Raw genomic sequence first — 56,108 nt, 5'->3', positions numbered from 1 at the left:
ATCGTGCTGGACCAGAACATCAACTCAATGACCGAGTTTAAGCAGATTATTGGCCGTGGTACCCGTCTGCGTGAGGACTACCAGAAGTTGTACTTCACCATCATGGATTTCAAGGGGGCGACACGCTTGTTCGCTGACCCAGACTTCGACGGCGAGCCGGTGGTGATCTACGAACCCAGGCCCGATGAGTCAGTCGTGCCGCCAGATCTCACCAACCCACCCGGCATCGGAGAGCCAGAACCGCCGACCTATGGCCCCAACCTCACGGGTGCTGACGATACCGAACCCGGAGGTTACAAAAGTGGAGGCGGTGGTGGCGAAGGGCGAGTCAAGTACGTCATCGACGACGTGAACGTGCGCGTTGCCGTTGAACGATCACAGTATCTGGATGCCGACGGCAAGCTCATCACCGAGGACTACCGCGTTCTGCTGAAGGACGACATCAAGAAGGCTCTGCAAGCCGAGTTCGGTAATCTCAGCGACTTTCTGCGCCGCTGGAACATCGCCGAACGCAAACAGGCCGTGCTCGACGAACTGGCGGAACACGGTGTGCCGCTGGAAATATTACAGCAAGCCGTGGCTAATGGCAGTGACCTGGACGCCTTCGATCTGGTCGCCCACGTCGCCTTCGACCAAAAACCACTTACCCGCCGTGAGCGTGCCAACAACGTCAAGAAACGTGATGTGTTCGGCAAGTACGGCGAGCAAGCACGCGCCGTGCTCGAAGCACTGCTCGACAAGTTCGCCGACCACGGCGTGCAAGACATTGAAGACGCCAAGGTGCTGGAGTTGCCACCGTTTGATCAATTCGGCAGCAAAACTCAAATCCGGCGCGGCATTTTTGGCAGCGTAGAGCAATACACCCAAGCCGTGCACGAGCTCGAACAAGCGCTCTACGACTTACCCGAACTGAAGCAGGCTTGATCACGCATCAAGCCAATCAATAAGTGAACCAAACAATGAATCTCAGCAGCACCATCAAGTCCATACAGGACATCATGCGCAAGGACGACGGTGTCGATGGCGACGCCCAGCGCCTTGGGCAACTTACCTGGATGCTCTTTCTCAAAGTATTCGATCAGCGTGAAGAGGAGTGGGAAGACGACAATGCCAAATACCAGACCCCCTTGCCCGAGCGTTTCCGCTGGCGTAACTGGGCTGCCTACAAGGCCGATGCCGAAGGCAAGAAGAAACCACAAATCGCTGGCAGCGAGCTGATCAGCTTCGTCAACAACGAACTTTTCCCGGCGCTCAAAGACCAGATCGATGCCAGCAAGAGCCCGCAGCATAAAGTCATCAAACAGGTTTTTGAAGATGCTAATAACTACATGAAATCCGGCCCGCAAATGCTGGCCGTGATCGAGAAGCTGGAGGACTCCATCAACTTCCATGACTTCAAAACCCGGGCCAGCCTCGGTGATGTGTACGAACAGATGCTCAATGACCTGCGTGGTGCAGGCAATGCGGGGGAGTTCTACACCCCCCGCGCCATCACCGCCTTCATGGCCGACCGCGTCAACCCGCGTCTGGACAAGCGCGAAACGGTGATGGACCCGGCTTGCGGCACCGGCGGCTTCTTGACTGCTGCCATCGACCACTTCCGCAATCAACTCTCAACAAAGTCCAGCGCCGAAGATAAGCGTGCGATTGAGGAGCTGATCCACGGCATCGAGAAAAAGCAGCTGCCCCACTTGCTGTGCACCACCAACATGTTGCTGCACGGTATTGACGTACCTAGCCAGATCGAGCACCGCAACACGTTGGGTATCGGCTGGAACGAATGGAGCGCCAATAACAAAGTCGATTGCATCATCACCAACCCGCCTTTCGGTGGGTATGAAGATGATGGCGTCGGCAGCGACTATCCGTCCGACCTGCGCACCCGCGAAACCGCCGACATGTTCATGGCGCTCATAATCAAAAAACTGTTGAAGGAAAATGGCCGAGCCGCCGTGGTGCTGCCCGATGGTTTCTTGTTTGGCGAAGGAATCAAGGGAACGCTGAAAAAGCTGCTGTTGCGCGACTGCAAGCTGCACACCATCATCCGCCTGCCCAAGGGCGTATTCGCCCCGTACACCACCATTAAAACCAACCTGCTTTTCTTCACCAAGGGCGTGATGGCGGACGACGGCACCGAGCACTTCCACACCGACACCATCTGGTTCTACGAGCACCCATACCCGGCGGGCTACAAGAGCTATTCCAAAACCAAGCCAATTCGTCTGGAAGAGTTCAAGCCTGTGCAGGAATGGTGGGGCATTGAGGTCAACGACTTTGCCGACCGGGTGGAAAACGAATTCGCCTGGAAGGTGGATTTCAAAACCAAGCGCGAACAAGCTGAGGCCGCCGCGCAACCACACTGGCAGCTTGCTGAAGAACTGAACAATCAAGCCGCTGCACTGGAAGGCGAAGCCAGCGATTTGCGTAGGAGCATGGTCGGCACAACAGATGCCCCCTACCGCGAAAAGATTGAAGCCCAGGTTGCCGAGCTGCGTGCCAAGGTCGAACCCCTGCGCCTGCAAGCGCGCGACGCGCAGGCGACGGGCGACCGCATCTACTGGCCTATCTTCAATCTCGACATCAAGAACCCCAACGCGCCGGAAGAAGAAACCCACGACCCCGACCTGCTGTTGGAGAAATACAAAAAGCTGTTGGGTGAAATCGAAGAAACCGAAAACGAGCTCAAGAACGAACTGGCCGCGGCGTTAGCACACCACTTCGTCGGTGAGGAAGCCTGATGGACGTGCAGCAGTTTTTGGCCGAGTTTGGGAGTATTGCCAATGCACCCAACGGAATATCGCAGATGCGAGAGCTGGTGCTTGTGCTTGCGATGCAGGGCAAGTTGATTCCGCAATCATCCGCAGCCACTGCCGACGAATTGTTAGTGCAGGTTGAGGAAGAAAAACGAAAGCTCATTCAAACCAAGGTAATACGTTCTCCCAAGCCACTGCCAAACCTCGGCCGGAGTGATTTACTTTATTCGGTCCCGGAAAACTGGACTTGGGTCCGTTTTGGTGAAATCTCGTTGCACAACTCTGGCAAGACACTGGACTCCAGCCGCAACAGTGGGCTCCCCCGGGATTACATCACTACCTCCAATCTTTATTGGGGCCGCTTTGAGCTGAGTAGCGTAAAGAAAATGCTCATACGCGAGGACGAGCTTGAAAAATGTACCGCTCGTAAGAATGACCTTTTGATTTGCGAAGGCGGCGAAGCAGGACGGGCTGCTGTCTGGACTTCAGATCATGACGTTTGTTTTCAGAATCATGTACATCGCGCGCGCTTCTTCGGCGGCATAAATCCATTTTTTGCCTACCGTTTCTTCGAGAAGTTGAACTCTACGGGTGAGATCAATGTTCATCGCAAAGGAATCGGAATTTCAAATATGTCGAGCAAAGCCTTGGCGATGATTCCTTTCCCGCTGCCACCGCTCGAAGAACAATCCCGCATCGTCGCCAAAGTCGATGAGCTGATGGCTGTATGCGACAAGCTGGAAACGCAGCAGCTGGCCCGCCGTAAACTGCAAAACAATCTGCGCCAGTCCACCCTGCAAGCCGTCGCCAGAGCCACCAGCCCGCACAAACTGCAAACCACCTGGGAGCGCGTGGCCGACAACTTCGGGAGACTGTTTCATGCTCCGGAGGATGTACGCATGCTCCGCGACGTGATCTTTGATCTCGCGCTGAGAGGAGCCCTTCTTTCAGATGTAAAGCACGAAGATTCGGCAGCCTCCTTAGCTGATGATGTCGTACCACTTCCCCAAGGCTGGCATTGGAAGACTCTCGCGGAGCTGTCCGAGTACATCACCAGTGGCTCACGAGGATGGAAGGCTTACATTGCCAGTGCAGGTGACTCGTTTATTCGGTCGCAGGATATCAAGCACGATGCACTGATCTTTGAGAATCCAGCCTTTGTCTCGTTGCCAGTGAAGGCGGAGGGCAAGCGCACTCTTGTGCGGCAGGGGGACCTCTTACTAACAATCACAGGCGGAAATGTTGGCAAATGCGCGACAGTTCCCGCTCTGACTCAAGATGCCTACGTTAGCCAGCACGTTGCTTTGATTCGTTTGCGGGAGCCTTGGTTGGCAGAATTCATCCATTTCTGGATGATCAATGCATTTGGCGGGCGTCACTTTCTATCTCGATACATCTACGGCGACAAGCCTGGGCTCAACCTGACGCAGGTAGGGAGTGTTCTTATACCTGTGCCAAATCAGTCAGCGTGTAGTGCGATCATGCAGCGCGTGCGCACTTATCAGGCAATATGCGAAAAGCTCGAAAGTCAGTTGAGGTCGAAACAGGAAATGGCGGCGACGCTGGCTTTAGCCTCAGTTTCCAGCCTTACGGGCATCGTCACCGAAAAAGCAGAGGAACCCATGAAAGCCCCGCAAACCGAACTGATTGCCCCGCTGCGCTCGGGTACGCAACCTGACGTCAAAGCCCAAGCGCCACTGGCCACCATCCTGGCCCGCCACAATGGCGAGATGAGTGCCAAGGATTTATGGCAGCGCTTCGGCGGTGAGATTGACGCCTTTTACGCGCAACTAAAAGCCGAGGTGGCGCACGATTGGATTCTGGAACCCGCCGTCGCTGAAATGCGCGAGAAGCAGTCCTATACGGGTAGCGCCTGATATGCAACTGCAGCGCATCCGCATCCCGGTTTTCCGTAACCTGCGCGAGCTCGACATCACGTTCGATTCGCACTTGCAGCCCACTATGGGCGCACCAGCGGAGGTTCATGCCCAGCCCATCCGCAGCCACGCCCTGATTGGCCAGAACGGCACTGGCAAGTCCAACCTGATTGAGGCGCTGATTACGATCTTCCGCGATGTTGATCTCGACCGCGAAGCCACCCTCAACTACACGCTGGAGTACCGCATTCGCGGTCATGGCGTGCGCATCGAGGCCGATACCGCCAAGCAAAAACGCCCGTATGTGTGGGTGGATGGAAAAACCGAGTCTCAGGGATATTTGCTGAAAAACCGCGAGCTGTTGCCCTCACACATCTTTGCCTATTACTCGGGCCGCAACGAGCGCATGGAAACGCTGTTTCAGGAGCACCAGCGCCGCTTTAACCGTCGGCAAGAAATCACCGCCGAGGAGGTGTTGCCCGCCCATTTGCTGGAAGGCTTCACCGGCAGCGAGGCCGATATCCGCGCCGTAACGGAGGCCCGAAATCGCGAAGACAGCAAGTTACGCCAGTTCGGCGACGACCGCTTGCGCCGCCTGTTTTATTGCCGTGGCGGGCACAGTCAGTTGGTTCTGCTGGCTTGTTTATTGTCGGATGACCCGGTTTTCCAGAAGGTGTTGAAGAACCTACACATCGAGTCGCTGGAGTCCGCGCTGTTTGTGTTGAAGGAGCCGCACCGCCTGCGCGAAAAACGCAAAGGCGGAAAGTTCGACGAGAACGAGCTCAACGAGGGCGACCCGCGCTTTTGGTATGCGCGTGGCAATGTGGTGAGTGAATTCCTCGACAAGCTTTGGCAAGTGGCCTGGGCACCGATTGAGCAGGAAGTCACCAAGCAAATCGACTTCCGTGGCCGCAGCGAGAAACAGAAGCAGCTCTATCTGTTTGTGCCGAGCCAGGACAAGCTCAAGCAACTGGGCGAGTTGGTGGGCGGTACCGACAGCTTTTTCCGTTACGCCGAGGGCGCCTATATCGGCGATCTGATCGACGAAGTGCGCATCATCGTCAAGAAGCGTGATGAGCACGGCGGTAAGGTGAGCTTCACCCAGCTTTCAGAAGGCGAACTGCAAATGCTCACCGTGCTGGGTCTGATGCGAATCACCCGCGAAGACCATTGCCTGTTCCTGCTCGACGAGCCGGACACGCACCTGAACCCAATCTGGAAGCTGCGCTACTTCGACGACATCGAAGGCGTGCTGACATCGGATGATGGCGCGCAGGCGCAGGGTGAATCGCAAATTCTCATCACCACTCACGACCCGATGATGGTGGGGAGCCTCAAGCGCGAGCAGGTGCACATCCTGCGCCGTGATGGCAACCGCTCCGTGGTGGACTCTCCTGATGAACATCCGCAAGGCATGGGCGTGACTGGGCTGCTTAAAAGCGAGCTGTTTGGCTTGTCATCCACGTTAGACATCGAAACCGAGCGCCGCCTGTTCCGGCGCAATGAGTTGTTCGTGAAGGCCCCGCGCACTGTTGAAGAAGATGCCGAGCTGACTCGCTTGTCTGCCGAGCTGGCTGACTTGGGCTTTTCGACCGCCGATTTTCGCGATCCCGACTACGCGCTGTTCGTGCGCAAGATGGCGCAGCACCGCCGCTTCCGCAAACCCGTGCTCACGCGGGAGGAACAGGCCGAGCGAGGTGCCATTGCCGATTCCATCATCGATGAAATTCTGCGTGAGGAGGATGCTCAGTGATCTGGATCGACCTTGAAAACAAGCTGCCAACCGATACCAACATCCCAAACTGGGTGCCGTGGACAAAAGCACAGTGGAGCGCCTGGCTGGGGAAGTCTGCGCAATTGGCGGCTGATTTGGCTGCATTGGATGCTGCAGGCCAACGTGACGAGCGTAATGCCCTGATCGACTCAAACAGTGCCCACTGGGGAGCTTTGAAGGAGTGGCTACTGGTCCTGTCGGCAGGTAAGTGCTGGTTTTCGGAAGTCCGCGAGCTGTATTCGCACTACGACGTGGAGCACTTTCGCCCCAAGAAGGAAGCCAAGGCGCTGGATGCCACTGTGCGCGATGGCTATTGGTGGCTGGCTTTCAACTACATGAATTTCCGTGTCTGCGGTAACGTTGGCAACCGCAAGAAAGGCGGCTGGTTTCCGCTCAAGGAGGGCTCACTATGCTCCACGCACGCACAGCCCTGCGAAGAATCGGAATCACGCTACCTGCTTGACCCGATTGATGATGACGATGTGGCCCTGATTGCCTTCGACGAAGAGGGCAAGGTCATCCCAATGCCGGGCATTTCGGCGTGGGAGCAAGAGCGCGTCAATGAGACCGTTAAGCGACTCAAACTGAACGATCACGTGCCGCTGGCTGAGGCACGCCGCAAGGTCTGGCTGCAAGTGGACAAGTTGATCGCAGACTTCACCAACGCGAAAGCCCGCTGCGACGCGGGCAATAACCCGGCAGCCAAAGCCAAGCTGATTCAAGTTCGGGCTCGCGTGCGCGAGATGACGAGCCCAGCAGCAGAACTGTCGGCTGTTGCTCGGTGGTGCTTGCTGTTACGCAATGACCCGCAACTTTCACGACTGGTGGGATGAGGGCAGGTAGCCAGAGGCCGAGGTTCACGCGATAGACGCCGTTTGAATTTCAGGCATTTCCGACTGCAAAATTCGTGAGCTGGTTACCCAATTAAATTCAAGCTTATCAAGCTTATCAAGCTTCCTGGTTCCGCCGGAGCTGAGAGACCGTAACCTTGGCATCCGTCAGTTACCGGGAGGTCGCAGCCGCCGGTTCTTCGCCAGAGTCAGAGGAGGTTGCCGCGAAAATGATTTCCAAGTTCTCTCCTAGGCGCGACCATGCGTCACGCGTTTCTTCAAAGTAATCGTGATGTAAATAGTGCCGACGGACATGACTACCCTCCAAGACGTGATTCTGGCAACGATCAATGACATCAAGTGAAATCTTGAGCGCTTGCATCATGGTCGATCCTGTCCTGCGCATGTCATGTGGTGTCCATTCACCATTTTTCCCTTTGCCGAGTACAAGGCTGTCGTCATTGCGCCGGTTTTTCAGAGGACCGCTTCGGGATTTGAACTGTGTTTGTCGATCGCCGATCTGTTTTGACACGGATTTGACACAGACATGCGTGGCCTCGTCATTTCTAGATGGAAAACAAAATGGCGTGTTACCAGTTAGCTCATGCAACTCTTTGAATTTCTCAAGCGCATATCGAGATAGCGATATGCGGTGAGATTTTTTCTTGCCGAGTTTGCCCTTGACGTTTTCGATGGGTATATGCCATTGACCACTTTCCAGGTCAACATTTTCCCACTTGGACATTAGCAATTCACCAATACGACAAAGCGTTGAGAGACAAAGCCAGATGGCAATTTGGCTTTCCTTCTTTAGTGGGCGGGCGACTTCGTACTTGCTTCCGACGGGAGCTTGGGCATAGGTCCGCTCCATTTCCTCGAAGATGCTTCTAAGCTCCCTCAATTCATCTGTGGATAGAAGTCGATCCCGTTCCCCGGTTAGGTCATAGTCTGGCGAAACAATTTTTTCTATTTCCAGAAGATTCGCAGGGTTTTCTTCTGTCATCAGTTGGCGCCAGGGTTTGCGCTCTTCGGCCCAATCAAATAGCTGGACGATGTCGTGATATACCCGAACGGCCATCCGGTTAACGCCACGACTGACAATGGCGCGAAGCAGAGCGCGTAGATCGTGTTCGGTAATTGAGGCCACCGGCTTTGATCCAATAGCCGGTAGGACATCTTTACTGAAAGATCGGATGATCTCTGCATTGCCATCTTTTCGGACTACGCCGTCCTTCAGCCAAGCTTCGAACATGGCCGAGAAGGAAAGGTTGTCGATAAGCTTTTGTTCGGCTTCGGCAATAGTGGCTTCAACCTCGGCTTGCCGCTCTATGCGTTCGGCTTTCTTGTGGTCGTTGGGGTTGATTCCAGCCTTGATCAGTTCACGTGCTTTGTCACGGTTGGCCCGGATTGCCTCCATAGTCAGCGTCGGCCATGTGCCGCACTGATGCCATGCCACCTTTTTGTCCCGCTTGAATGCGTACTTGAAGCGGACGGAAACCACACTGGACTCGACTGCGACCCGGACCTCGCCACTTAGGCCATCGCCATCACTGAGGGTGTCTCCACGCCAATCAGGCGATATGGATTTGAGCTCCAGTTGAGTCCATTTTTTGCCCTTGCCTGATTTGGGGTAGCGCGTCATGTAGTCTTTCAGTAGTCTTTGAGGGGTAAACCAAGGGGTAAACCGATGATTCCCTCTTGTCGTACTGAATTGTATGTTGTTGTCCGATATTATTTTGTAAGTCGTTGATTTTATTGATTATTTGTCTTGCGGGGATGTGCAAAGAAAGTCAAGGAAATATATGCTTAATTGGATGGGGTGCAAGGGGTAGAAGGTTCGAATCCTTTCACACCGACCATAACGACAATCAAAAGCCGGTGAGTATTTGCTCACCGGCTTTTTGTTGCCGTGTTTAAACGGCGGCGAGACCGGCTGCTGCAGCCTCTGTTGGCAGCGCGGACGCATCGCCGGACAGTTCTCCGCCCAGGGCTTCCAGCAGGTCCGGGATCAAGGCCGACAGCTCGCCTGTCACGATGGCGGCATCGGTGTCGAAGCCGTCGTCATCCTTGCCTTTGTCCTGCACGCCATCCAGCACAACATCCAGCAGCTTGAGCTTTTTGACCTGGCCTGCATCCGTGAGCATGAAGGACACGCGATCGTTCCAGGTCATGGCCAGTTGTGTGGGTACTTTGCCGGATGCAATGTGCTGCGCCACTTCGTCAATTTCCAGCGTGTGGCGCGAATAACGGACCGTTGACTTCTGGTCGTCAGGCATCTTGAGTTCGCAGTCACGGTCGACCGTGAAGCCGACGGGTGCTTCGCGACTCGACAGCCAGTGCGCCATGGCGGTGGCCGCTGCCATCGTTGTTTGTACGGGTTTGACCTGGATGCCGGGCCTGGAGCCTGGGACCTCGCTGAGGGCTTCGATCAGGTGGCTCACGACTTTGTCGGCCCCCGTGAGGCTGCCGGAGTCCACCACCAGAAATTTGTGGACAGGGTCTATCCACAAGGTTGTGGCCGAACGTTTGGTGAAGGCGCGCGGCAGGAGATCAAGAATGGCTTCTTCCTTGAACTCCTTCTTGATTTTGGAACCCACACGTTCACGACCGGTTTCCTGTTTGTATTTTTCAATGCGCTCCTCCACGGCGGCCTTGACGGCCGAAGCCGGCAGAGGCCGGCGTTCGCTGCAGAGCTTCACAATCACCTGGCCGCCTACGCTTTCAACGAGGACCGTGCTTTTGTTGCCGCGCGGGGCGACCCAGCCGCTGGACTCGGCCTGGGTGGCGCCGCAAGGCATGAAGCGGGCCGCCTGGAGGACTTCCTCCAGCGCTTCGAGTGGAGGGAGGACGAAGTCGTCGGCGATGCGGAAAATAGACGCGGTTTTGAACATGAAATTCCGGGGTATGGGATGGGGAAAACACAAGAGGCAGGCGGCTGCCTCTGTCGAGGGGCCGGGGATGGCAAATTTTAGGTGACGCCAGTCGTGTGAACTGCACTTGCTTACATTGAGGCAAGGCCTTTATTAGCTGATATCCAGCACGTGAATGCCATAGCTGCCTTTGCGCCTGTCGTCAAAGTAGCGCTCCAGCGTGGCCTTCACGGTTTTGAAGGCAATTTCTTCCCAGGGGATTTCAGCCTCGGTGAACAACCTCGCTTCAATGGTTTCGTGGCCGGGATTGAATTGGTCGCTGAGCAGCCGAGCCCGGTAAAACAGATGCACCTGACCAACACGCTCGACGTTGAGGACGCTGAACAAGTCCTCCATTTCAAACTGCGCACCGGCCTCTTCATCGGTTTCTCGTGCCGCGCCTTGCGCGGTGGTTTCGTTCAACTCCATGAAGCCGGCGGGCAAAGTCCATTTGCCCCAACGCGGCTCAATGTTGCGCTTGCACAGCAACACACGGTCGCCGAGGTGTGGTACGGTGCCGACGACGTTGAGCGGGTTTTCGTAGTGAATGGTGCCGCAGGCCGGGCAGACTGCGCGCTCCTTGGTGTCGCCATCGTCGGGCACCCGATAGAGCACGGCGGTGCCGCAGTTTTTGCAATGTTTGATGGGGCTGCGGTACATGGCTCAAGTGTAATTTGAAAGCAAAAAGGGCTCCGTCTGGAGCCCTTTTCTGGGGGGGGGGGGCCTGAATCAAGCCTTGGTGGCTTTGGTGTGTTTCTCGATCAGGCCGCGTGCGGTCTCCAGCAGTTTCTTGCCGTCGAAACCGCGTTTGTTCATGTCTTCCACCCATTCGACTTCCACGGTACGTGACTTGCGGCGGAACTCCTGGGCTTCGGCCGCGCTGACGGTGTAAATCGTGTTGCCACGGTCGCTGGCTGTTTTGCGGCCCGGAACGTCGTTGCCCTGCTGCACCTTGCCCAGCCAGGCCGAGGTGGCCATGCCGGAGTTGTTGTCGATGATTTTCTTCAGGTCCGGTGCCAGTGAGTTGTACTTGGCCTTGTTCATGGCCATCACGAAGGTTGTGGTGTACAGGCTGCCACCGGCGGGATCAAACTCGGCGTGGAACTTGGTGAGTTCGTTGACCTTGACCGAGGGCACGACTTCCCACGGAATCACGCAGCCATTGATGGTGCCTTTGCTCAAGGCGTCTGGAATGCTTGGCAGGGGCATGCCCACCGGGATGGCGCCGAGTATGCCCATTAGCTTGGTGACCTGGCGCGTGGGCGCACGCATCTTGAGGCCGCGCATCTCGGCAATCGACTTGACCGGTTTGTCAACGGTGTGAATCACGCCGGGGCCATGCACGTGCAGTGCAAGAACCTGGGTGTCCTTGAACTCGTCGGCAGCCATGGTTTGCACGTATTCCCAATAGGCTTTGGACGTGGCTTCCGCATTGGACATCATGAACGGCAGCTCAAACACCTCGATGCGCGGGAAACGTCCGGCGGTGTTGCCTGGCAAGGTCCAGACCACGTCGACCACGCCGTCCTTGGCCTGATCGTAAAGTTGCACCGGTGTGCCGCCCAGCTGCATGGCGGGATAACCTTCGAACTTGATGCGGCCACCCGATTCTTTTTCGATCTTTTCCATCCACGGTTTGTGCATGCCCAGCCAGACGTTGGACGAGGGCGACATGAAGGTGTGAAACTTCAGGGTCACGGCCTGCTGGGCCAAGCCGGACAGGGCGGGTGCGCCCAGCGCGGCCACGGCGCCGGTTTTGAGAAGAGTGCGTCGCTGAATCATGTGTGTCTCCGATATAGGTGGTGTGAAATTAAAGCAGGCAGACCGGTTTGTGAACCCGTGATTGCCCTGAGTCCATCTAGCTGATGTACTTGACCAGCCAGAGCGAGATGCCGGGAAAAAACAGCAGCAGCGTCGTGCGCAGGGTGTCGCTGATCAGGAAGGGCAGCACACCGCGGTAGCTTTCGGCGATCGGCACGTCTTTGGCCATGCCGTTGACGACATAGACGTTGAGCCCGACCGGCGGCGCCAGCAGGCCAAAACCGACGGTCATCAGCACCATGATGCCAAACCAGATGGCCACGGACTCCTTGGGCATGCCGAAATCAAGCCCCATCACCATGGGGAAGAAAATCGGTATGGTCAGGAGCAGCATGGACAGCTCGTCCATGACCGCACCCAGCACCACATAAAACAGCAGAATCGCCGTCACGACCATCAAGGGGGACAAGCCCCAGCTTCCGACCACGGCCGCCAGCTGGTTGGGCACCTGGGTCAGGGCCAGTGCCGAGTTCATCAGGTCGGCGCCTATGAAGATCAGGAAAATCATGGCCGAGCTTTCTGCCGTGGCATAAAAGCACTGGATGAACTTGGCCCAGGTCAGCTCGCGCTTGAGCAGCGCCGCGATAAAGGTGGCAGCCGCTCCCACGGCTGCGCCTTCGGTCGGCGTGAAATAACCGGCATAAATGCCGCCGAACACCAGCAGGAAAATGATGGCGATAGGCACGACGGCGAGCGCAGAGCGTAGCGTGACCCGCGCGCTGTCGAGCCGAACCTCGGGCGCGTGGCCAGGAACCACACGCACATAAATCGCAATCGCCGCGATGTAACCGAACATGGCGATCAGGCCGGGCACCATGGCGGCAGCAAACAGCTTGGCAATGTTCTGCTCGGTCAGGATGGCATAAATGACGAGGGGCACCGACGGGGGAATCAGGATGCCCAGCGTCCCGCCAGCGGCCAGAGTCGCCGTGGACAGGCGTCCGGAATAACCGTGGCGTTTCATCTCCGGCAGCGCCACGCTGGTGATGGTGGCCGCGGTCGCGACGGAAGAGCCGCAGATCGCGCCAAAAGCGGCGCTGGCCAAGACGGCTGCCATGGCCAGACCACCCTTGAAATGGCGCATCACACTGGCGGCAAACTGGAACAGCGCCTTGCTGATGCCGCCTTGTGTCGCAAAATGCCCCATCAGAATGAACAAGGGAATGACGGACAGGTCGTAGCTGGCAAAACGGGCGAAGGCCTGGGTGTTGAGGAAGCTGGCAAAAGGCGACCAGCCGGTTTGCATCACATAACCTATGCCGCCTGCCGCGAACATGGCCACCGCGATGGGCGCCCGCAGGGCCATCAGGACCAGCATGATGCCAAAAATGGTCAGGGCCAAAGTGATGGAGCTCATGCCTGTGCTCCCGCGGTATCGCCAAAACCAAGCAGGCTCTGATGCAGGCCAATGAGTGCTGTCAGCACAAAGGGCGGCACCATGATCAGGTAGGTCACCCATTCAGGGAAACCAAGAATTTGTGTTTCGGAATGCGTGGCATAAGAGTTGAGGCCGCCCAGCGCTGTGCGCCAGGCCAGGACCGCAAACAGGATGGCCAACAACAAGGCGCCAAAACGATCCAGCTTGGCGTTGCTCGCCTCGCTGAGCCGGGTCGTGAAAAAGTCAACGATGATGTTGCCGCGCTGGAGCTGGCAAAAAGGCATGAACAAGGCGATGGCCGCGCCTGCGGCGACACCTGTGAGTTCAAAGTCACCCACCAGTGTCGCGCCGGTGGTGTTGCGGCCTATCAGGCTGACGCAGGTCATCAGGGTGATCCCCGTGAGCAGCAGTCCGGCCAGGATGGCGCACAACTTCGCAAGGTTTTGCAGAATTTTCAAACGGGTCTCCAGGGGGCAGTCGGGCTTGCAGGTCGGGGCATGAAAAAATGCCGCAGGGATGTCCTGCGGCGTTTTGAATTCGGGCTGATTATCCGAGTCCACGTGTTGTCCGGGCATGCGGGATACCCGAGGTGGCTCGGGTATTTGCGCGATGAATGGAGCGACTGTGCGAAAAGCGCGCAATCGCTCCAGGGGGCATCAGGCCACTTTGACGGTCAGCGTGCCCAGGCCCTTGACTTCACCGACCATGGTGTCGCCGGACACCACAGCCGCCACACCTTCGGGCGTGCCGGTGTAGATCAGGTCGCCGGGTTGCAGCTCCCAGGCCACGGACAGATGTTCAATCGTTTCGGCGATGTTCCAGATCAGTTTGGCCACCGTGCTGCGCTGGCGGTCGACTCCGTTGACCTGCAGGTACAACTCGGCGTTGGCGACATCGCCGGCCTGGGCCGCGGGTGTGATGGGGCCGATCGGGGCGGAGTGGTCATAAGCCTTGCCGATACACCAGGGGCGGCCCTGTTTTTTCATCTCGCCCTGCAAGTCGCGGCGAGTCATGTCCAGGCCCACGGCGTAGCCATAGATGTGTTTGAACGCATCGGCGGCCTTGATGTTTTTGCCGCCCGTGCCAATCGCCACCACCAGTTCAATTTCGTGGTGCAGGTTTTTGGTCAGGCTGGGGTAGGGGATGGTCCCGGTCTGGCCGGCATCCACCACCACCACGGCGTCGGCGGGCTTCAGAAAGAAAAACGGCGGCTCACGGCCGGTGAAACCCATCTCCTTGGCGTGTTCTTCGTAGTTGCGGCCCACGCAATACACGCGGTGCACAGGAAAACGCTCGGTGCTGCCCACAACGGGGACCGACACGGGGGCGGGTGGGGTAAAAACAAAACTCATGACAACCTCTCTTCTCTGTGTATGCCCAGGGCCTGATGCACCGGGCGGTCTGAAAAACTGAACAACACACAACCCTGCGCCGAACGCAACTGGGCCGTGTGCCAGGATGGAATCACAAAATGATCGCGCGGGCCGAACGCAAAGACATGTTCTTGCCCCGCATGTTCGATAGACACCGTGCCGTGGCCTTCGACCACGCTGAACACGGCGCCGTCGGTTTGGCGCCAGGGCTGGCCGCTAAAGCCGGCCGGCAGGTGTTGCATGAAAGTGGCCATGGTGGGCATGGGCGAGCCACCGGTGGCCGGGTTCACATAACGCAGCTTGACACCGTCCCAGGCATCCACCGGTGCCTGACGTTCCAGGGTGTACAGCGCTTCGCGGGTGCGGGCGTAGGGATAACTGAAGATGGGCGAGGTCTGGCCAAAGGGCGCGTCGTAACGCACCGGCAACATGTTGGCACCGTAACGCTGGTAACTCGTGCCTTCGGCTTTGGTGACAGGCTGAGAGCGCTCGGTGTTGTTTTCGGCAAAACCCGCATCGAAAAAACGCAGCATGGGAATATCCAGGCCATCCAGCCAGACCACGGGTTCGCCGCTTTCCACCGTTCCTTGGTGGCCATGGTCGTGCCAGGTCCAGCTCGGCGTGATGATGAAGTCACCCGGCGCCATGTGGGTGCGTTCACCGTCCACCGCGGTGTAAGCGCCATGGCCCTCGACGACAAAACGCAGCGCGCTTTGGGTGTGGCGGTGGCTGGGTGCAATTTCACCGGGCAGGATCAATTGCAGGCCGGCGTACAACGATTGGGTGATGGCGGACTGCCCCTGCAGGGCCGGATTTTCCAGGATCAGCACGCGGCGCACGGCTTCTTCGGCGGTGATCAGTTCGCCGGACTGCATCAGGTAAGGACGCACCTGCGCGTACGACCAGAAGGCTGGCACGCAAGGCGTGGTCGGTTGTTGCGGTACCAATGCGTGCAACACCTCCCACAGAGGTGTCATGTGTTGCGCACGGATGGCATCGTAAAAGGCTTTGCGTGCCGTGCCAGGGGGCGTTTTCATGTCCATGGGGGTGTCTCCGGTCACAGGTTCAGCGGTCGAAATAAACACCGTCCTGCAGCAGCGCCTGCTGCAGGCGGGCGATGTTGATGTCGGCAAAGGATGTCCCAGTCTCCAGCAGCGCAGCGGCGGTGCCGGCGGCCTGGCCCATCACAAAACAGCCGCCGCTGGCGCGTGCCGCCGACTGGCCTTCGTGGGCCATGGATGCACAACGTCCCGCCACCAGCAGGTTGCTGACCTCATGGGTCACCAGCATGCGCCAGGGCAGGTCGTTGTAGCCGCGGTTGTCATCGCGCGGAAAGCTCCAGGCAATGGCGCCGTCCACATGCATTTCCATGGGCCAGGCGTTGATGCCGATCACGTCATCAAAACGGGCCGAGGACAAAATGTCTTCGCCGGTGAGCGAATAGGCCCCGCAGATGCGCCGCGTTTCGCGTATGCCGACCTGGGGCGCAATGTCCACGATGGCCGAGGCTTCAAAACCGGGGACCTCGTTTTTGAGAAAACGGAAATATTCGGTGATTTGCCGGCGGCCTTCCAGCTCACCGTCGCTGAGCTGGCGTGCATCGGTCGCGTCCATGGCCTGACCGCTGCTATTCCTGATTTGTGTGACATTGGCGCGCCATTCGCTGGGATTTTTCTGCGGCCTGAGAATCGCCCCCTTGCGTGGAAACTGGTAACGGCCCGGCTCACGCGCCAGGCTTTGGTCCATCAAATCGTTGATGGCCTTGAAGTCGCCAACCGCGGCCAGCGCGCGTTCGGCATCGACATGGCCGACACGGAACATGGTGCTGGGGAACAGGGCGCTGCCCTGGCCGTCGCCCAGCTCAAAAGGCACACCCGCAAAATGGGCCACGTCGGCATCACCCGAGCAGTCGATGAAACGCTGCGCACGAATGGCCTGGCGCCCGGATTTGGTTTCCACCACCAAGGCCTCGATGGCAGAGCCCTTCATCACCACCGCCGCCGCCCAGGCATGAAACAGGATCTGCACACCGCTGGCCAACAACAACTGGTCGGCCGCACATTTGTAGGCGGACACGTCATAAGAGCGCACGCGAATGCGGCCTTGCATGCCGTCCTGCGGCTGGTTCAGCCCGCCCAGCGCATCCAGACGCGCCAGCAACTCGTCCACCACGCCATGCACCACCTGCTGCATCTCGCCATTTTTTTTACCGTACAGGCCGGCAAAATTGGTGACACCACCGGCCGTGCCCATGCCGCCCAGAAAACCGTAACGCTCGACCAACAAGGTACGCGCGCCGCGTTTGGCCGCACTCACACTCGCGGCCAGGCCGGCCGGCCCGCCACCGATCACGACAACGTCGAATTCGCCGTAGACGGGCAGGGTGCGTGCGGGTTCGGTAACGGTGTTCAAGTGGGATGAGGCTGGCATGCGAATCGGTCTAAGGTTGATGGACGAACGGGATACCGCGAACGTAGGTGCTCACGTTATCCCCGCATCTTCAAGCAGGGGCCGCGGAACCGGCTTCGCCGGGCCGCAGGCGCAGCGGCCCCCTCGGGGGGCAGGGAGCTACACGCAGTGAGCGACCGTGGGGGCATCATTCCACTTTGATCCCGCGCATCGCAATGATGCCGCCCATGATGGCGGTCTCGCTGCGCAGGCGGCTGGTCAGGCCTTCGGGCGAGGTGCCCACGGCTTGCCAGCCCTGGTTGAACAGTTTCTGGCGCGTGTCGTTGTCGCGGATGATTTTCGGCACTTCCTGGGCCAGGCGGGTTTGTGCGGCCTTGGAGAGTTTGGCCGGGCCGATCAGGGCAGTCCAGACTTCCAGGTTGAAGTTGCGCACTTCGGCCTCAGCCAGCGGTGGGATGTCGGTGGCCAGCGCGCTACGCCCGCTGGTCAGTCCAATCGCCTTGAGTTTGCCGGCCCTGATTTGTGGCAAGGCGATGCCGGGCGGCACCAGCGCCATCTGGATCTGGCCGCCCAGCAGCGCGGTGATGACTTGCGGGTTGCCCTGATAAGGCACGTGTACGGCGGCCAAGTTGCCGGCCTTGGTCTTGAGCAGTTCCATGCCCAGGTGGCCGACCGAGCCGTTGCCGACCGAGCCGTAGTTCCACTTGTCACCGCCGTTACGCGCTGCGAGGAAGAAATCACTGCCGGAAGGCAGGTTCACCGGAGCGACCAGCACCAGCGGTGCCGTGGCCAGCAGGGAGATGGGGGTAAAGTCTTTCGCCGGGTCGTAAGGCAGCTTGGAATACAGCATCTTGGCCGAGGTCAGGTTGCCGTTGATCACCACGCCCAGGGTGTGATCGTCCGTGGCTTTGGCCACCAGATCGGCCGCGATGTTGCCCGATGCGCCAGGGCGGTTTTCCACAATCACCGGCTGACCCAGCACGCGGGACAGCGGTTCGGCCAGCGTACGTGCGGCCATGTCGGGCGTGGAGCCGCCCGGGAAACCGACCAGGAGTCGGACCGGCCGGGTCGGCCAGCTGGCAGCTGTAGACGATGGTTCTTTGGCAGTCGATTTTTGTGAGTTATTTTGGGCTGTAGCCAGCACGGGTAGTGCGAGAGCAGCTATCAAAAGCGTAGCGTGCGTGAAGGCTTTTTTCATTCGATTCTCCGGGTGGCAAAAGCCCTATTTGAACAGCTTTGAAGGCTCGATTCCGTCGTACATCCACTGCAGCCCGGCAAAGCCGGCGCTCTCGGCGCCACTCTGGAACATCTGGTTGCGCAGCTCGCGTTGCACGCCGGATGCATGGTAAATATCGCCATAAAAACGTGCCGTCAGCTGAACCCGGCCGGTGCGCAAATAGCGGGCCTGTTGGTATTTTTGAAACGCCAGCGGCACATCGCCGCGCGTGAAACGCAAGGCCTCGCGCAACACCACCGCGTCTTCAATCGCCTGGCCCGCGCCTTGGGCCAGGTATTGCAACATCGGGTGGGCCGCGTCGCCGAGCAGGGTCACGCGCCCATCGGTCCAGTTGTTCACCGGTTCGCGATCGCACAACACCCACATCTTCCAGGTCTCTATCTTGCCCAACAGTTCCTTGACCTGCGGACAGGCCTCGGCAAAACGCTCGGTCAGCTCTGCCGTGTCGCCAAAGGTGTTCCAGCCTTCGTCGTATTTGTTGCTGTGAAACACCGCGACCAGGTTGAACAGTTCGCCGCGCCGCAGCGGGTAATGCACCAGATGGGTTTTTTCGCCGCCCCAGAGCACCACGTCGTCGCTCCACAAATGGGCGGGAACGTCTTCGCGCTTGAGCACGGCGCGGTAGGCAATGTGGCCGGACACGCGCGGCTTGCCGTCACCCACCACCACCTCGCGCACCTTGCTCCAGAGTCCGTCCGCGCCTATCAGCGCCGAGCCCTGCAGCACTTCGCCACCGGCCAGGCCAACACGCACGCTGTCCGCCGACTGCTCGAAGGACGCCACTTTGGCATGGGTGCGCAGGGTGATATTCGGCTGGGCCAGGCAGGCATCGAGAAACACCTGGTGCAGGTCCGCGCGGTAAATCACGCCATAAGGAAAACCGTAGGTGGCGCGGGCGGTGTCGCCCAGCGGCACACGCACGATTTTTTCACCGGTGCGTACATCGTTCATGCCCAGGCCGGCCGGGAAGAAAGACACCTTGCTGACCACGTCGGTCAAGCCGAGGTAGGCAAACATCCGGAAAATATTCGGGCCTAACTGTATGCCTGCGCCGATTTCGCCAAAGCTGGCCGCCTGCTCCAGCACGGTCACGGCGTGGCCGTCACGTGCCAGCACCAGGGCGGTGGCCAGGCCGCCTATGCCGCCGCCGACGATCAGGATGGGGTGAGGGAGAGTCACGGTGGATTCGCTGGGTAAGTAAGAAATTTAGAGCTTAATGATAAGTATGCTTATCATTAATGGGCATGGTGAATACCCTGAGCTCCTGCGCGGCAGCCCAATTTTTCATGGACAAGCTCTAAACTTCGCCCATGGTCAAAAGTTTCAATTTCATGGATGCGCCCGGGCACCAGATCCGCCGCGCGCACCAGTTGTCGGTCGCCATTTTCATGGAGGAAACGGCGGCTTATGACGTGACGCCGGTGCAGTTTGCCATCCTCAATGCCTTGATCGATGACCCCGGCGAAGACCAGATCACCTTGTCGGGGCGGGTGGCGTTTGATGCGGCAACCTCGGGCTCGGTGATAGGCCGGCTGGAGGCCAAGGGCTGGGTGCGCCGCGAGGCCGACCCGGACGACAGGCGGCGCAAACTGTTGTGGGTCACCCCCGAAGGTCAACAAGTCGCCCTGCAGATGAAACGTGCCGTCAGCAAGGTGCAGTCGCGCCTGCTGGGACCGCTGGACAGTGCCGAACGCGCCCAGTTGGGGGCCTTGCTGGGCAAGCTGATTGCGGGACACGACGAACTCGCTTGATCGCTTGGAGTGCGCCAGCCGGTCTTTGATTGCTATTGAATAGGTAGCTGCTTGCGCCCGTCCATCTTGGGCTGCAGACCTTTTTTCTTAAGAATTCGGGAAAATCATGGCCAAGATGCTGGCCATGTCCCGCCACTATGCTCAGGCAGACTTGGCCAGCAGCGTGAAATGTTCAACCACAGGCGGGCTCGCAAAAAACGGTCCCACAATCGCGCGCCACTCGGCGAAAGCCGGCGATTCGCGGAAGCCCACGGTGTGGTTTTCCAGCGTTTCCCAGAAAATTTGCAGGATGTAACGCTCCGGGTTTTCAATGCCCTTGTTGACCTTGAAGCCCTGAAAACCCTTGGCGTTTGCAATCACGGTAGTTAATCCGCGCTGGATGGCTTCGTCAAAAGCGGCTTGTTGGCCGGGGGCAATACGGATGTCGGCGAGTTCGAGAATCATGGGTTTCCTTGTATTCCTTGTATGAGGCTGGTTTGAAGGCTCAGCTCAATATTGCGAGGTGGGTAACTCTACCGTCAAACCGTCAAGTGCCGCATTCAGTGTGATCTGGCAACTCAGGCGGCTGTGGGGCGCATGGGGTGTGGCGGTAAACGCGAGCATGGCCCGCTCTTCGCCATCGGCCGCCGGCAACTGGCTGGCGTAGGGTTCACGCACAAACACGTGGCAGGTGGCGCAGGTCAGCAGGCCGCCGCAGTCGGCGGCGATGCCGTTGATGCCGCCGGCCACGGCCGCGTCCATCAGGCTTTTGCCAATTTTGCCTTGGACCGATGTGGACTGGCCGTCAGCGGCTATGAAATTGATAGTGATCATGGAGAAGGTAAAACTCAGATGCGGCTGAAATACTCACGGCGCTGCCAGTCATCCTGGTCGGCGGCCTGCGCGTGGCGGGTGATTTCAGCTTGTTTGATGCGGGTGAGGTAGTTGATGAAGCTGGGGCCAAAGGCTTCCACCAGCACGCTATCGGCTTGCAGCGCGTCCAGCGCTTCGCCCAGGTTGGTCGGGATTTTAGTGCCGGCCTCGCCGTAAGGTGCGTCGGTGGCTTGCGGGGCTTTCAGTTCACGCGTGATGCCGTCGAGTCCGGCGTGGATTTGCGAGGCCAGGTACAGATAGGGGTTGGCCGCGGGTTCACCAATGCGGTTTTCAATCCGTGTGGCGGCATCCTGGCATTGGCCCACCACGCGAAGCATGGCGCCGCGGTTGTCACGTCCCCACAGCACCGCTTGCGGCGCCAGCGCATTCGGCCGGAAGCGGCCAAAACCATTGATGGTCGGTGTGCAAAACACGGCCATGCCGCGTGCATGTTCCAGCAAACCGGCCAAATAATGTTCACCCAGCGCGGACAAGGTGTACTGCGCGTCGGTGGGCTGCGTGCCCGCGGCGGGCGTCTGCCGCTGGAACAGGTTGGCGCCGGTTTGCAGGTCCACCAGCGACTGGTGCAAATGCCAGCCGCTGGACATGATGTTGGGAAACGGCGGGCGGCACATGAAGGTGGCGTGGTAACCCGCGCGGCGCAACGCTTGTTTGACCGCGCTGCGAAACAGCACCATGTTGTCGGCGGCCGTCAAGGCGTCGGTGGCGTCAAACACGGCTTCGACCTGGCTGGGGCCGAGTTCGATTTCCAGCGAATGCAGGGGCAGGCCCAGCGCCTGTGCGGTGCGCTGCACGATGCGCAGCGGCTCTTCGGCCATGTCGAACAAATTTTCAGACAGCAGGTTGTAGCCGGGGTGAATCATGGCCACCTTGGGCGGCAAGCCGGGCCAGGCGGCTTGTTCGGGGTCGAGCTGGTCGTCGGTGCTGTCGTTCGTAATTTTGTAGATGTGAAACTCGATCTCCAGACCACACTTCATGCCGTAACCGGCCTGGGCCAGGCGCGCCAGCGCGCGTTGCAGGATGCGCCGTGTGTCCAGCTCGACCGCCGTGCCGTCCTGCATCCAGGTCTGGCCCTGCACCCAGCCGGTGGCCGGTGCCCAGGGTAATTGTTTGAAGCTGGCCGGGTCGGCCAGCAGTAGCAGGTTGCTGGCGAACTCGAAACCCGGCAGTTCGGCCGTGCCGCCGGCCTCGAAGACCTTGAAGGCGGTGCGGTCCGAGCTGTCTTTCAGCAGCAGGGTGCTGACCAGGCCGACACCGTCCTGCATGGCTTTGACGGCCGCGCCGGCGGTCAGGGTTTTGCCGCGCAGATTGCCGTGCAGGTCGCACCAGGCAAAACGCACCAGCTCGACGCCGCTGGCGGCGATTTGTTGGGCCGTGTGGTCCAGCGCACGCCGGCGCGCGGCGTCGTGGATGCCGCAGTGTTCAGCGAAGCGGCTCATGCCGGCGCGACCTGCTGGTCGGCCTGGGCTTTCCAAGGGGCGTTGGCCTGCTTGATGCGGGCCTGTTCCTGCCACCAGTCCGACCATTCGCCGGCCGGCGCGATGCCGTCCACGGTGTCCGGTCCGGTCATGGCGGCGGACTGGCTGGCGTCGGCGATACCGGGGGCGATACCGCCTTCCTGCACCGTGGCAATCGCCTTGATCAACACACGCCGGTTGACCATGATCACCTTGTCGCTGCTGCCCAGGTGTTCGCGCGTGCGGTCCTGGATGGCGCCCATACTTTCCACCGCCCACTGGTCGTGCACATTGATGTCTTCCTCGCCCATGCCCAGGTAGGTCTGGGTCATTTGTTCGTCGGCGTTAAAACCCCAGTTGTTGTGGCGCCCGGCGTTGGGGATGTAGTCGGGCAGCGAGATGAACTGCTGGCGCTGCGCGCGCATGCTTTCCTTGTCCAGTGGGCCGGCAAAGCTGGTGAAAAAGGAATACCAGTAGGTATGCGTGTCGTCCACCGGCACATGCATTTGGGTGATGGTCATGGTTTCCGACAGCGGGATCACAAAAGTCGCCGGGAAAATCGAGTTGGTCACACGCACGTGGGTGAGCTTGTCGTTCATGGGCCGCAGGGCGGTGAGTTGTATGCCCCAGGGTTTGTTCTCGATGCTGATGTCGGGTTGCGCAAACTCCCGCATGATGCGTGTCATGGGCCACTGCTCGCCGTCAATCACACCCGCGCTGGCGCTGCGGAACTGTTTGCCGGCCGCGTTCTGGCCGATGTCTTCCAGTGCTTCGTCCTGCAGAAAGCGGTGCAGAAAAGACGGATGCGCCGGGTCGATGCCGACCTCAAAAGCCTGCAGCCAGTTGGCGTTCCACAAACCCTTGAAGGCAAAGGTGTGGGTGCCGGGCGCCGTGAAGCAGTCAAAGGCGGGCAGGGGCGGCGGTGTGGAACCTTCGGCGCCCAGCCAGGCGAACAACACGCCGCTTTTCTCCTGCACCGGGTAGCTGCGTTGTTTCACACGTTCACACAACTTGCTGCCTGTGGGTTCGGCCGGTGTTTCCAGGCACTGGCCCTTGACGTCAAATTTCCAGCCATGGAAAGGGCAACGCAGGCCGTCACCTTCCGCGCGGCCAAAAGCCAGGTCGGCGCCACGGTGCGGGCAGTCGCGGTCCAACAAACCGTAGTTGCCCCTGTCATCCTTGAACAGCACAAAATCCTGGCCCATCAGGCGCACGGCCTTGACCGGCCGTTTTTCCATGCGCGGGTCCAGCGCCGGGTCGAACTCGTCCACCAATGCCGCCGGCTGCCAGTAACTGCGCAGCAGCGCGCCGCAAGGCGTGCCGGGGCCGACGCGGGTGATCAATTCGTTTTGTTCTGCATTCATGAGGGACGGGCCTTTTTTTAAAACGGTATACCGAAAGTAATTTTCAGTGTACATTTTGATTTATGAACTTGCAAGAGACGGTGTTGATCCAGTTGCGGGACTTGATCCTGCGTGGCGAATTCGAGCCCGGCCAGCGTCTGGCCGAGCAACAACTGGCCGAGCGGCTGGGGGCCTCGCGCACCCCCGTGCGTGCGGCCTTGGTCACGCTGGAGCAGGAAGGCCTGGTCGAGGCCAACGAGACCGGCAAATACCTGGTGCGCCAATACACGCCGCGCGAAGTGGCCGACGCGATTGCCGTGCGTGGCCATCTGGAAGGCATGGCCGCGCGCCTGGTGGCGGAACACGGCGTGTCGCGGCAGTTGCAGGGTGATTTGCAGGCCTGCCTCGATGAAGGCGACCAGGCCTTGTCGGCCAACCCGCTCAGTTATGAAAACTATGCGGCTTACGCCGTCATGAACGACCGTTTCCACGCGCTGATTCTGGAGGCCTGCGGCAACCGCGCCTTGCAGCGCGCCGTGGCGCTCAACGACAAATTACCTTTCGCGCCGGCCTCGGCCATGTTGCCCATGCAGGGCAAGGTGACGCTGGACCGTGACTGGATGTTGTACGCCCACCGCCAGCACCATATGTTGTTTGCGGCACTCAAGGCCGGCGAAGGGACACGTGCCCAGGCGCTGGCGGTGGAACACACCGAGGTGGCGCAGATGAACATGCGCATGGCCCTGGAACGGCGTGCCGAAACCGAACAGGTCTTGCCTGGCATCCGGCTGGTGGTGGGGCGGTGAACCCTGAGCCGGTGAGCTTCACAGCCGCCGGCATACGCCGCGGCTTTGTGGCGGCCCAGGTGCTGGCGCCTGGTGTGACGCTGTATGCCATGGTGTTCGGCGTGTTGGCCAGCGAACGCGGCATGTCTTGGCTGCAGGCCATGCTGATGAGCGCCGCCGTGTATTCCGGCAGCGCACAACTGGCGGCGCTGCAGGGCTGGACCGCCACCGCCGTGGTCACGCCTGTGATCGTCACCATCCTGGTCATGAATGCGCGTTACGTCTTGTATGGCGCGGCCTTGCAGCCCTGGCTGGCCGGGCTGCCGCGCCACCAGAGCTGGGGCTCGCTGTTTTTCCTGGGCGACGGCAGTTGGGCCATGGCCATGCGTGAATACGAAGCCGGCTACCGCGATGCGGGTTATGTGTTGGGCTCGGGGGTGGCCATGTTTTTGCCCTGGTTGCTGGGCACCTTGGCCGGTCACCTGCTGGCGGGCAGTGTGCCGAATCCGGCGGCTTTCGGACTCGATTTCATGCTGGTCGCCTTTGCCGCGGCCATAGGCATGGTGCTCTGGCGCGACAAGTCCGACCTGTGGCCTATTGCTGCGGCAGGCTTGGCGGCCTTGGTCTTGCACCGGCTGCTGCCGGGTGCCTGGTACATCGTCGGTGCGGGCATCGCCGGTGGTTTGATGGGGGCCTGGCGTTATGGCCGTTGAATCCACTTTTTTATTGGCGCTGGTCGGTATGGCGCTGGCGTCTTTCGCCTGCCGTATCAGTGGTTTTTTGCTGATGGCTTATGTGCCCATCACCCCGCGTGTGGAGGCCGCGCTCAAGGCGATTCCGCTGGCGGTGATGGTCGGCATCGTGACACCGGCCGCAACCTCGGGCAAGTTGCCCGAGGCGCTGGCCTTGCTGGCGGTAGGCCTGGTGATGAAGCTGGTGCGCAACGACCTGGCCGCCGCGGTGGCGGGTGCCGCGACGGTGGGCCTGGTGCGCTGGCTGATGGGGTAAGGGGCTGAGCGCGCTTTATTCCTTGGCGACCTGCAGCACCAGCTTGCCGAAGTTTTCGCCGTTAAACAGCTTGAGCAGGGTTTCTGGAAAAGTCTCCAGCCCGAACACCACGTCTTCCTTGCTTTTCATGCTGCCGGCTTTCAGGTAGCCAGCCATTTCGGCAATCGCCTGTGGGTAACGGTCGGCGTAGTCGAACACCACAATGCCTTCCATACGCGCACGATTCACCAGCAGCGACAGGTAATTGGCCGGTCCCTTGACCGGCGTGGTGTTGTTGTACTGGCTGATGGCGCCGCAGATGATGATGCGGGCGCCGCGTGTGATGCGGGTCAGCACGGTGTCCAGAATCTCGCCGCCCACGTTGTCGAAATAAATGTCCACGCCTTTCGGGCAATGTTCTTTCAGACCGGCTTTCACGTCGCCGGCTTTGTAGTCGATGCAGGCGTCAAACCCCAGCTCCTTGACGACCCAGTCGCATTTGGCCTGGCCGCCGGCAATACCGACGACGCGGCAGCCCTTGAGCTTGGCGATCTGGCCAACGGTCTGGCCGACCGCGCCGGCCGCACCCGATACCACCACGGTTTCGCCGGCCTTGGGCTGGCCCACGTCCATCAGGCCGAAATAACCGGTCATGCCCGGCATGCCCAGCACATTGAGCCACTGGGTGGCCGAGCCGACACGCAGGTCGATCTTGAACATGCCGCTGCGTTTGATCTGCGCCTCGGGGATCAGGCAATATTCCTGCACGTCCAGCCCGGCGTTGACGTGGTCACCGACGGCAAAGGCCGGGTTGTTGGAGGAGATCACCCGGCCTATGCCGCCGGCACGCATGACGGCGCCTATCTCGACCGGCGGGATATAACTTTTACCCTCGTTCATCCAGCCGCGCATGGCCGGGTCCAGCGACAGGTACAGGGTTTTGACCAGCACGCCGCCGGGGCCGGGTTCGGCGACGGGCTCGGTGGTGAAGCTCCAGTTGGCGCGGGTGGCCGGGCCCACAGGTCGGCTGGCCAGGCGAACCTGGTGGTTGCTCAAGCTGGTGATGGTGCTCATGGGGTGTCTCCGGGAAGTGGCTGGCAGGCAAAGGGCCATGGTAGTGGCGGCCGGCCAGCGCGTCAGTCGCGCAGGCGATTGCCAACCCTGCAGCAGGGTGTTCGCTCAAGCAGCGCCGTTGGAAGCGATACGAAATGCGCGACGGTGGAGGTGCATCCAAGCAAGCCAGGGCCGCGGAACCGGCTTTGCCGGGCCGCAGGCGCAGTGGCCCCCTCGGGGGGCAAGGAGCGACACGACGTGCGCGACCGTGGGGGGCCATGTGGTTTATGCTTTGAGTCATGAAACTCTACAACTATTTCCGTTCGTCGGCCTCTTTTCGCGTGCGTATCGCGCTGCAGCTCAAGGGCCTGAGTTATGACTACATGGCCGTGCATATCGCCAAGGGCGAGCACCGCAAAGACGCCTACGCCGCCGTGTCGGCCGACATGCTGGTGCCCATGCTGGAGACCGACGGCGGCGAACGTTTGTCGCAGTCCATGGCCATCATCGAGTACCTGGACGAAACCCATCCGGCCTCGCCGCTGTTGCCGGCCGATGCCCTGGGCCGTGCCAGGGTGCGCGCGCTGGCGCAGTCGATTGCCTGCGAGATCCACCCGCTGAACAACCTGCGCGTGTTGAAATATCTGGTGCGTGAGCTCAAGGTCGACGACGAAGCCAAAAACACCTGGTACCGCCACTGGTGCCGCGAAGGGTTGGAGGCGTTTGAGCGCCAGCTGGCGCAGTTGCCGGCCGCCAAATATTGCTACGGCGATACCCCGACATTGGCCGACTGCTGCCTGGTGCCGCAAATTTTCAACGCCAAACGTTTCGACGTGAACTTCGACGGTCTGCCGCGCACCATGGCCGCCTACGAGGCGTGTATGGCGCTGGAGGCTTTCCAGAAAGCCCAGCCCTCCGCCTGCCCGGACAACGAGGCTTAAACCGAGGCCGCAGTTTTGCACCCCGACTGGCTGATTCCCGACTGGCCCGCCCCCGACGGTGTGCGGGCGCTGTTCACCACGCGCCAGGGCGGGGTGTCGGCTGTGCCATTTGACAGCCTGAACCTGGGCGACCATGTGGGTGATGTGCCGGCACAGGTGGCCGAAAACCGCCGCCTGTTGGGCCAGGCCCTGGGCGCGGCGCCGGTGTTTTTGCAGCAGGTGCACGGCACACAAGTGCTGGCGCTGGACGGCCACACGGCGCAGGGTTTGCCGGCCGACGCCGTGATCACCACGCAGCGCGGCGTGGCCTGCACCATCATGGTGGCCGATTGCCTGCCGGTCTTGTTCAGCACGCTGGACGGCAGCGCCGTTGCCGCGGCCCATGCCGGTTGGCGCGGACTGGCGGGCGTGCGCGGCAGGGGCGTTTTAGAGCAAACTTATGAGTCTTTTTGGGCTCTAGCCCAGGCAGGACGGGCGCAATCAGCTATGGATACCATAGCGTGGCTGGGGCCTTGCATAGGTCCGGCGGCGTTTGAAGTCGGCGCCGAGGTCAGGGCGGCCTTTGTCGACAGTGATGCCGAAGCCGCTTATTGCTTCACGCCGCTGGGCGGCGGCAAATACCTGGCCGACCTGGCCGGTTTGGCCCGCCTGCGTTTGCAGGCCATGGGCATCACCCAGGTGTACGGCAACAACAGCAGCGCGCCCTGGTGCACCGTGGGCAATGCCTCACGATTCTTTTCGCATCGGCGCGACGCCGGTGTCCACGGCAACGGCAACGGCTTCAACACCACCGGCCGCATGGCGGCTTGTATCTGGCTGGCCTGAGTCTGGCGGCTTGGATGCGGATTGAAGCGCGGCGGCTTGGGCGGCTTCTGAGGCTTCACGTGCCTTGATGGCCCGGCGCCTGGCCGGCGTGCGCATCAGGTAAACCACCAATGCCACCGGCCCCAGACCGTAGAGTACAAAGGTGACGATGGCGCCCAGCAAGGTGCCGGTGGTGTTGGTGGCTTCGGCCACACTCATCATGAGCACGACGTAGATCCAGGCAATGACAATCAGGTACATATTACTTTGCGAATCCACAAAAGGCAGGAAGGACTTTTTGCAATTTTTCCACGATACTAGATCCAAGAGACGATAAGCCGGACGCGGAATCGACCGGCATCACCCTCGCTAAAGCAGATACAAAGTCCTGTCGAAAGAAGAGGGAGTCAAGTATGAATTCTGAGGCAAACTGGGCCCAGGCGGCTCAGCAGATGCAAGAGACCTTGGGCGAGGGCTTGAAGCAAGCCATGAGCGCCATGGCCGGTGTTGGTTTGGGCACCGCGCCGGGGTTTGCCCAGCTCGGCATGCCAGAACTGCCCAAGGCGGGTCCGCCGCTGCAACTGGACCCGGCCAAGCTGCTGGAAATCCAGCAAAGCTATCTGCAGGAAGCCAGCGCCTTGTGGAACGGCGGTCTGCAGGCCGCTGGCGCACAAGCCGCCGCCGACCGGCGTTTTTCAGCCGAAGCCTGGCACAAAAACCCGGTGGCCGAGTTTGCCGCCTCCGCCTATCTGCTCAATGCCCGCACCCTGATGGGCCTGGCCGATGCCTTGCAGGGCGATGCCAAAACCCGGGCCCGCGTGCGTTTTGCGGTCGAGCAGTGGATGGCGGCAGCCGCGCCCAGCAACTTTCTGGCGCTCAATGCCGACGCGCAGAAAAAAGCCATAGACACCCAGGGCGAGAGTATTGCCCAGGGCCTGACCAACCTGCTGCACGACATGAAGCAGGGCCATGTGTCGATGACGGACGAAAGTATTTTCGAAATCGGCAAAAACGTGGCCACCACCGAAGGTGCGGTGGTGTTTGAAAACGAATTTTTCCAGCTGATCGAATACAAACCGCTGACCGCCAAGGTGTACGAAAAACCTTTTCTGCTGGTGCCGCCCTGCATCAACAAATATTACATCCTCGATCTGCAGCCCGACAACTCGCTGATCCGTTATGCCGTGGCGCAAGGCCATCGCACTTTTGTGATCAGCTGGCGCAACCCCGACGAGTCCATGGCCGAAAAAACCTGGGACGACTACATCGAACACGCGGTCATCCAGGCGATCACGGTCACGCAGGACATCACCGGCGCCAAATCCATCAATGCCCTGGGTTTTTGTGTGGGCGGCACCATGTTGGCCACCGGGCTGGCGGTGCTGGCGGCGCGCGGTGAAAAACCGGTGACCAGCGCCACTTTCCTGACGTCCTTGCTCGAGTTCAGCGACACCGGCATCCTGGACATCTTCATCGATGAACAGTCCGTCCAGTTCCGCGAAATGCAGATGGGCCAGGGCGGCCTGCTCAAGGGCCAGGACCTGGCCTCGACCTTCAGCTTTTTGCGCCCCAACGACCTGGTCTGGAACTATGTGGTCGGCAACTACCTCAAGGGCGAGACGCCGCCGCCGTTTGACCTGCTCTACTGGAACAGCGATTCGACCAATCTGCCGGGGCCGTATTACGCCTGGTACCTGCGCAACACCTATTTTGAAAACAACCTGGCCAAACCCGGCAAGCTGACGGTGTGTGGCGAAAAAATCGACCTGGGCAAGGTGGATTTACCGGTCTACATCTATGGCTCGCGCGAGGACCATATCGTGCCCGTCGCCGGCGCCTATGCCTCAACGCAGTTGTTGCCGGGCAAGAAACGTTTTGTCATGGGCGCTTCCGGCCACATCGCCGGCGTGATCAACCCGCCTGCCAAAATGAAACGTTCCTACTGGACCAACGACAAGTCGGCCCAGGGCAAGTTCGCGGCCTCGCAAGCGGATTGGCTCAAGGGTGCGCAGGAGCATCCCGGCAGCTGGTGGACCGACTGGTCGGACTGGCTCAAAGGCCAGGCCGGCAAACAAATTGCCGCGCCCAAAACGTATGGCAGCCGCAGCTACAAAACCATAGAAGCCGCCCCCGGCCGTTACGTCAAGGCCAGGGCCTGAACCCTTAACACTCAAGCGGAGAAAGACATCATGGAAGACATCGTTATTGTTTCAGCCGGCCGCACCGCGGTTGGAAAATTTGGCGGCAGCCTGGCCAAAACGCCCGCCACCGAACTCGGTGCGGCAGTCATCAAGGCCGTGCTGGAGCGCGCGGGCCTGTCGTCTGAGTTGATCGGCGAGGTCATCCTGGGCCAGGTACTGGCGGCCGGTGTGGGCCAGAACCCCGCGCGCCAAAGCGTGGTGAAAGCCGGCTTTCCGCATGCGATTCCCGGCCTGACCATCAATGCCGTGTGTGGCTCCGGCCTGAAGGCCGTGATGCTGGCGGCCCAGGCCGTGGCGACCGGCGACAGCGAAATCGTGATTGCCGGCGGCCAGGAAAACATGAGCGCCGCACCGCATGTGCTCAACGGCTCGCGCGACGGCCAGCGCATGGGTGACTGGAAAATGATTGACTCCATGATCGTCGACGGCTTGTGGGACGTCTACAACCAGTACCATATGGGCATCACCGCTGAGAACGTGGCGAAAAAATACAGCATCAGCCGCGAGATGCAGGACGCCCTCGCGCTGGCCAGCCAGACCAAGGCCATGGCGGCGCAAGACGCCGGCAAGTTCAAGGACGAGATCATCCCGTTTTCCATCGCGCAGAAGAAGGGGGATCCCCTGGTTTTTGCCGCCGATGAATTCATCAACCGCAAGACCAGCGCCGAAGGCCTGGCCGGCTTGCGCCCCGCGTTTGACAAGGCCGGTGGCGTGACGGCCGGCAATGCCTCGGGCATCAACGACGGCGCGGCCGCCGTCATGGTGATGACGGCCAAAAAAGCCGCGGCGCTGGGTTTGACACCCATGGCCCGCATTGCCAGCTACGCCACCACCGGGCTGGACCCGGCCTACATGGGCATGGGGCCGGTGCCCGCCTCGACCAAGGCGCTGGCCAGGGCCGGCTGGAAGGCGCAAGACCTGGACCTGCTGGAGATCAACGAAGCCTTTGCCGCGCAGGCCTGCGCCGTCAACAAGGAAATGGCTTGGGACACCAGCAAGGTCAATGTCAACGGCGGTGCCATCGCGATTGGCCACCCCATAGGCGCGTCCGGCTGCCGCATCTTGGTCACGCTGATCCACGAGATGATGCGGCGTGATGCCAAAAAAGGCATTGCCAGCCTGTGTATAGGCGGCGGCATGGGGGTTGCCCTCACACTGGAACGCTAAATATGAGTTAAAACAGTCCCTAGCCCTTATGCAGAGGGCGCAATTAGCTATTTATTTGATAGCGATTGAGGGTTGCGGTATGGCATGACTTTTGCAAACACGATTCAGAATTACAAAACAAGGAGTACACAAATGGCTAAACGAATTGCATACGTCACAGGCGGCATGGGTGGGATAGGAACCGCGATTTGCCAGCGCCTGCACAAGGATGGCTTCACCGTGGTGGCCGGTTGCGGCCCGACGCGCGATGCCAAAAAATGGCTGGATGAGCAACAAGCCCTCGGCTACACCTTCTACGCCTCGGTCGGTAATGTCGGCGACTGGGACTCCACCGTGGCGGCATTTGACAAGGTCAAGGCCGAACACGGCCCGGTCAGTGTGCTGGTCAACAACGCCGGTATCACGCGCGACGGCCAATTCCGCAAAATGAGCAAGGCCGACTGGGACGCGGTGATCTCCACCAACCTGGACAGCATGTTCAACGTCACCAAACAGGTGATCGAAGGCATGATCGAAGGCGGTTACGGCCGCATCGTCAACATCTCCTCGGTCAACGGCCAGAAGGGCCAGTTCGGCCAGGTCAACTACTCCACCGCCAAGGCCGGCTTGCACGGCTTCACGATGGCCCTGGCGCAAGAGGTGGCGGCCAAAGGTGTGACAGTCAACACCGTGAGCCCGGGCTACATCGGCACCGACATGGTCAAGGCGATACGCCCTGACGTGCTGGAGAAAATCGTCGCCGGTGTGCCTGCCAAACGGCTGGGCACGCCCGAAGAAATTGCCTCCATCATTTCGTGGATTGCGTCGGACGAAGGCGGTTATGCGACCGGCGCAGACTTCTCGCTGAATGGTGGTTTGCACATGGGCTAAGGCCCGGTGTGCCTTCAAAAAGAAAACCCGCTTCGGCGGGTTTTTTGCTTTCTGTTTTTATAATGAAATCTGGCTGGAAAGCTTTCAATCATTTTTCCGTTCTGCGGCTGGCGCTTGTTGCTGACAAGCTGCCGCGCAGGGTTTCCCTCAACCGTTTTTCTTGAAGGACTTCCCTCGATGCCGCACAGCGTCTCCCTCATCAGCACCATCGCCGCGGGTCTTGGCCTGGCTTTGATCTTTGGCTTTCTGGCTGCACGCCTGAAGCTGCCGTCCCTGGTCGGTTACCTGTTGGCAGGTGTGGTCATCGGGCCTTTCACCCCTGGCTTTGTGGCGGACGCCGGGATTGCCAGTCAACTGGCCGAGATCGGCGTGATGTTGTTGATGTTCGGCGTGGGCCTGCACTTTTCCCTGGATGATTTGCTGGCGGTGCGCAAGATCGCCGTGCCGGGGGCCGTGGTGCAGATGACGGTCGCCACAGCGCTGGGCATGGGCCTGGCGCATTGGTGGGGCTGGAACCTGGGGGGTGCGCTGGTGTTTGGCCTGTCCTTGTCCGTGGCCAGCACGGTGGTGTTGCTGCGTGCGCTGGAAAGCCGGGGTGTGCTGGACTCGGCCAACGGACGTATTGCCGTCGGCTGGCTGGTGGTGGAAGACCTGGCCATGGTCTTGGTGCTGGTCTTGTTGCCGCCGCTGGGCGGCTGGTTGTCCGGCAAGGCCGGGACGGATATGAACACCTTGTGGAAGACGCTGGGCATCACCTTGCTGCAAGTCGGCGGTTTTGTGGCCTTGATGCTGCTGGTGGGGCGACGCTTTTTTCCGTGGGTGCTCTGGCAGGTGCAGCGCACCGGCTCGCGCGAGTTGTTCACCCTGTGTGTGGTGGCTGCCGCGGTGAGTATTGCGTTTGGCGCCACGGCTCTTTTTGGGGTGTCGTTTGCGCTCGGTGCTTTTTTTGCCGGCATGGTGATGCGGGAGTCGGAGTTCAGTCACCGCGCCGCCGAAGAGTCCTTGCCGCTGCGCGACGCCTTCGCTGTGTTGTTTTTCGTCTCGGTGGGCATGTTGTTTGACCCTTGGGTACTGATAGAGCGGCCGCTGCAGGTGCTGGCGGTGGTCGCCATCATTGTGGTTGGCAAATCGCTGGCGGCCGCGGCCCTGGTGCTGGCGTTTCGATACCCGCTGAACACTGCGCTGACGGTGTCGGCCAGCCTGGCGCAGATTGGCGAGTTCTCTTTTATCCTGGTGGCCATGGGCGCTTCGCTGGGCTTGCTGCCGCCCGAAGGGCAAAGCCTGGTGCTGGCCGGGGCGCTGATTTCCATGGCGCTGAACCAGCTGGTGTTCAAGGCGGTGGAGCCGCTGCAACAATGGATTTTGGCGCGCTCGGCGCTGGCCCGAAAACTCGAAGCGCGTGACGACCCGCTGGCCGAGTTGCCTGCCAGCACCGAAGAAAAATACCTGTCGCGCCAGGTGGTCTTGGTCGGTTATGGCCGGGTTGGGCGGCGCATCGCCGCGGCTTTGATGGCCCACCGCCTTCCTTTTGTGGTGGTTGAGCAAAACCGCGAGATGGTTGAAAAGTTGCGTGCGGACGGCCTGATGGCGGTGTCCGGCGATGCCTCGGAAGCCGTGGTGCTGGTGCAGGCGCACATTGCCACCGCCCGCATGTTGGTGATTGCCACCGCCGATACCTTGAACGTGCGGCAAATGATTGCCACCGCCCGCACACTCAACCCGGGCATTGAAACCGTGGTGCGCTCCCACAATGAAGCCGAGGCCAGGTTGCTGGAAAACGAAAACGCCGGCAAAGTTTTTCTGGGCGAACATGAACTGGCGCAGTCGATGACGCGCCATGTGCTGGAGCGCTCCGCCGTTGTGCGGGCACACGCCTGAACACAGTAGCACCGCCCGCAGCAAGGCTGCGGCCGGTGTACAAGGCCTGGAACTTTAAAGCACTTCGCTGGCGAAATCGGCCAGCCGTGAACGCTCGCCACGCGCCAGCGTGATGTGGCCGCCGTGTGGCCAGCCCTTGAAACGATCCACCGCGAAGGTCATGCCCGACGAACCTTCGGTCAGGTAGGGCGTGTCGATCTGCGCCAGATTGCCCATGCAGATGATCTTGGTGCCGGGGCCGGCGCGGGTGATCAGTGTTTTCATCTGTTTGGGCGTCAGGTTTTGCGCCTCGTCGATGATGACGTATTTGTTCAGGAAGGTGCGACCGCGCATGAAGTTCATGCTTTTGACCTTGATGCGTGAACGGATCAGCTCGTTGGTGGCGGCACGGCCCCATTCCCCGGAGCCGCTGTCGTTTTTGCCCAGCACTTCGAGGTTGTCGTCGAGCGCGCCCATCCAGGGGCCCATTTTTTCCTCTTCGGTGCCCGGCAGAAAACCGATGTCTTCACCAACCGACACCGTGGCCCGGGTCATGATGATTTCGGTGTAACGCCTGTCGTCCAGCACCTGCGTCAGGCCGCTGGCCAGCGCCATCAGCGTTTTGCCCGTGCCTGCCGTACCGGCCAGGGTGACGAAGTCCACTTCGGGGTCCATCAGCAGGTTCATCGCGAAGTTTTGTTCGCGGTTGCGCGTCGTGATGCCCCACACCGCGTTTTTGAGGTGGTTGAAGTCTTTCAGCGTTTTCAGCACCGCTGTTTTGGCGCGAATTTCGGTGACCCGTGCGTACAGCGGCGGCTCGCCCGGCGCCTCGAAAAAGACAAACTGGTTGATCAGCAGGCTGCCGACAATGGGGCCGGTGATGCGGTAGAAGGTGTGGCTGCCCTGTTGCCAGCTTTCTATGGTTTTGCTCTGGCGCGTCCAGAAGTCCACCGGCAGCGCCAGTGAACCGGCGTACAACATGTCGCCGTCGTCCAGGGTCTTGTCGTTCTGGTAGTCGTCGGTGGCCAGGCCCAGGGCCCTGGCCTTGACACGCATGTTGATGTCTTTGGAGACCAGCACCACTTCGCGCGGGGCGTATTCCTTGCGCAGGGCTTCCACCACGCCCAGGATCTGGTTGTCGGCCTTGCCCTGGGGCAGGCTCATGGGCAGCGAATAATCCAGCGGTTTGGTCTGGAAGAACAGGCAGCCGCCCGCTCCGCGGTGGCCGGTGGTGTCGAGTTTCAGGCCTTTGGCGATGTCGGCGCCGTTGGTGCCGGCCAGCGCGTCCAGGGTGCGGCTGGTCTGGCGGGCATTACGTGCCACTTCCGTCATGCCTTTTTTGTGACCGTCCAGCTCTTCGAGCACGATCATGGGCAAAAAGATGTCGTGTTCCTCGAAGCGGAACAGGCACATCGGGTCGTGCATCAGCACATTGGTGTCCAGCACAAACAGCTTGGCCGGGCCGGTGTGTTTGGGCTTTTTCGTTTTGGCGGCGGGTTGAGGCCGGACCGGTGTCGGCTCGCTATGTTTATGATAGCTTTCAACGCCCGTGCTGGCTGGGCTGGTGGCCTCTTTGGCCAAGAAAACGGCGGGTCGTTCAACTTCGCCGCCGGTCGAGCGGCTGTCGAACAGGTCAAGCGCCGGCCGCTTGTTGGCCGGCTCGGCCTGTTCTGTTTTTCGTGTGGTTTTGGCGGGTGACCGTGCCGGCGCATCGAAAGCGGCGGCGGAGAGCAGAGCGGCACGTTTGGTCGGGGCGGGTGGCAAGGGCATGGTGCTTTAAGCTCACAAAGTTAAGAAGGTCAGTTCGGTCTATTCGGTGCTCGGACGCATGGCGGCGTTGCGTGCCGCCCGGCATCCCAGGCATCGGATGTCAAGAAGCCTTCTGTGGTTCAAAAAACGAAAAAGCCGCCTGGAGGCCAAGGCGGCTTTTTCGTTGGGCGCAGTCGCTAAGGTCAACAGCATGAAGTCACTATACACGACTCCCGTGTCACGCCAATCGGCTGCGGAACAGACTTTTTTGCAGTCTGTCAGGCGGCTTTTTTCAGGGCCTTGACGGCCTTGAGCACGTCGTCCACATGGCCTGGCACTTTCAGGCCGCGCCACTCTTCCTTGAGCATGCCATCGGCACCGATCAGGAAGGTGCTGCGCTCAATGCCTTTGACTTTTTTGCCGTACATGATCTTGTTCTTGACGACGCCGAACATGTGGCACATTTTTTCTTCGGTGTCGGCAATCAGCTCGAAAGGCAGCTCAAGCTTGGCCTTGAACTCATCGTGCGACTTCATGTTGTCGCGCGAGACGCCGAACACGGTGGCGCCGGCCTTGACGAAGTCTTTGTAACGATCGCGAAACTGCATGGCTTCTGTTGTACAGCCAGGGGTATTGTCTTTAGGGTAAAAATACAGGACGACAACGTGGCCCAGGTGGGTTTGGTTGGAGACCTTGACGCCGCCGGTGGCGTTGGCTTCAAATTCGGGGAGTGGTTTATTGACGACGACTGCCATACTGCGTAGACCCTGACGAAAGTAGTTGTAATTAGCCGTTGGCTCTTGGTAGCAACATTGGGCTTGACCACAAGGGTTAGCCGGACCTTGTACCAAATGCAACCCTTGATTTTACTCTGAAAGCACCGGGGAGCCCTAGCGCTTGGTCCCTGGAAGCGAAAACCGCGCCACAGTGGCCGCTTGGCGCCCTTGTGCCCCAAGCCCGGCAAGGGCCTGAAATCAGCTCTCCGCGCGGTCTGGCGTTTCCATCAGCAGGGCCACCACCACGTTTCTGCCTTCACCGGCCAGGATGTTGTAGGTCCGGCAAGCGGCCACCGTGTCCATGGTTTCCACGCCTATGCGCTGGGCCATCAGGCCGCGCAGAAAGGCTGGCGGCGGAAAACGCAGCCGGCTGCCGCTGCCAAAAATCACCAGTTCGGGCCGGGTTTCGGCCAGGCGTGAAAAGTGCGCCTCGGTGAGGTCCTCGAAACGGCTGCAGGCCCAGTCAAACTTTTCACCGCGTGAGCCGATCACCACGCTGTGCTCGATTTTTTCGGCCACGCCCTTGTTGCCCAGACCGATCCAGCCGGGGCCATAGCCAAGAATGGATTGAACGTCGAGGTGGTCGGGTTGCAGTTTCATGCGGTGTTCGGGAGGTGGAGTGCTTGCTGGCGACCGGCGAAGTTGCGGTTTTATGTGGTCAAATTATAGATTCCGTCCGAATTTCCCGTGGCCTGCTGTGCTTGCTTCGGTTGCCAGTGGGGTTGTCAGCGTCCTTGATGGCGTGGTTTTTGCCTTAATTTTCTAAAAACTTCATGAAACCGATCACCAAATCTGCCAAATTAGCCAATGTGCTTTACGACATTCGCGGCCCCATCATGGACGCCGCCAAACAGATGGAGGAAGAGGGGCAAAAGCTCATCAAACTCAATCTGGGCAACCTCGCGGTGTTCGGTTTTGATGCGCCTGAAGAAGTCCAGCAGGACATGATTCGCAACCTGCCGGCCTCGGCCGGTTATTCGGACAGCAAGGGCATTTTTGCGGCGCGCAAGGCCGTGATGCACGAAACCCAAAAGCAGGGCATCAAAGGTGTCACGCTGGACGACATTTACCTGGGCAACGGCGCCAGCGAGTTGATCGCGATGGCCACCAACGCCTTCCTCGACGATGGCGACGAACTGCTGCTGCCGGCGCCGGACTACCCGCTGTGGACCGCCAGCACCAGCCTGTCGGGCGGCACACCGGTGCATTATGTTTGCGACGAATCCAATGGCTGGATGCCCAATCTGGACGACATTCGCGCCAAGATCACGCCCCGGACCAAAGGCATCGTGGTCATCAACCCGAACAACCCGACCGGCGCCTTGTATTCGGACGCCTTGCTGCACAGCATTGTCGAGATTGCCCGTGAACATGGCCTGGTGATCCTGGCTGACGAGGTCTACGACAAGGTCTTGTACGACGGTGTCAAACACACGGCCATCGCCAGCCTGTCCACCGATGTGCTGACCCTGACCTTCAACTCGCTGTCCAAGAGTTACCGTTCCTGCGGTTACCGCGCCGGCTGGCTGGTGGTGTCCGGCCCGAAGAAACAGGCGCAGGACTACATCGAAGGCCTGAACATGCTGGCCAACATGAAGTTGTGCTCCAACGTGCCGGGCCAGTGGGCCATCCAGACCGCGCTGGGCGGCTACCAGAGCATCAACGACCTGACCGGCGAGGGCGGCCGCCTGCGGCGCCAGCGCGATCTGGCCTACGAGCTGATCACCGCGATTCCGGGTGTGAGCTGCGTCAAGCCCAGCGCGGCGCTCTACATGTTTCCCCGGCTGGACCCCAAGGTCTACCCGATCACCGACGACCGGCAGTTTTTCCTGGAACTGCTCAAGGAAACCAAGGTGATGCTGGTGCAAGGCACGGGTTTCAACTGGGCCGCGCCTGACCACTTCCGCATCGTCTTTTTGCCGCATGAAGAAGACTTGCGCGAAGCGATTGGCCGCATCGCCACCTTCCTCGAAAGCCGACGCAACAAGGTGCCGGCGCCCGCCGCCCACGCGGCCGATCTGATTCTTAAATGACCCCTCTAGCAATGACACCAAGCAACCTCAAACCGATCAAAGTAGGCCTTCTGGGCATGGGCACCGTGGGCAGCGGTGTGTTCACCGTGCTCAAGCGCAACCAGGAAGAAATTTTTCGCCGCGCCGGTCGCGGCATAGCAATCGCCATGGTGGCGGACCTGGACACGGCCCGTGCGCAAAGCGCCGCCGGTGCCGGCGTGGAAGTGGTGGCCGACGCCCGTGCGGTGATCGCCAACCCCGAGATCGACATCGTCATCGAGCTGATCGGTGGTTACGGCATTGCCAAACAACTGGTGCTGGAAGCGATTGAAGCCGGCAAACATGTGGTCACGGCCAACAAGGCCCTGCTGGCCGTGCATGGCACCGAAATTTTTGCCGCGGCGCACCGCAAGGGCGTGATGGTGGCGTTTGAGGCCGCGGTGGCCGGTGGCATTCCCATCATCAAGTCGCTGCGTGAAGGCCTGACTGCCAACCGCATCGAATGGGTGGCCGGCATCATCAATGGCACGACCAACTTCATCCTGAGCGAAATGCGCGACAAGGGCCTGGACTTTGGCGTGGTGCTCAAGGAGGCGCAGCGCCTGGGTTATGCCGAGGCCGACCCGACCTTTGACATCGAAGGTGTGGACGCCGCGCACAAAGTCACCCTGATGTCGGCGATTGCCTTTGGCATCCCGGTGCAGTTTGACAAGGCTTATGTCGAGGGCATCACCCAACTGGGCGCGCAGGACATCAAATACGCCGAGCAACTGGGTTACCGCATCAAACTGCTGGGCATCACCAAAAAGACCGCCAAAGGCATTGAGCTGCGTGTGCACCCCAGCCTGGTGCCGGCCAAACGTTTGATCGCCAATGTCGAAGGCGCGATGAATGCTGTGATGGTGCATGGCGATGCCGTGGGCACCACGCTGTATTACGGCAAGGGCGCCGGCAGCGAGCCGACGGCCAGCGCGGTGATTGCCGACCTGGTCGACATCACACGCCTGAACACGAGTGATCCGCTGCACCGCGTACCGCACCTGGCTTTCCAGCCCAATGCCATGAGCGACACCCCGGTGCTGGCCATGAGCGAGGTGGTCACCAGTTATTACCTGCGCCTGAACGTGGCCGACGAAGCCGGCGTGCTGGCCAGGGTCACCGGCATCCTGGCCGAAGCCGGCATCAGCATTGATGCCGTGTTGCAGCGTGAAGCCGATGAAGTTGGCGGCGAAGGTTCGACCCAGACCGACCTGATCATCCTGACCCATGACTGCGTGGAAGCGAAGATGAACGGCGCGCTGGCACAGATGCAGGCACTGAACACGGTGTTGTCGCCGATCACACGTATCCGCAAGGAAGAACTGGCCTGATCGGCCACAGGGCGCCTGCTGGCGCCCTGATGTTAAATTTTCAAGGAAAAAGAGCTTCCAGCCCCCTATAGTCCTGGGCTGATAGCTATAAAAACAATAGCGACCAGAGCGGGGCTGGCGGCATGCCCGGTTCATTGCTCGGTGCTTTGTTTTGGCCGACCTTCGGGCCTGGGTCCTCCCCGTTCGTTGGTGTTGTCTGCCGGCCGCGCCGCCCGGCGCACCTCCTGTTGCCGTTGTTGCTCGCTGGCCTGGCGCTGCTGCGCTTGTTCGGCACGTTGCTGTTGTTGCGCTTGCTGTTGCTGCTGGCGAACCTGTTCCTGCTGCCGCTGGGCCTGCTCATGCATGGCGCGCTGCTGGTTCAGCGCCTCTTCGCTTTGCCGACGTTGCTGGGCCTGTTCGGCGCGTTGTTGTTGCTGCGCCTGCTGCTGAGCTTGTTGTTGAACTTGCTGCTGGCGTGCCAGTTCCTGTTGTTTTTGCGCCTGCTGCTCACGCATGGCGCGCTGCTGGCTGAGTGCCTCTTCGTTTTGCCGGTGTTGCGCCTGCTCGGCACGTTGTTGCTGCTGCGCCCGCTGGGCCTGCTCCATCGCATTGCGTTCGGCCGCGGCGCGGGCCTCCGGGTTCACAGCAGGGGCACTGCCGTTTTTCTGCGCCTGATCGCGCAAGGCCCGCTGCCTCTGCGACTCGTCGGCCTGCCGGCGCAGTGCGTCCTGCTGCTGACGTTCCTGGTCGCGCTGCAGTTGTTGCTGCTCGCGTGGTACCCGCTGTCCGGCGTCGATGGCGCTGCGGTCGGGGGCGGGCGGCGTGAGCCGACCCGGCCTGGTGGCTGGCGGCTGTGCACCCAGCACACCGGCGGGAAGCGGCTGGGCCGGCGTGCGCGCCTCGGCCGGGGCATTGCGCTCAGCGTTGCCAGGCCGGTTGTCCGGTCGTGCGGCGCGCGGGTCCTCCTGGCGCTGCGCGGCCTCGCGTCCTTCGCCCCGCCGGTTGCCCTGGTTAGCCACCACCGGTCTGGCGATGATCGCGGCGGGCGGTAGCGCGGCCGCGGGCTGCAGACGCTCGCGCATCTCGGGGCGTTGCGGCAACGCGCTTCGGTCAGTCACCACCGGCGCCCGGTTCAGGTCGGCGGCGCTCAGGGCCTGGCGGCTGCCGTGCACCGGCCGGCCGCGCACAAAATCGTCCCGGCTGATGGCGGTCACGGCGGCCGGTTGGCGCTGGTAGCGGTAGACATTGTTCACGTTGGTCGTGTTGTTGATCACGATGTTGTTGTTCATCTGGGCGATGTAGCGCGGGCTGGCTCGGTAGGCCGGCCGGAAGGCTTCACCCGGGGCCAGCGGGAACCAGCCTATGCCTGGCCGTGGGCCGCCCGTGCCTATGGAAATGTTCCAGTTCAAGCCGCCGCTGCCGCCGCCCACAAAGGCGACCAGCGCCGGGGCATACACCGGACGCGCCGGCAGACGGCCGGGCACCCAGGCCCAGCGCGGGCCTATCTGTGCCCAGCGGCCGTAGTGAAACGGGGCAAAGCCCCAGGGCGCGTCGTCCACCCAGGTCCAGCCCCAGGGCGCGATCCAGCCCCAGTGGCCCATGCTGTAGGGCGCCCAGTGCACAGGCACGCTGCGCGGCAGCCAGATGGCACCGTAGGCCAGGTCCTGGCGCCAGTCGCCATAGTCGTCGAGCTGCTGGTAGCCGGTGATTTCGCGCGGAATATAACGCGCCGACACCGACTGGTCTTCGCGCCGGTCGCGGTCGGCGGCCCACAGGTCAAAGCTGTCCGCCTGCGCGGCGCCGGGGGCGGCGGGCGCGAGTTGTGTGCCGCTGAAGCTGGCCTGTTGCTGGGTGAGCAGCGTGACTGCGCTGTTGTTGTCGCCATACACCGTGCCGTTGCCAGCCTGCACCACGACCCGGGTGGTGTCGCTGGCCGGGTTGGCATCCAGGCGGTAATCGCCCGGCTGTGAAATCACAAACGTCAGGTTGGGCGTGTCGATTTCCAGGCGCTGGCCCTCAAACAAGGTACGAACGCGCAACTGCAGGCTGCCTTGCGCCAGGTGCAACTGGGTCAGGCTGTCGTCCAGGGTCAAAAAGTCCAGGCTGGTTTGCTCACTCATACGTATCGCGGTCGAACCCATGTGTAATTCCGAGCGTGCGCGCGGGCCGGTCCAGAGCCGGTCACCGCCGGTCAGGGGCCGGTTCAGCTCGGCGGCGGTCCAGTCCGGGCGGTCCGGCGTGCCGCTGTCCGCCGCCGCAAAACTCACAGGGCCTTCGGCCAGGTTCAGGCGGGCGACGCGGCCGGGCGGGTCCAAAGACGGCCCGGATTGCTGGGCCCAGGCCGCGCTTTGCAGCACCGTCAGCAGCAAAATAAGCAACAAAAAAGCTGCCGCCAGGGCCGAGCGCCGGCGGGGATGGGGCGAGGGTGGCGCAAAGCGGGCGTGAAACCAGGCGGATGTGGGATGTGAGGTCATGTGGCGCTCTCCTGCGGTCGTGTAGGGCACGAAATGGGGCTGGGGCCGGGAAAAATCCGGCCCTCTGCTGTCATAACGCGCCAGACCCGGACCGGACTGCTAAGCCCCTGTAAAGAGTGCTGCCATTGGTGTTTAAAAGCGGGGCTGTGGCTGGCGATTTGCCTCGCGCGGCCAGGCCAGGGCCTCGCCATACAATCACAGTCATGCTTTCGCCGCCAGGCGCTTGTGGGCCTGCTTTGTCCATAGCCCCGGCAGGCCAGGCGGAGACACCCTTCTTGCCCTGAAATTTTCGTCCTCATTTCCACGATGCACTACCAGTCCACCCGCGGCAACCCTGACCGCAAACGTTTCTGCGAAATCCTGCTCGAAGGCCTGGCGCCCGATGGCGGGCTGTATTTGCCCGAGGTTTATCCGCAAGTCGATGCCAGCACCTTGGACAAATGGCGCGTGATTTACGACGAATCAGGTTATGCCGCGCTGGCTTTTGAAGTCTTGTCGCTGTACATCGACGACATTCCGGCGGCCGACCTGCAAACCATTTGCCGCAAGACTTACACCGAAGAGGTGTTTGGCAGCAAAGAAATCGTTCCCTTGCGCGCGCTGGAGCCGGGCCTCTACCTGGAGGCCTTGTCCAACGGCCCGACCCTGGCCTTCAAGGACATGGCCATGCAGTTGCTGGGCAACCTGTTCGAGTACGAACTGGCGCGCCGCGGCGAAGAACTCAACATCCTGGGCGCCACCAGCGGCGACACCGGCAGCGCCGCCGAATACGCGATGCGCGGCAAAAAAGGCGTGCGTGTCTTCATGACCTCGCCGCAAGGCCGCATGAGCCCCTTCCAGCAGGCGCAAATGTTCAGCCTGCAGGACGACAACATCCACAACCTGGCGCTCGAAGGGGTGTTCGACGACTGTCAGGACATCGTCAAGGACGTGTCCAACGACCTGGACTTCAAGCGCCAGTACAAGATTGGCACCGTCAACTCCATCAACTGGGCACGCCTGATGGCCCAGGTGGTGTATTACTTTGCCGGTTATTTCCAGGCCACGGCGTCCACCGGCGGCGGCCGCATCAGCTTCACCGTGCCGTCCGGCAACTTCGGCAATGTCTGCGCCGGCCATGTGGCCCGCATGATGGGGCTGCCGATTGCGAAACTGGTGGTGGCCACCAATGAGAACGATGTGCTCGACGAGTTTTTCCGCACCGGCGTGTACCGCGTGCGCGCCAGCGCCGACACCCACGAAACCTCCAGCCCGTCCATGGATATTTCCAAGGCCTCGAACTTCGAGCGTTTTGTGTTCGACCTGCTGGGCCGGGACGCGGCGCGAGTCGCCGACCTGTTCGGCACCCAACTGTCGCAAACAGGCAGTTTCGATTTGAGCGGCGACCCCGCCTTCCAGGCTGCCGCCCAGCGTTACGGTTTTGCCAGCGGCAAAAGCACCCACGCGGACCGCTTGCAGACCATACGCGAGACCTTCGAGCGTTTCGGCACCATCATCGACACCCACACGGCCGACGGCCTGAAGGTGGCACGCGCCTACCTGCAGGCCGGCGTGCCCATGGTGGTGCTGGAGACCGCCTTGCCGATCAAATTCGCCGAGACCATTGAAGAGGCGCTGGGCCGTTCACCGACACGGCCCGCGAAGTTTGAAGGCATTGAAGCCCTGCCCAAACGTGTGGTGGTCATGCCTGCCGACGTCAGCCTGGTCAAGGCCTATATCGCCAAGACTGTGGATTAAATCGGCCGCTAGCCCATACAGGTCGAGCGCAATCAGCTATTTAATTGATAGCGAACCAGGATCGGTGGAAACTGTTTATGAACGTGGTTGCATTCGCCGGTTACTCCGGCTCCGGGAAAACAAGTTTGGTGGAGCGCCTGATCCCCGTGCTCAAGCAGCGCGGCTTGCGGGTCTCCGTTGTCAAGCACGCGCACCACAGCTTCGACATCGACCACCCGGGCAAGGACACCTACCGCCATCGTGTGGCCGGTGCCTTTGAGGTGGTGGTCGCGTCTGAAAGCCGGCTGGCGCTGATCCGCGAGTTCGAGCAGCCGGCCGAGTTGTCGGTGCACCACCTGATTGCCGAGCTGTACGAAGGTGTCGACTGGGTGCTGGTGGAAGGTTTCAAAAGCAGCGACCTGCTGAAAGTGGAAGTCTGGCGTGCCGCCACCGGCAAACCGGTGCGTTACCCGGACGATCATTTTGTGGTTGCCGTCGCCACCGATACACCAGAGCAACTGCCGGAGAGCACCCTCAGACCGATACTGGATTTGAACGACGTCGAAGCCCTGGCCACTTGGCTGATCGACAATCAAGAACGCTTTGTTTACCGTCCCGAGTTGTATTCATGAACACCCCCACCGCCAAGCCCGCTGTCCGTCCACCGCTGCGTGCACTGGATGAGGCCCTGGCCGAACTGCTGGCCCATGCCATCCCACTGACCGGCCGCGAGACCGTCTCCACCTTTGACGCCGACGGCCGCGTGTTGGCCCAGGACGTGGTCTCCGCGCTGCAGGTGCCGCCCGAAGACAACAGTTCCATGGATGGTTATGCCGTGCGTGTGGCCGAGGTGCTGGATGCCACCGTGGCGCTGCGCGTGTCGCAGCGCATTCCCGCCGGCAGCGCCGGCAGCGCGCTGGAACCCGGCACGGTGGCGCGCATTTTCACAGGCGCACCGATTCCCGCAGGCGCCGATGCCGTGGTGATGCAGGAAGACACGGAAACACTGGCCGACCAAGACGGTTTTGTGCGTATCAAGCAGGCGCCGCAGCCGGCACAGTGGATTCGCCGCGCCGGTGAAGACGTCACGCGCGGCGCCACGGTGCTCTCAAAAGGAGAGCTGCTTTCGCCTGCTGCGCTTGGGCTGGCGGCCAGTATTGGCATGGATGTCTTGCAGGTGGCGAAACGCCCGCGGGTGGCGCTGTTTTCCACCGGCGACGAACTGGTGATGCCTGGCGAAGTCGCCCCGGCGCAGATGCGGCCGGGCGCGATCTACAACTCCAACCGTTTCTTTTTGCGCGCCTTGCTGCAACGCCTGGGCTGCGAGGTGAGCGACCTGGGCATCGTGCCGGACCAGCGTGAAGCCACGCTGGACGCGCTGCGCAGCGCCAGCCAGGCGCACGACCTGATCCTGACCAGCGGCGGCGTATCCGTCGGTGAAGAAGACCACATCAAACCCGCGGTGCAGCAACTGGGTTCGCTGGACCTCTGGCAGATCGCCATCAAGCCGGGCAAACCGTTTGCTTACGGCCAAGTCGGCGCGGCGCATTTCATCGGCCTGCCGGGCAACCCGGTGTCCAGCTTCATCACCTTCCTGGTGCTGGTGCGGCCCTTTTTGCTCAAGCTGCAGGGCGCGAGTGTGCTGCAGACACAGCCCTTGGCCATGCGTGCCGATTTCGACTGGCCACGCGCCGACAAACGCCGCGAGTTTTTGCGCGTCAAACGTAATGCCGCCGGCGGGCTGGACCTGTTTGCCAACCAGAGTTCGGGCGTGTTGACCTCGGCGGTCTGGGGCGATGGCGTGATCGACAACCCCGCGGGCCGGACCATTGCCCATGGCGACACGGTGCAGTTCATCCCGTTTTCGGCGCTGCTGTCATGAAAGTCACGGTCAAATATTTTGCGTCCATCCGCGAAGCCATCGGGCAGGGCAGCGAGTTGCGCGACACAACCGCCACCACCTTGGCCGGCCTGCGCGACGAGTTGCTGGCCGTCAGCCCCGCACATGCGGACAGCCTGGCGCGCGGCAAGGCGGTGCGTATGGCGCTGAACCAGGTGATGAGTGATGAGACGGCGACGCTCAGCGAAGGTTGTGAAGTTGCTTTTTTCCCGCCCGTGACAGGCGGCTGATCCAGCCCACGTACATCCAAGCGCTGCACGCCCGCGCTTGTATCAACAAGCCCTTTGCGCATTCTGAGGACGCTTCTCAAGGGTTCGCTTGTCCTACTGTGATGCGCGTCAATAGACGGCAGGTTTGTCTCAGCTCCGGTGTTGTCATGAAATCACCGGATGGATCCCCTTCGTGGAAACCGGCCAACCTAAGAGGCTTTGAGATGAAATATGCAACAACTTCACTTTTGCTGATCGCGTTACTGGGGCTAGCCGCCTGCACCGGACCCATGGGCCCGCAAGGCAACACCGGCAACACAGGCTATACCGGTGCAACCGGAGAGGCTGGCAGCCAGGGGAGTACCGGCTACACCGGTGCCACAGGTGCCACGGGCGCGACGGGTAACCAGGGAAACACAGGTTACACGGGAGCAACGGGGGAGACCGGTAGCCAGGGCAATACCGGAAACACCGGCTACACGGGTGCAACAGGTGCTACGGGCAGAACCGGTGCCGGTGGTGCAAGTGGCAGCACCATCGTGGTCGTTCCTCCCAAGCAGTAGAGCGGGAACACCCCCAAGCTTGTCCATCGTGTGGATGGCTGGCTGTTTCCGGGGGTGACTTCAACCCATACGCGCATCCAGTTGCTGCAGGTGTTCGGCCAGCGCCATTGACGCCCGTGTCATCGGGCTGCGCAGTTCATTGCTCAGCAGCCCTTGCTGGGCCATCAGTGCCTTGAGCGGGCCCGGGTTGGGCTCCGCAAACAAACCCGTTATCAACGGCAGCAACGGCTGCCACAAGGTGTCGGCCCCGGCCAGGTCGCCGGCCCGGATACGCCGCAACACCGCCACAAAACGCGCCGTGTGGACATGGGCCGCCGCCGCAATCGCGCCGTGGCCGCCTTGGGCCAGGGTAGAGAAAATGTTCGCATCTTCCCCCGCCAGCACCTGCAGCCGGCCATCGGCGATCAGGGCCTGTGTTTTGACCGGGTCGCCGCCGCAATCTTTCAGGGCGGTAATACGCGGATGATCGGCCAGCGCCAGCAGGGTGGCCAGATCTATCTGGCTGCCGGTGCGGTAGGGGATGTCGTACAGAATCACAGGCGCCGCGCTGACATCGGCCAGGCTGCTGAACCACTCGATGAGGCCGGCCTGGGACGGCCGGATGTAGCTGGGTGCCGGCAACAGGATGCCGGCGATGTTCAGCACGCCCAGAGCCTGGATGCGTGCCGCCGTTTTGCCCAGGTGGTAACCCGACACACCCATGACCACCGGCAGGCCGCCCGCTTCGGCCAGCACGGTGTGCAGCACGGCCAACTGCTCCTCGTCGTTCAGCGCGGCGGCTTCGCCGGTGGAGCCGCAAACCACCAGCCCGCTGATGCCGCTGGCGCGGTAATGCCGCACCAGGCGTTTCAGGGCGATGTGGTCAACCTCGTGTTGCGCAAAGGGGGTGACCAGCGGAAGCCAGAGGCCGGAAAAATTCTGAGTCTGAGGGGTTGGCATAAAGACACTTTCCAAAAAACTGACCGGCTAAAAAGGCCGTCATCAGAACAAGAGAAAGGTGTCCGCAAAGGAGGGGGATGTCAGTGGCGGTTCCATCGCTCATTCGACGACGGAACCGCAGCCCCGGTCAAATGAGCAACGGTTTTTTTGACTGGCTGGCAGCCGCTTCATGGCCGCGGACGCAGCAGGGCGTCCGGGTGGTAAGAAGGTGGCGGTGACCAGTCATGGCGCAAATCTTAGCGGATGTGCCGGCTTTGGGCGAGGGCTGGTGGCAAAATTGACACATGGCTTCTTCACCCCGTGTCCTGATCACCACCGACGACTTCAATCTGGCCGATGAGGTGGCCGCGCTGCGTGCCAACGACAAACGGGTCGGCGCGGTTTGCAGTTTTATCGGCACAGTGCGCGATCGCAATGACGGCCTGGGCGTCAGCAGCATGGAGCTGGAGCATTACCCCGGCATGACCGAAAAAGCCATCGAGGCCATGATTGACGAGGCGCATCAGCGTTTTGACATTTACGCCGCCCGCGTGATCCACCGCGTGGGCCTGCTGCAGCCGCTGGACCAGATTGTTCTGGTGGCCGTGAGTTCGGCGCACCGTGGCGAGAGTTTCCAGGCCTGCGAGTTTTTGATGGACTACCTCAAGACCCAGGCACCGTTCTGGAAAAAAGAGCAGACCGCTGAAGGCGCACGCTGGGTGGACGCGCGTGTCAGCGACGACGCGGCCCTGGCCAAATGGGGCATCCGGGCCAGCAACGCTTAAGCATCCGCTTTATTTCGGCTTGGTTTTTTCTTCCGAGCTGTCCTGGCCAGGCGGCACAAAAGCGGCCCGTGCCTCGCTTTCCAGCCCGGCGGTCAACAACTGCAACAAATCCACAAACTGGGTTTGCTGCTCTTTGTTCAGAGGCGCCATCAGGCGGTGGTAGGCACGTTCGGCCGGTTCCTGCGCCTGTTTGAGCAAACTCAAACCTTCCGCCGACAGCGAAATCGACAAATTGCGCCGGCTCGCCGGTGCCGGTGCGCGTGCGATCAGGCCGCGTGTTTCCAGGCCGCGCAACACACGCAAGACCGTCACCTTGTCAAAGCCCAAGGCCCGCGCCAGGCTGGACTGGTCCAGCCCGGGGCTGGCGCGCAACACGCTGAGCACGCCGAACTGGGCCGGCGTCAGCCCGACGTTGCGGCATTCATCTTCAAAAACGGCGGCCGAGATCTGGTGCGCCCGGCGCAGGAGGAAGCCGGGGCGGGCGTAAAGCTGGGAAAGGATATGAAAAGCGGGCACAGTAGGGTGGGGCGTCTGGCAGGCGTCAAGCCGGCTAAGGGAATTCATGGATTGTGCCTCCCTGGATTTTGGTGAAAATGGTTAGCATGCAAACAAAGAGGCAGATCATGAAGCATACCTCCCTTCCCGCCCGCCGTCTTGCCCTTCACCTGGGGGTGTTGCTGGCCGCCACGGCCGCCAGCGCCGGCCTGCTGGCGCAGACAACAACGCCAACGGCGGCGGCGCTGCCGCAGACGCCTATCCGCCTGGTCGTGCCGTTCACACCGGGCACCGGCATTGATCTGATTGCCCGCACGATTGGCCCCAAGTTGTCCGAACGCCTGGGGCGGCCGGTGCTGGTGGACAACCGCGCCGGTGCCTCCGGCAACATCGGCACCGAAGCCGTGGTGCGTGCCGCGCCCAACGGTGCGACCTTGCTGGTCACCGTCAACACCCTGGTGATGAACGCCAGCCTGTATCCGCAACTGCCGTTTGACCCGGTGAAAGACCTGACGCCGGTGTCGCTGACCAGCTGGGGCCAGCTGATTCTGGTGGCCAACCCCAAGACCGGCTTTAAAAGTGCGACCGAGCTGGTGGCGGCGGCCCGCCAGTCGCCCGGCCGCATCAATTACGGATCGCCCGGGGTCGGTACGCCGCATCACCTGTCCATGGAGCTGTTCAAGGCCACGGCGGGGGTGTTTGTCACGCACATTCCTTACCGCGGCACCGGCCCGGCGGTCACCGACCTGCTGGGCGGCCAGATCGACACCATGTTTTTGCCCATCCACGTGGCTTTGCCGCATGTGAAAGCCGGCAAGCTGCTGGCGCTGGGCATTGGCAGCGACAAGCGCCACCCGCTGCTGCCCGAGGTGCCTACGCTGGCCGAGGCCAAGGCCGGCAATGTCAACGTGGACATGTGGTACGGCATCTTCGCGCCGCCCGGCACGGCGCCCGAGCTGGTGGCGCTGCTGAACCGCGAGATCAAGGACATCTTGCTGAGTGACGATGTCAAAAAAGCCTTCCAGACCCAGGGCATGGACCCCAGCAGCAGCACGCCGGGCGAGTTCAAAAGCCTGGTCGAAAAAGATGCCAAACGCTGGGCCCAGCTCATCAAGGCCCAAGGCATCTCTGCCGACTGACCTGTTGGCGTGCCTGAGTTGCTATAAAAAATGTAGCTTATTGCGTCCGTTCTATAAGGGCTGGAGGCCAGTTTGCCTCCATAAAAACGGTTTACCCGAGAAAACACCATGAAGATTGTTATTGTTGGCGGCGGCATAGGCGGCCTGAGCCTGGCCTTGGCGCTGCATCAGCGCGGCCTGGCTTGCGAGGTTTTTGAAACCGTGCCGCAGATCCAGGAACTGGGCGTAGGCATCACCTTGTTGCCACACGCCATGCGCGAGTTGGCGGCGCTGGGCCTGCAGGACCAGCTGGAAGCCGTCGGCATTGAAAACGAGGAAAGCGTGTTTTTCAACCGCTTCGGCCAGTTCATTTATAAAGAGCCGCGCGGCCGCCACGCCGGTTACGCCTTGCCCGAACTCGGTATTCCGCGCGGCAAGTTGCACCGGCTGCTTTATGAAGCGGCGCTGGCGCGCCTGGGGCCGGGTGTGATCCACACCGACCACCGCTGCACCGGCGTGGAGCAGGACGAGAGCGGCGCCAGCGTGCATTTCATACAGACGTCCAGCGGCGCGGTTTTGCCCTCGGTGCGGGCCGACGTGGTGATTGCCTGCGACGGTATCAACTCCACCGTGCGCCACCAGTTTTACCCGGACGAACAGCTCGCGTTTGCCGGCATCAACACCTGGCGCGGCGTGACGCGGCACAAACCGATATTGACCGGCAAAAGTTACATGCGTATCGGCTCCATCGCCACCGGCAAGATGGTGATTTACCCCATCGTGGACCAGCTCGATGACCAAGGCCACCAGTTGATCAACTGGGTGGCCGAAATCCAGCGCGACCAGGCGGTGATGAACGACTGGAACAAGCGTGGCGACCACAAGGATTTCCTGGACATCTTTCAGGACTGGCGTTTCCCCTGGCTGGACGTGCCGGCGCTGATCGCCAATGCCGAGCAAATCCTCGAGTACCCCATGGTCGACAAAGACCCGGTGCCGCAATGGACCTTTGGCCGCGTGACCCTGCTCGGTGATGCCGCGCACCCGATGTACCCGCGCGGCTCCAACGGCTCGGCCCAGGCCATCATTGACGGCCGCACCTTGGCCGAACAACTGGCCCAGCATGCCGGCACCGGTGCCGATGCGCGTGCCGCGCTGCTGGCTTACGAAAAACTGCGCCTGGGGCCAACCACACAGATTGTGCTGACGAATCGCTCGGTACCGCCCGATTTCATCAACATCAAGGTGGACGAGTTGAGCGGCGGCCAACCGTTTGGCAGCATCGACGAGTTGATCAGCCAGCAGGAACTGCGCGAGATTTCAGAACACTACAAACAAGTTGCCGGCTTTTCTCTGGACGCGCCCAAGGCCGGGTAAAAATCAGTTCAGGTACTTGGGTTTGGTCAGGTCCGTCGCCAGCAGCTCGGCCGCATCCGCGGGGCTGGCGGCCGGTTCGGGCGTGGCCGGCGCGGCTGGCGCATCCAGCCAGCGCGCCGCATTCAGGCCCTGGTGCAGCAGTTGCAGCAAGCCATGGCTGAGCGGCGCCTCCATCATGAGCTGGAAGTTGCGTACAGCCTCCTGGCCCGGGATTTTTTCAAACACCTGCAGGCGCAATTCGCCATTGCCCATGAGTGTGAGTTTGGCTTCGGTCAGCAGCAGCGGCGCCGGGCCCGTGCTCACACCACCGGCTTGTGGGGTGGGCTCTTGGTAAGGGGTTTCAAAATCCCCGCCGCGTAAGGAGGCTTCGGTCTGGAACGCCGACAGCAACTGGCTGCGCTGCTCGTCCAGGCTGGCCGGGGGTGTGGTCGGGCCGGCCAGCTTTTTCATCTGCTCGACGGTGGTGTGGTTCAGCACGGGCAGCAGGGCCAGCGCCAGGCGCCGCGTCAGCCAGGCGCGCAACTCGCCGCCGCCGTCCTTGCCATTGATCCGCATCAACAAACGGTCTTCTTCCACCACGTAGATGATGGAAAGCTGGTGTATGTTCATACAGAAGATTCTAGACCGCGGCCGGCAGGCGAGGCGGCGGATAACGAGCGGTTTCCAGACCTGATGGCCGTCAGGGGTATTGAAAAAGCTTGGCTTTAGCCTCAGATCCATAACAATCAATTTTGGAGGACGCCTCATGCGCCAGGACAAACTCACGACTAAATTTCAGGAAGCGCTCAGCGATGCCCAGTCGCTGGCGCTGGGCAATGACAACGCGTATATCGAGCCGGTTCACCTGCTGGCCGCCATGCTGGGCCAGGACGACGGCCCGAAAGCGCTGTTGCAGCGCGCCGGTGTCAATGTCGCGGCCCTGCAGACCGCCGCCGAGACGGCCATCAAAAAGCTGCCTTCGGTGCAAGGCCAGGACCAGATCCAGGTCGGCCCCGAGCTCGGCAAACTGTTGCAGGCGACTGAAAAAGAAGCCATCAAACGCGGTGACCAGTTCATCGCCGGCGAGCTGTTTTTGCTGGCCGTGGCCGATAGCAAAAGCGATGCCGGCCGCATCGCCAAAGAGGCCGGCCTGACCCGCAAGGCGCTGGAGGCGGCGATTGATGCCGTGCGCGGCGGCCAGGGCGTGGACAGCCCCGAGGCCGAAGGCCAGCGCGAAGCCCTCAAAAAATACTGCGTGGACATGACCGAACTCGCGCGCAAGGGCAAGCTGGACCCGGTGATTGGCCGCGACGATGAAATTCGCCGCGCCATCCAGGTGCTGCAGCGCCGCACCAAAAACAACCCGGTGTTGATAGGCGAGCCCGGCGTCGGTAAAACCGCGATTGTCGAAGGCCTGGCCCAGCGCATCGTGGCCGGCGAAGTGCCGGAGTCGCTCAAAGGCAAACGGGTGCTGAGCCTGGACATGGCGGCCCTGCTGGCCGGCGCCAAGTTCCGCGGCGAGTTTGAAGAACGCCTGAAAACCGTGCTGAAAGAACTCGCCAAGGACGAAGGCCAGACCATTGTGTTTATCGATGAGTTGCACACCATGGTGGGCGCCGGCAAGGCCGAAGGCGCGATGGACGCCGGCAACATGCTCAAGCCCGCGCTGGCGCGTGGCGAGCTGCATTGTGTGGGCGCGACCACCCTGGACGAATACCGCAAATACATTGAAAAAGACGCTGCGCTGGAGCGCCGCTTCCAGAAAATCCTGGTCGGCGAGCCGACCGTCGAAGCGACGATTGCCATCCTGCGTGGCCTGCAGGAAAAATACGAAGCCCACCACGGCGTGCAGATCACCGACCCGGCCATCGTCGCCGCGGCCGAGTTGTCGCACCGCTACATCACCGACCGTTTTTTGCCCGACAAGGCGATTGACCTGATCGACGAGGCCGCGGCCAAGATCAAGATCGAGATGGACTCCAAGCCCGAGGTCATGGACAAACTCGACCGCCGGCTGATCCAGCTGCAGATCGAGCGCGAAGCCGTGCGCCGCGAAAAAGACGAAGCCTCGCAAAAACGCTTCGACCTGATCGAGGAAGAAATTGTCAAGCTGCAGAAAGAAATTTCTGACCTGGACGAAATCTGGCAGGCGGAGAAAGCGCGCGCACTGGGCTCCAAGGATGTGATGGAAGAGATCGACAAGACACGTTTCCAGATCGAGGAACTCAAGCGCAAGGGCGATTTCAACAAGGTCGCCGAGCTGCAATACGGCAAGCTGCCCGAGCTGGAAAAACGCCTGAAAGAAGCGCAGGACACCGAAGACAAAAAAGGCGACACCAGCGCGCCCACCTTGCTGCGCACCCAGGTTGGTGCCGAAGAAATCGCCGAAGTGGTGAGCCGCGCCACGGGCATTCCCGTGGCCAAGATGATGCAGGGCGAACGTGACAAGCTGCTGCAGATGGAGGACAAGTTACACGAACGGGTGGTCGGCCAGGACGAAGCCATAGGCGCGGTTGCCAACGCCATCCGCCGTTCACGCTCGGGCCTTTCTGATCCGGACCGGCCGACCGGCAGCTTTTTGTTCCTGGGCCCCACGGGGGTCGGTAAGACCGAGCTTTGCAAGGCGCTGGCAGGATTCCTGTTCGACAGCGAGGAGCACCTGGTTCGCATCGACATGAGCGAGTTCATGGAAAAACATTCGGTGGCTCGCCTGATTGGTGCGCCCCCGGGTTATGTGGGTTACGAGGAGGGCGGTTACCTGACCGAAGCCGTGCGCCGCAAGCCTTACAGCGTGTTGCTGCTGGACGAGGTTGAAAAAGCCCACCCGGACGTGTTCAACGTGTTGCTGCAGGTGCTGGACGATGGTCGCCTGACCGACGGCCAGGGCCGCACCGTGGACTTCAAAAACACGGTGATTGTGATGACCAGCAACATCGGTTCACCCATCATCCAGTCCATGGTCGGCGCCGACGCGGAAGACATCAAGGACGCGGTAACGGACGAGCTGAAGAACTACTTCCGCCCGGAGTTTTTGAACCGCATCGACGAGATTGTGGTGTTCCATGCGCTCGACGCGAAAAACATCGAGTCCATCGCGCGCATCCAGCTCAAGGTGCTGATTGAGCGCCTGCAGAAGATGGACCTGGCGATGGAGGTGTCGGAAGCGGCGATTGGCGAGTTGGCCAAGGTCGGTTTCGACCCGGTGTATGGCGCGCGACCGCTGAAACGGGCGATTCAGCAGCGGATTGAAAACCCATTGTCCAAGCTGCTGCTGGAGGGGCATTTCCCGCCCAAGAGTGTGATCCCGGTCGACGTCGATCCGGTGCTGGAGCCCGGCGTGTTCAAGTTCGACCGCGTCGTGCACTAAGTAGAAAAGCGACGCAGGCGCTATCGTTCTGATAGCTGCTTGCGACCGCCGCATGTGGGCTGATGGCCTGTTTGATGCATGAGAAAACTGAAAACCCGCTCTTGTCCAGGCAAAAGCGGGTTTTCTTGCTAAGGCGTCTAACTTGGCTTGTCTGCAGACCGCTGAATGAATCCCCCGGATGGAATGGCGGCTTGGCGGGCTGAAGCAAGCTGCCTTCTCGCGCAGGCGGCAGCTTGGCTATCATGGGCATCCACAGATTGCGATCACCATGACCACCCTGATCTACACCCACCCAGCCTGCTTCAACCACAAGCCCGGACCGCAGCACCCAGAGTCGCCCGAGCGTCTCGAAGCCGTGCTGCAGGCATTGAAAACACCGGAATTTGCGGGCGCGGTCTGGCGCGATGCGCCGCTGGGCTCTTTCGAGCAGGTGCTGCATGTGCACACGCCTGACTACGTGGAAAAAGTGCGGGCGGCGTCGCCGGCCGAAGGCTATCGCGCGCTGGATGCCGGTGACACCATTCTGTCGCCGGGCTCGCTGGAGGCGGTGATGCGTTGTGTGGGCGCGGCCTGTGCCGGTGTCGACGATGTGCTGTCCAAACAGGCGAGCAATGTTTTTTGCGCCACACGCCCTTGCGGCCACCACGCGGAGGCGGACCAGGCCATGGGTTTTTGCGTGTTCAACCAGGCGGCCATTGCCGCGCTGCATGCGCGCGAGAAACACGGCATCCAGCGTGTGGCGGTGGTGGACTTCGATGTGCACCACGGCAACGGCACGCAGAATTCGTTTTACGACGATCCCGACCTGTTCTATGGCTCCTGTCACCAGTCGCAGTTTTATCCCGGCACCGGCGCACGCCATGAAACCGGC

50 protein-coding genes (2 of these 50 cut by a window edge) are annotated in these 56,108 nt (G+C 61.0%); 26 read left to right on the top strand and 24 right to left on the bottom strand.

What is annotated here, in order from left to right:
- The 5 genes in view from hsdR to ACHMXK_RS15285 are tightly spaced (at most 35 nt apart) and all read left to right on the top strand, a layout consistent with a single transcriptional unit that may run on beyond the window.
- Positions 1-924, top strand: partial view of an EcoAI/FtnUII family type I restriction enzme subunit R gene (gene hsdR / locus ACHMXK_RS15305; protein ID WP_397442535.1) — the final stretch only. 1,515 nt of this gene lie to the left of the window's left edge; the window shows 924 of its 2,439 coding nt (coding positions 1,516-2,439); its start codon lies beyond the left edge, outside the window; the stop codon is at positions 922-924.
- 35 nt (positions 925-959) lie between these two features.
- On the top strand, positions 960-2,738 hold the full coding sequence (locus tag ACHMXK_RS15300) for an N-6 DNA methylase (RefSeq protein ID WP_397441408.1): 1,779 nt from the start codon (positions 960-962) through the stop codon (positions 2,736-2,738).
- Entirely contained in the window at positions 2,738-4,630 is a 1,893-nt protein-coding gene (locus ACHMXK_RS15295) for a restriction endonuclease subunit S (protein WP_397441407.1), read from the top strand. The genes ACHMXK_RS15300 and ACHMXK_RS15295 overlap by 1 nt, the downstream gene beginning before the upstream one ends.
- Before the next feature lies 1 nt (position 4,631).
- Entirely contained in the window at positions 4,632-6,383 is a 1,752-nt protein-coding gene (locus tag ACHMXK_RS15290; protein ID WP_397441406.1) for an AAA family ATPase, read from the top strand.
- On the top strand, positions 6,380-7,237 hold the full coding sequence (locus tag ACHMXK_RS15285) for a hypothetical protein (RefSeq protein ID WP_397441405.1): 858 nt from the start codon (positions 6,380-6,382) through the stop codon (positions 7,235-7,237). Before ACHMXK_RS15290 ends, ACHMXK_RS15285 begins: the two co-directional genes overlap by 4 nt.
- Before the next feature lie 169 nt (positions 7,238-7,406).
- Here ACHMXK_RS15285 and ACHMXK_RS15280 read toward each other — a convergent pair whose 3' ends face one another.
- The 11 genes from ACHMXK_RS15280 to ACHMXK_RS15230 all read right to left on the bottom strand — a co-directional run bounded on the left by ACHMXK_RS15280 (position 7,407) and on the right by ACHMXK_RS15230 (position 19,540).
- The gene (locus ACHMXK_RS15280) at positions 7,407-8,876 is read right to left on the bottom strand and encodes a tyrosine-type recombinase/integrase (RefSeq protein ID WP_397441404.1); all 1,470 of its coding nucleotides are present in this window, start codon (positions 8,874-8,876) and stop codon (positions 7,407-7,409) included.
- Positions 8,877-9,147: 271 nt separating this feature from the next.
- The gene (locus tag ACHMXK_RS15275) at positions 9,148-10,125 is read right to left on the bottom strand and encodes a recombination-associated protein RdgC (protein WP_397441403.1); all 978 of its coding nucleotides are present in this window, start codon (positions 10,123-10,125) and stop codon (positions 9,148-9,150) included.
- 132 nt (positions 10,126-10,257) lie between these two features.
- On the bottom strand, positions 10,258-10,803 hold the full coding sequence (locus ACHMXK_RS15270; protein WP_397441402.1) for an NUDIX hydrolase: 546 nt from the start codon (positions 10,801-10,803) through the stop codon (positions 10,258-10,260).
- A gap of 69 nt (positions 10,804-10,872) precedes the next feature.
- Entirely contained in the window at positions 10,873-11,925 is a 1,053-nt protein-coding gene (locus ACHMXK_RS15265; protein WP_397441401.1) for a TRAP transporter substrate-binding protein, read from the bottom strand.
- Between the two features lie 76 nt (positions 11,926-12,001).
- On the bottom strand, positions 12,002-13,321 hold the full coding sequence (locus tag ACHMXK_RS15260) for a TRAP transporter large permease (protein ID WP_397441400.1): 1,320 nt from the start codon (positions 13,319-13,321) through the stop codon (positions 12,002-12,004).
- Positions 13,318-13,917 (bottom strand): TRAP transporter small permease, encoded by a 600-nt coding sequence (locus ACHMXK_RS15255; RefSeq protein WP_397441399.1) that lies wholly within the window; start codon positions 13,915-13,917, stop codon positions 13,318-13,320. Before ACHMXK_RS15255 ends, ACHMXK_RS15260 begins: the two co-directional genes overlap by 4 nt.
- A gap of 81 nt (positions 13,918-13,998) precedes the next feature.
- Complete coding sequence (locus ACHMXK_RS15250; protein ID WP_397441398.1) at positions 13,999-14,694, bottom strand: fumarylacetoacetate hydrolase family protein; 696 nt, start codon at positions 14,692-14,694, stop codon at positions 13,999-14,001.
- Entirely contained in the window at positions 14,691-15,758 is a 1,068-nt protein-coding gene (gtdA, locus tag ACHMXK_RS15245; protein ID WP_397441397.1) for a gentisate 1,2-dioxygenase, read from the bottom strand. The genes ACHMXK_RS15250 and gtdA overlap by 4 nt, the downstream gene beginning before the upstream one ends.
- Before the next feature lie 22 nt (positions 15,759-15,780).
- Positions 15,781-17,145, bottom strand: coding sequence for an FAD-dependent oxidoreductase (locus ACHMXK_RS15240; RefSeq protein WP_397441396.1), 1,365 nt, complete (start codon positions 17,143-17,145; stop codon positions 15,781-15,783).
- Between the two features lie 166 nt (positions 17,146-17,311).
- Positions 17,312-18,322 (bottom strand): Bug family tripartite tricarboxylate transporter substrate binding protein, encoded by a 1,011-nt coding sequence (locus ACHMXK_RS15235; protein ID WP_397441395.1) that lies wholly within the window; start codon positions 18,320-18,322, stop codon positions 17,312-17,314.
- Between the two features lie 24 nt (positions 18,323-18,346).
- Positions 18,347-19,540: a 3-hydroxybenzoate 6-monooxygenase gene (locus ACHMXK_RS15230; protein ID WP_397441394.1), complete on the bottom strand. Its 1,194-nt coding sequence runs from the start codon at positions 19,538-19,540 to the stop codon at positions 18,347-18,349.
- Between the two features lie 131 nt (positions 19,541-19,671).
- Between ACHMXK_RS15230 and ACHMXK_RS15225 the strand changes: the two genes are divergently transcribed.
- Entirely contained in the window at positions 19,672-20,112 is a 441-nt protein-coding gene (locus ACHMXK_RS15225; protein WP_397441393.1) for a MarR family winged helix-turn-helix transcriptional regulator, read from the top strand.
- A gap of 141 nt (positions 20,113-20,253) precedes the next feature.
- Here the strand turns inward: ACHMXK_RS15225 and ACHMXK_RS15220 are convergent, their stop codons facing one another.
- From ACHMXK_RS15220 to ACHMXK_RS15205, 4 genes are read right to left on the bottom strand one after another with little or no spacing between them, the layout of a single operon-like run.
- Positions 20,254-20,556, bottom strand: coding sequence for an antibiotic biosynthesis monooxygenase family protein (locus ACHMXK_RS15220; RefSeq protein ID WP_397441392.1), 303 nt, complete (start codon positions 20,554-20,556; stop codon positions 20,254-20,256).
- A 45-nt stretch (positions 20,557-20,601) separates the two neighbouring features.
- A complete protein-coding gene (locus ACHMXK_RS15215) occupies positions 20,602-20,925 on the bottom strand; it encodes a 2Fe-2S iron-sulfur cluster-binding protein (RefSeq protein ID WP_397441391.1) in 324 nt (107 codons plus the stop codon).
- 14 nt (positions 20,926-20,939) lie between these two features.
- The gene (locus ACHMXK_RS15210) at positions 20,940-22,424 is read right to left on the bottom strand and encodes a glutamine synthetase family protein (protein WP_397441390.1); all 1,485 of its coding nucleotides are present in this window, start codon (positions 22,422-22,424) and stop codon (positions 20,940-20,942) included.
- Positions 22,421-23,806 (bottom strand): Rieske 2Fe-2S domain-containing protein, encoded by a 1,386-nt coding sequence (locus ACHMXK_RS15205; protein ID WP_397441389.1) that lies wholly within the window; start codon positions 23,804-23,806, stop codon positions 22,421-22,423. Before ACHMXK_RS15205 ends, ACHMXK_RS15210 begins: the two co-directional genes overlap by 4 nt.
- Before the next feature lie 62 nt (positions 23,807-23,868).
- Between ACHMXK_RS15205 and ACHMXK_RS15200 the strand changes: the two genes are divergently transcribed.
- From ACHMXK_RS15200 to ACHMXK_RS15190, 3 genes are read left to right on the top strand one after another with little or no spacing between them, the layout of a single operon-like run.
- A complete protein-coding gene (locus tag ACHMXK_RS15200; protein WP_397441388.1) occupies positions 23,869-24,591 on the top strand; it encodes a GntR family transcriptional regulator in 723 nt (240 codons plus the stop codon).
- An 11-nt stretch (positions 24,592-24,602) separates the two neighbouring features.
- Positions 24,603-25,283, top strand: a complete 681-nt coding sequence (locus ACHMXK_RS15195; protein WP_397441387.1) for an AzlC family ABC transporter permease — start codon at positions 24,603-24,605, stop codon at positions 25,281-25,283.
- Positions 25,273-25,578, top strand: coding sequence for an AzlD family protein (locus tag ACHMXK_RS15190; protein WP_397441386.1), 306 nt, complete (start codon positions 25,273-25,275; stop codon positions 25,576-25,578). The genes ACHMXK_RS15195 and ACHMXK_RS15190 overlap by 11 nt, the downstream gene beginning before the upstream one ends.
- Before the next feature lie 15 nt (positions 25,579-25,593).
- On the opposite strand, the gene ACHMXK_RS15185 is transcribed toward ACHMXK_RS15190, so the two are convergent.
- The gene (locus ACHMXK_RS15185) at positions 25,594-26,631 is read right to left on the bottom strand and encodes an NADP-dependent oxidoreductase (protein ID WP_397441385.1); all 1,038 of its coding nucleotides are present in this window, start codon (positions 26,629-26,631) and stop codon (positions 25,594-25,596) included.
- 278 nt (positions 26,632-26,909) lie between these two features.
- Here ACHMXK_RS15185 and maiA point away from each other — a divergent pair, with 278 nt between their 5' ends.
- Together maiA and pgeF are read left to right on the top strand one after the other, a co-directional pair.
- Positions 26,910-27,551, top strand: a complete 642-nt coding sequence (gene maiA, locus ACHMXK_RS15180) for a maleylacetoacetate isomerase (RefSeq protein ID WP_397441384.1) — start codon at positions 26,910-26,912, stop codon at positions 27,549-27,551.
- A gap of 15 nt (positions 27,552-27,566) precedes the next feature.
- Positions 27,567-28,376 carry a peptidoglycan editing factor PgeF gene (gene pgeF / locus ACHMXK_RS15175; protein WP_397441383.1) on the top strand — a complete coding sequence of 270 codons (810 nt, stop codon included), beginning with the start codon at positions 27,567-27,569 and terminating at the stop codon, positions 28,374-28,376.
- Here the strand turns inward: pgeF and ACHMXK_RS15170 are convergent.
- Positions 28,278-28,616 (bottom strand): hypothetical protein, encoded by a 339-nt coding sequence (locus ACHMXK_RS15170; RefSeq protein WP_397441382.1) that lies wholly within the window; start codon positions 28,614-28,616, stop codon positions 28,278-28,280. The genes pgeF and ACHMXK_RS15170 overlap by 99 nt on opposite strands.
- A 152-nt stretch (positions 28,617-28,768) precedes the next feature.
- On the opposite strand from ACHMXK_RS15170, the gene phaC reads away from it, so the two are divergent.
- The 4 genes from phaC to ybaL all read left to right on the top strand — a co-directional run bounded on the left by phaC (position 28,769) and on the right by ybaL (position 34,471).
- On the top strand, positions 28,769-30,514 hold the full coding sequence (phaC, locus tag ACHMXK_RS15165; protein ID WP_397441381.1) for a class I poly(R)-hydroxyalkanoic acid synthase: 1,746 nt from the start codon (positions 28,769-28,771) through the stop codon (positions 30,512-30,514).
- 30 nt (positions 30,515-30,544) lie between these two features.
- The gene (locus ACHMXK_RS15160) at positions 30,545-31,723 is read left to right on the top strand and encodes an acetyl-CoA C-acetyltransferase (RefSeq protein ID WP_397441380.1); all 1,179 of its coding nucleotides are present in this window, start codon (positions 30,545-30,547) and stop codon (positions 31,721-31,723) included.
- A gap of 132 nt (positions 31,724-31,855) precedes the next feature.
- Positions 31,856-32,593: an acetoacetyl-CoA reductase gene (gene phbB / locus ACHMXK_RS15155; RefSeq protein ID WP_397441379.1), complete on the top strand. Its 738-nt coding sequence runs from the start codon at positions 31,856-31,858 to the stop codon at positions 32,591-32,593.
- Between the two features lie 177 nt (positions 32,594-32,770).
- On the top strand, positions 32,771-34,471 hold the full coding sequence (gene ybaL, locus ACHMXK_RS15150) for a YbaL family putative K(+) efflux transporter (RefSeq protein ID WP_397441378.1): 1,701 nt from the start codon (positions 32,771-32,773) through the stop codon (positions 34,469-34,471).
- A 54-nt stretch (positions 34,472-34,525) separates the two neighbouring features.
- Here ybaL and ACHMXK_RS15145 read toward each other — a convergent pair whose 3' ends face one another.
- The 3 genes from ACHMXK_RS15145 to ACHMXK_RS15135 all read right to left on the bottom strand — a co-directional run bounded on the left by ACHMXK_RS15145 (position 34,526) and on the right by ACHMXK_RS15135 (position 37,575).
- The gene (locus ACHMXK_RS15145; RefSeq protein ID WP_397441377.1) at positions 34,526-36,220 is read right to left on the bottom strand and encodes a PhoH family protein; all 1,695 of its coding nucleotides are present in this window, start codon (positions 36,218-36,220) and stop codon (positions 34,526-34,528) included.
- A 257-nt stretch (positions 36,221-36,477) separates the two neighbouring features.
- Positions 36,478-36,954, bottom strand: coding sequence for a peroxiredoxin (locus tag ACHMXK_RS15140; RefSeq protein ID WP_397441376.1), 477 nt, complete (start codon positions 36,952-36,954; stop codon positions 36,478-36,480).
- 219 nt (positions 36,955-37,173) lie between these two features.
- Positions 37,174-37,575 carry an Mth938-like domain-containing protein gene (locus ACHMXK_RS15135; RefSeq protein ID WP_397441375.1) on the bottom strand — a complete coding sequence of 134 codons (402 nt, stop codon included), beginning with the start codon at positions 37,573-37,575 and terminating at the stop codon, positions 37,174-37,176.
- A gap of 173 nt (positions 37,576-37,748) precedes the next feature.
- Here ACHMXK_RS15135 and ACHMXK_RS15130 point away from each other — a divergent pair, with 173 nt between their 5' ends.
- Positions 37,749-39,008: a pyridoxal phosphate-dependent aminotransferase gene (locus tag ACHMXK_RS15130; RefSeq protein WP_397441374.1), complete on the top strand. Its 1,260-nt coding sequence runs from the start codon at positions 37,749-37,751 to the stop codon at positions 39,006-39,008.
- On the top strand, positions 39,005-40,357 hold the full coding sequence (locus ACHMXK_RS15125; RefSeq protein ID WP_397441373.1) for a homoserine dehydrogenase: 1,353 nt from the start codon (positions 39,005-39,007) through the stop codon (positions 40,355-40,357). The genes ACHMXK_RS15130 and ACHMXK_RS15125 overlap by 4 nt, the downstream gene beginning before the upstream one ends.
- A 131-nt stretch (positions 40,358-40,488) precedes the next feature.
- On the opposite strand, the gene ACHMXK_RS15120 is transcribed toward ACHMXK_RS15125, so the two are convergent.
- Positions 40,489-42,810 (bottom strand): DUF6600 domain-containing protein, encoded by a 2,322-nt coding sequence (locus ACHMXK_RS15120; protein WP_397441372.1) that lies wholly within the window; start codon positions 42,808-42,810, stop codon positions 40,489-40,491.
- Positions 42,811-43,116: 306 nt separating this feature from the next.
- Here ACHMXK_RS15120 and thrC point away from each other — a divergent pair, with 306 nt between their 5' ends.
- The 4 genes from thrC (at position 43,117) to ACHMXK_RS15100 (ending at position 46,656) form a co-directional block, all read left to right on the top strand.
- Entirely contained in the window at positions 43,117-44,547 is a 1,431-nt protein-coding gene (thrC, locus tag ACHMXK_RS15115; protein ID WP_397441371.1) for a threonine synthase, read from the top strand.
- Positions 44,548-44,624: 77 nt separating this feature from the next.
- Positions 44,625-45,158 carry a molybdopterin-guanine dinucleotide biosynthesis protein B gene (gene mobB, locus ACHMXK_RS15110; RefSeq protein ID WP_397441370.1) on the top strand — a complete coding sequence of 178 codons (534 nt, stop codon included), beginning with the start codon at positions 44,625-44,627 and terminating at the stop codon, positions 45,156-45,158.
- On the top strand, positions 45,155-46,408 hold the full coding sequence (glp, locus tag ACHMXK_RS15105; protein ID WP_397441369.1) for a gephyrin-like molybdotransferase Glp: 1,254 nt from the start codon (positions 45,155-45,157) through the stop codon (positions 46,406-46,408). The genes mobB and glp overlap by 4 nt, the downstream gene beginning before the upstream one ends.
- Positions 46,405-46,656 carry a MoaD/ThiS family protein gene (locus tag ACHMXK_RS15100; protein WP_397441368.1) on the top strand — a complete coding sequence of 84 codons (252 nt, stop codon included), beginning with the start codon at positions 46,405-46,407 and terminating at the stop codon, positions 46,654-46,656. Before glp ends, ACHMXK_RS15100 begins: the two co-directional genes overlap by 4 nt.
- A 602-nt stretch (positions 46,657-47,258) precedes the next feature.
- Here the strand turns inward: ACHMXK_RS15100 and dapA are convergent.
- The gene (gene dapA, locus ACHMXK_RS15095; protein ID WP_397441367.1) at positions 47,259-48,137 is read right to left on the bottom strand and encodes a 4-hydroxy-tetrahydrodipicolinate synthase; all 879 of its coding nucleotides are present in this window, start codon (positions 48,135-48,137) and stop codon (positions 47,259-47,261) included.
- A 284-nt stretch (positions 48,138-48,421) separates the two neighbouring features.
- Between dapA and ACHMXK_RS15090 the strand changes: the two genes are divergently transcribed.
- Positions 48,422-48,901 carry a molybdenum cofactor biosynthesis protein MoaE gene (locus tag ACHMXK_RS15090; protein WP_397441366.1) on the top strand — a complete coding sequence of 160 codons (480 nt, stop codon included), beginning with the start codon at positions 48,422-48,424 and terminating at the stop codon, positions 48,899-48,901.
- A gap of 9 nt (positions 48,902-48,910) precedes the next feature.
- On the opposite strand, the gene ACHMXK_RS15085 is transcribed toward ACHMXK_RS15090, so the two are convergent.
- Positions 48,911-49,465: a MarR family winged helix-turn-helix transcriptional regulator gene (locus ACHMXK_RS15085; protein WP_397441365.1), complete on the bottom strand. Its 555-nt coding sequence runs from the start codon at positions 49,463-49,465 to the stop codon at positions 48,911-48,913.
- 59 nt (positions 49,466-49,524) lie between these two features.
- Between ACHMXK_RS15085 and ACHMXK_RS15080 the strand changes: the two genes are divergently transcribed.
- Both ACHMXK_RS15080 and ACHMXK_RS15075 read left to right on the top strand, forming a co-directional pair.
- Positions 49,525-50,535 carry a tripartite tricarboxylate transporter substrate binding protein gene (locus ACHMXK_RS15080; RefSeq protein ID WP_397441364.1) on the top strand — a complete coding sequence of 337 codons (1,011 nt, stop codon included), beginning with the start codon at positions 49,525-49,527 and terminating at the stop codon, positions 50,533-50,535.
- 108 nt (positions 50,536-50,643) lie between these two features.
- Positions 50,644-51,891, top strand: coding sequence for a flavin-dependent oxidoreductase (locus ACHMXK_RS15075; RefSeq protein WP_397441363.1), 1,248 nt, complete (start codon positions 50,644-50,646; stop codon positions 51,889-51,891).
- A gap of 3 nt (positions 51,892-51,894) precedes the next feature.
- Here ACHMXK_RS15075 and ACHMXK_RS15070 read toward each other — a convergent pair whose 3' ends face one another.
- Positions 51,895-52,500, bottom strand: coding sequence for a hypothetical protein (locus ACHMXK_RS15070; protein ID WP_397441362.1), 606 nt, complete (start codon positions 52,498-52,500; stop codon positions 51,895-51,897).
- Positions 52,501-52,636: 136 nt separating this feature from the next.
- Here ACHMXK_RS15070 and clpB point away from each other — a divergent pair, with 136 nt between their 5' ends.
- Together clpB and ACHMXK_RS15060 are read left to right on the top strand one after the other, a co-directional pair.
- A complete protein-coding gene (gene clpB / locus ACHMXK_RS15065) occupies positions 52,637-55,237 on the top strand; it encodes an ATP-dependent chaperone ClpB (RefSeq protein ID WP_397441361.1) in 2,601 nt (866 codons plus the stop codon).
- Positions 55,238-55,505: 268 nt separating this feature from the next.
- Positions 55,506-56,108, top strand: the 5' portion of a protein-coding gene (locus tag ACHMXK_RS15060) for a histone deacetylase family protein (RefSeq protein ID WP_397441360.1). 330 nt of this gene lie beyond the right edge of the window; the window shows 603 of its 933 coding nt (coding positions 1-603); the start codon lies at positions 55,506-55,508; its stop codon lies beyond the right edge, outside the window.

Origin of the sequence: Polaromonas sp. UC242_47 (genome assembly GCF_044452385.1) — a bacterium.
Lineage (GTDB): Bacteria > Pseudomonadota > Gammaproteobacteria > Burkholderiales > Burkholderiaceae_C > Polaromonas.
This window is presented reverse-complemented; position numbering and strand designations above follow the sequence as displayed.

What these genes read in the sequence shown, in the direction of transcription:
- ACHMXK_RS15300 (WP_397441408.1), top strand. Translation starts at nt 960, where the DNA reads ATGAATCTCAGCAGCACCATCAAGTCCATACAGGACATCATGCGCAAG.
- ACHMXK_RS15295 (WP_397441407.1), top strand. Translation starts at nt 2,738, where the DNA reads ATGGACGTGCAGCAGTTTTTGGCCGAGTTTGGGAGTATTGCCAATGCA.
- ACHMXK_RS15290 (WP_397441406.1), top strand. Translation starts at nt 4,632, where the DNA reads ATGCAACTGCAGCGCATCCGCATCCCGGTTTTCCGTAACCTGCGCGAG.
- ACHMXK_RS15280 (WP_397441404.1), bottom strand. Translation starts at nt 8,876, where the DNA reads ATGACGCGCTACCCCAAATCAGGCAAGGGCAAAAAATGGACTCAACTG.
- ACHMXK_RS15275 (WP_397441403.1), bottom strand. Translation starts at nt 10,125, where the DNA reads ATGTTCAAAACCGCGTCTATTTTCCGCATCGCCGACGACTTCGTCCTC.
- ACHMXK_RS15270 (WP_397441402.1), bottom strand. Translation starts at nt 10,803, where the DNA reads ATGTACCGCAGCCCCATCAAACATTGCAAAAACTGCGGCACCGCCGTG.
- ACHMXK_RS15265 (WP_397441401.1), bottom strand. Translation starts at nt 11,925, where the DNA reads ATGATTCAGCGACGCACTCTTCTCAAAACCGGCGCCGTGGCCGCGCTG.
- ACHMXK_RS15260 (WP_397441400.1), bottom strand. Translation starts at nt 13,321, where the DNA reads ATGAGCTCCATCACTTTGGCCCTGACCATTTTTGGCATCATGCTGGTC.
- ACHMXK_RS15255 (WP_397441399.1), bottom strand. Translation starts at nt 13,917, where the DNA reads ATGCCCGGACAACACGTGGACTCGGATAATCAGCCCGAATTCAAAACG.
- ACHMXK_RS15250 (WP_397441398.1), bottom strand. Translation starts at nt 14,694, where the DNA reads ATGAGTTTTGTTTTTACCCCACCCGCCCCCGTGTCGGTCCCCGTTGTG.
- gtdA (WP_397441397.1), bottom strand. Translation starts at nt 15,758, where the DNA reads ATGGACATGAAAACGCCCCCTGGCACGGCACGCAAAGCCTTTTACGAT.
- ACHMXK_RS15240 (WP_397441396.1), bottom strand. Translation starts at nt 17,145, where the DNA reads ATGCCAGCCTCATCCCACTTGAACACCGTTACCGAACCCGCACGCACC.
- ACHMXK_RS15235 (WP_397441395.1), bottom strand. Translation starts at nt 18,322, where the DNA reads ATGAAAAAAGCCTTCACGCACGCTACGCTTTTGATAGCTGCTCTCGCA.
- ACHMXK_RS15225 (WP_397441393.1), top strand. Translation starts at nt 19,672, where the DNA reads ATGGTCAAAAGTTTCAATTTCATGGATGCGCCCGGGCACCAGATCCGC.
- ACHMXK_RS15220 (WP_397441392.1), bottom strand. Translation starts at nt 20,556, where the DNA reads ATGATTCTCGAACTCGCCGACATCCGTATTGCCCCCGGCCAACAAGCC.
- ACHMXK_RS15215 (WP_397441391.1), bottom strand. Translation starts at nt 20,925, where the DNA reads ATGATCACTATCAATTTCATAGCCGCTGACGGCCAGTCCACATCGGTC.
- ACHMXK_RS15210 (WP_397441390.1), bottom strand. Translation starts at nt 22,424, where the DNA reads ATGAGCCGCTTCGCTGAACACTGCGGCATCCACGACGCCGCGCGCCGG.
- ACHMXK_RS15205 (WP_397441389.1), bottom strand. Translation starts at nt 23,806, where the DNA reads ATGAATGCAGAACAAAACGAATTGATCACCCGCGTCGGCCCCGGCACG.
- ACHMXK_RS15200 (WP_397441388.1), top strand. Translation starts at nt 23,869, where the DNA reads ATGAACTTGCAAGAGACGGTGTTGATCCAGTTGCGGGACTTGATCCTG.
- ACHMXK_RS15190 (WP_397441386.1), top strand. Translation starts at nt 25,273, where the DNA reads ATGGCCGTTGAATCCACTTTTTTATTGGCGCTGGTCGGTATGGCGCTG.
- ACHMXK_RS15185 (WP_397441385.1), bottom strand. Translation starts at nt 26,631, where the DNA reads ATGAGCACCATCACCAGCTTGAGCAACCACCAGGTTCGCCTGGCCAGC.
- maiA (WP_397441384.1), top strand. Translation starts at nt 26,910, where the DNA reads ATGAAACTCTACAACTATTTCCGTTCGTCGGCCTCTTTTCGCGTGCGT.
- ACHMXK_RS15170 (WP_397441382.1), bottom strand. Translation starts at nt 28,616, where the DNA reads ATGTACCTGATTGTCATTGCCTGGATCTACGTCGTGCTCATGATGAGT.
- phaC (WP_397441381.1), top strand. Translation starts at nt 28,769, where the DNA reads ATGAATTCTGAGGCAAACTGGGCCCAGGCGGCTCAGCAGATGCAAGAG.
- ACHMXK_RS15160 (WP_397441380.1), top strand. Translation starts at nt 30,545, where the DNA reads ATGGAAGACATCGTTATTGTTTCAGCCGGCCGCACCGCGGTTGGAAAA.
- phbB (WP_397441379.1), top strand. Translation starts at nt 31,856, where the DNA reads ATGGCTAAACGAATTGCATACGTCACAGGCGGCATGGGTGGGATAGGA.
- ybaL (WP_397441378.1), top strand. Translation starts at nt 32,771, where the DNA reads ATGCCGCACAGCGTCTCCCTCATCAGCACCATCGCCGCGGGTCTTGGC.
- ACHMXK_RS15145 (WP_397441377.1), bottom strand. Translation starts at nt 36,220, where the DNA reads ATGCCCTTGCCACCCGCCCCGACCAAACGTGCCGCTCTGCTCTCCGCC.
- ACHMXK_RS15140 (WP_397441376.1), bottom strand. Translation starts at nt 36,954, where the DNA reads ATGGCAGTCGTCGTCAATAAACCACTCCCCGAATTTGAAGCCAACGCC.
- ACHMXK_RS15135 (WP_397441375.1), bottom strand. Translation starts at nt 37,575, where the DNA reads ATGAAACTGCAACCCGACCACCTCGACGTTCAATCCATTCTTGGCTAT.
- ACHMXK_RS15130 (WP_397441374.1), top strand. Translation starts at nt 37,749, where the DNA reads ATGAAACCGATCACCAAATCTGCCAAATTAGCCAATGTGCTTTACGAC.
- ACHMXK_RS15125 (WP_397441373.1), top strand. Translation starts at nt 39,005, where the DNA reads ATGACCCCTCTAGCAATGACACCAAGCAACCTCAAACCGATCAAAGTA.
- ACHMXK_RS15120 (WP_397441372.1), bottom strand. Translation starts at nt 42,810, where the DNA reads ATGACCTCACATCCCACATCCGCCTGGTTTCACGCCCGCTTTGCGCCA.
- thrC (WP_397441371.1), top strand. Translation starts at nt 43,117, where the DNA reads ATGCACTACCAGTCCACCCGCGGCAACCCTGACCGCAAACGTTTCTGC.
- mobB (WP_397441370.1), top strand. Translation starts at nt 44,625, where the DNA reads ATGAACGTGGTTGCATTCGCCGGTTACTCCGGCTCCGGGAAAACAAGT.
- glp (WP_397441369.1), top strand. Translation starts at nt 45,155, where the DNA reads ATGAACACCCCCACCGCCAAGCCCGCTGTCCGTCCACCGCTGCGTGCA.
- ACHMXK_RS15100 (WP_397441368.1), top strand. Translation starts at nt 46,405, where the DNA reads ATGAAAGTCACGGTCAAATATTTTGCGTCCATCCGCGAAGCCATCGGG.
- dapA (WP_397441367.1), bottom strand. Translation starts at nt 48,137, where the DNA reads ATGCCAACCCCTCAGACTCAGAATTTTTCCGGCCTCTGGCTTCCGCTG.
- ACHMXK_RS15090 (WP_397441366.1), top strand. Translation starts at nt 48,422, where the DNA reads ATGGCTTCTTCACCCCGTGTCCTGATCACCACCGACGACTTCAATCTG.
- ACHMXK_RS15085 (WP_397441365.1), bottom strand. Translation starts at nt 49,465, where the DNA reads ATGAATTCCCTTAGCCGGCTTGACGCCTGCCAGACGCCCCACCCTACT.
- ACHMXK_RS15080 (WP_397441364.1), top strand. Translation starts at nt 49,525, where the DNA reads ATGAAGCATACCTCCCTTCCCGCCCGCCGTCTTGCCCTTCACCTGGGG.
- ACHMXK_RS15075 (WP_397441363.1), top strand. Translation starts at nt 50,644, where the DNA reads ATGAAGATTGTTATTGTTGGCGGCGGCATAGGCGGCCTGAGCCTGGCC.
- ACHMXK_RS15070 (WP_397441362.1), bottom strand. Translation starts at nt 52,500, where the DNA reads ATGAACATACACCAGCTTTCCATCATCTACGTGGTGGAAGAAGACCGT.
- clpB (WP_397441361.1), top strand. Translation starts at nt 52,637, where the DNA reads ATGCGCCAGGACAAACTCACGACTAAATTTCAGGAAGCGCTCAGCGAT.